At 33.4% G+C, this 57,671-nt stretch carries 52 protein-coding genes, 2 tRNA genes and 1 pseudogene (1 of these 55 running past the window's edge); 22 read left to right on the plus strand and 33 right to left on the minus strand.

Annotation, left to right across the window (positions count from 1 at the left end):
• Window positions 1-121: 121 nt before the first annotated feature.
• Window positions 122-403 (plus strand): hypothetical protein, encoded by a 282-nt coding sequence (locus tag WCG23_02440; GenBank protein ID MEI8388724.1) that lies wholly within the window; start codon window positions 122-124, stop codon window positions 401-403.
• Here the strand turns inward: WCG23_02440 and lysS are convergent.
• Window positions 393-1,892 carry a lysine--tRNA ligase gene (gene lysS, locus WCG23_02445; GenBank protein ID MEI8388725.1) on the minus strand — a complete coding sequence of 500 codons (1,500 nt, stop codon included), beginning with the start codon at window positions 1,890-1,892 and terminating at the stop codon, window positions 393-395. The two genes, WCG23_02440 and lysS, sit on opposite strands and share 11 nt — an antisense overlap.
• 403 nt (window positions 1,893-2,295) lie before the next feature.
• Here lysS and WCG23_02450 point away from each other — a divergent pair, with 403 nt between their 5' ends.
• The 4 genes from WCG23_02450 to WCG23_02465 all read left to right on the plus strand — a co-directional run bounded on the left by WCG23_02450 (window position 2,296) and on the right by WCG23_02465 (window position 5,879).
• The gene (locus WCG23_02450) at window positions 2,296-3,606 is read left to right on the plus strand and encodes an HlyD family secretion protein (GenBank protein ID MEI8388726.1); all 1,311 of its coding nucleotides are present in this window, start codon (window positions 2,296-2,298) and stop codon (window positions 3,604-3,606) included.
• Window positions 3,603-4,844, plus strand: a complete 1,242-nt coding sequence (locus WCG23_02455; protein ID MEI8388727.1) for an ABC transporter permease — start codon at window positions 3,603-3,605, stop codon at window positions 4,842-4,844. Before WCG23_02450 ends, WCG23_02455 begins: the two co-directional genes overlap by 4 nt.
• Window positions 4,837-5,529, plus strand: a complete 693-nt coding sequence (locus WCG23_02460) for an ABC transporter ATP-binding protein (protein ID MEI8388728.1) — start codon at window positions 4,837-4,839, stop codon at window positions 5,527-5,529. Before WCG23_02455 ends, WCG23_02460 begins: the two co-directional genes overlap by 8 nt.
• A gap of 146 nt (window positions 5,530-5,675) precedes the next feature.
• Complete coding sequence (locus WCG23_02465) at window positions 5,676-5,879, plus strand: hypothetical protein (protein MEI8388729.1); 204 nt, start codon at window positions 5,676-5,678, stop codon at window positions 5,877-5,879.
• Window positions 5,880-5,947: 68 nt separating this feature from the next.
• Here WCG23_02465 and WCG23_02470 read toward each other — a convergent pair whose 3' ends face one another.
• The 4 genes from WCG23_02470 to WCG23_02485 form a co-directional block, all read right to left on the minus strand.
• Window positions 5,948-6,544, minus strand: coding sequence for a hypothetical protein (locus WCG23_02470; protein MEI8388730.1), 597 nt, complete (start codon window positions 6,542-6,544; stop codon window positions 5,948-5,950).
• A 588-nt stretch (window positions 6,545-7,132) separates the two neighbouring features.
• Window positions 7,133-8,185, minus strand: a complete 1,053-nt coding sequence (locus WCG23_02475) for an MlaD family protein (GenBank protein ID MEI8388731.1) — start codon at window positions 8,183-8,185, stop codon at window positions 7,133-7,135.
• 53 nt (window positions 8,186-8,238) lie between these two features.
• Window positions 8,239-8,970 (minus strand): ATP-binding cassette domain-containing protein, encoded by a 732-nt coding sequence (locus WCG23_02480; GenBank protein MEI8388732.1) that lies wholly within the window; start codon window positions 8,968-8,970, stop codon window positions 8,239-8,241.
• Window position 8,971: 1 nt separating this feature from the next.
• On the minus strand, window positions 8,972-9,718 hold the full coding sequence (locus tag WCG23_02485) for an ABC transporter permease (GenBank protein ID MEI8388733.1): 747 nt from the start codon (window positions 9,716-9,718) through the stop codon (window positions 8,972-8,974).
• A gap of 278 nt (window positions 9,719-9,996) precedes the next feature.
• On the opposite strand from WCG23_02485, the gene WCG23_02490 reads away from it, so the two are divergent.
• From WCG23_02490 to WCG23_02505, 4 genes are all read left to right on the plus strand, one after another.
• Window positions 9,997-11,256, plus strand: coding sequence for a hypothetical protein (locus tag WCG23_02490; protein ID MEI8388734.1), 1,260 nt, complete (start codon window positions 9,997-9,999; stop codon window positions 11,254-11,256).
• 514 nt (window positions 11,257-11,770) lie between these two features.
• A complete protein-coding gene (locus tag WCG23_02495; GenBank protein ID MEI8388735.1) occupies window positions 11,771-12,655 on the plus strand; it encodes a septal ring lytic transglycosylase RlpA family protein in 885 nt (294 codons plus the stop codon).
• Window positions 12,656-12,840: 185 nt separating this feature from the next.
• On the plus strand, window positions 12,841-13,860 hold the full coding sequence (gene ruvB / locus WCG23_02500; GenBank protein MEI8388736.1) for a Holliday junction branch migration DNA helicase RuvB: 1,020 nt from the start codon (window positions 12,841-12,843) through the stop codon (window positions 13,858-13,860).
• A gap of 8 nt (window positions 13,861-13,868) precedes the next feature.
• Window positions 13,869-15,065 (plus strand): YibE/F family protein, encoded by a 1,197-nt coding sequence (locus tag WCG23_02505; protein MEI8388737.1) that lies wholly within the window; start codon window positions 13,869-13,871, stop codon window positions 15,063-15,065.
• On the opposite strand, the gene mtaB is transcribed toward WCG23_02505, so the two are convergent.
• The 11 genes from mtaB to WCG23_02560 form a co-directional block, all read right to left on the minus strand.
• Entirely contained in the window at window positions 15,062-16,369 is a 1,308-nt protein-coding gene (gene mtaB / locus WCG23_02510; protein MEI8388738.1) for a tRNA (N(6)-L-threonylcarbamoyladenosine(37)-C(2))-methylthiotransferase MtaB, read from the minus strand. The two genes, WCG23_02505 and mtaB, sit on opposite strands and share 4 nt — an antisense overlap.
• Window positions 16,370-16,500: 131 nt before the next feature.
• Window positions 16,501-17,265, minus strand: coding sequence for a Nif3-like dinuclear metal center hexameric protein (locus WCG23_02515; protein ID MEI8388739.1), 765 nt, complete (start codon window positions 17,263-17,265; stop codon window positions 16,501-16,503).
• 2 nt (window positions 17,266-17,267) lie between these two features.
• Complete coding sequence (coaBC, locus tag WCG23_02520; protein MEI8388740.1) at window positions 17,268-18,449, minus strand: bifunctional phosphopantothenoylcysteine decarboxylase/phosphopantothenate--cysteine ligase CoaBC; 1,182 nt, start codon at window positions 18,447-18,449, stop codon at window positions 17,268-17,270.
• Window positions 18,446-19,033 (minus strand): guanylate kinase, encoded by a 588-nt coding sequence (gene gmk, locus WCG23_02525; GenBank protein MEI8388741.1) that lies wholly within the window; start codon window positions 19,031-19,033, stop codon window positions 18,446-18,448. Before gmk ends, coaBC begins: the two co-directional genes overlap by 4 nt.
• Before the next feature lie 23 nt (window positions 19,034-19,056).
• Complete coding sequence (locus WCG23_02530; protein MEI8388742.1) at window positions 19,057-19,932, minus strand: prephenate dehydrogenase/arogenate dehydrogenase family protein; 876 nt, start codon at window positions 19,930-19,932, stop codon at window positions 19,057-19,059.
• A 6-nt stretch (window positions 19,933-19,938) separates the two neighbouring features.
• Entirely contained in the window at window positions 19,939-20,580 is a 642-nt protein-coding gene (gene ruvA, locus WCG23_02535; GenBank protein MEI8388743.1) for a Holliday junction branch migration protein RuvA, read from the minus strand.
• Between the two features lie 128 nt (window positions 20,581-20,708).
• Complete coding sequence (locus WCG23_02540; protein ID MEI8388744.1) at window positions 20,709-22,301, minus strand: amino acid permease; 1,593 nt, start codon at window positions 22,299-22,301, stop codon at window positions 20,709-20,711.
• Window positions 22,302-22,604: 303 nt separating this feature from the next.
• Complete coding sequence (locus WCG23_02545) at window positions 22,605-23,552, minus strand: WYL domain-containing protein (GenBank protein ID MEI8388745.1); 948 nt, start codon at window positions 23,550-23,552, stop codon at window positions 22,605-22,607.
• Between the two features lie 4 nt (window positions 23,553-23,556).
• Window positions 23,557-24,519 carry a WYL domain-containing protein gene (locus WCG23_02550; protein ID MEI8388746.1) on the minus strand — a complete coding sequence of 321 codons (963 nt, stop codon included), beginning with the start codon at window positions 24,517-24,519 and terminating at the stop codon, window positions 23,557-23,559.
• 225 nt (window positions 24,520-24,744) lie between these two features.
• Window positions 24,745-26,385, minus strand: coding sequence for an NAD+ synthase (locus WCG23_02555; GenBank protein MEI8388747.1), 1,641 nt, complete (start codon window positions 26,383-26,385; stop codon window positions 24,745-24,747).
• A 161-nt stretch (window positions 26,386-26,546) separates the two neighbouring features.
• Window positions 26,547-26,633: transfer RNA gene (locus WCG23_02560), tRNA-Ser, on the minus strand.
• 110 nt (window positions 26,634-26,743) lie between these two features.
• Between WCG23_02560 and WCG23_02565 the strand changes: the two genes are divergently transcribed.
• Together WCG23_02565 and WCG23_02570 are read left to right on the plus strand one after the other, a co-directional pair.
• Entirely contained in the window at window positions 26,744-27,721 is a 978-nt protein-coding gene (locus tag WCG23_02565; protein ID MEI8388748.1) for a metallophosphoesterase, read from the plus strand.
• A 149-nt stretch (window positions 27,722-27,870) separates the two neighbouring features.
• The gene (locus WCG23_02570) at window positions 27,871-29,505 is read left to right on the plus strand and encodes a diguanylate cyclase (protein MEI8388749.1); all 1,635 of its coding nucleotides are present in this window, start codon (window positions 27,871-27,873) and stop codon (window positions 29,503-29,505) included.
• Here WCG23_02570 and WCG23_02575 read toward each other — a convergent pair.
• Complete coding sequence (locus WCG23_02575) at window positions 29,498-30,598, minus strand: mannose-1-phosphate guanylyltransferase/mannose-6-phosphate isomerase (protein ID MEI8388750.1); 1,101 nt, start codon at window positions 30,596-30,598, stop codon at window positions 29,498-29,500. The genes WCG23_02570 and WCG23_02575 overlap by 8 nt on opposite strands.
• Window positions 30,599-30,911: 313 nt before the next feature.
• On the opposite strand from WCG23_02575, the gene WCG23_02580 reads away from it, so the two are divergent.
• The gene (locus WCG23_02580; GenBank protein MEI8388751.1) at window positions 30,912-32,666 is read left to right on the plus strand and encodes a SulP family inorganic anion transporter; all 1,755 of its coding nucleotides are present in this window, start codon (window positions 30,912-30,914) and stop codon (window positions 32,664-32,666) included.
• Between the two features lie 205 nt (window positions 32,667-32,871).
• Window positions 32,872-35,376, plus strand: a complete 2,505-nt coding sequence (locus WCG23_02585) for a DUF3536 domain-containing protein (GenBank protein ID MEI8388752.1) — start codon at window positions 32,872-32,874, stop codon at window positions 35,374-35,376.
• Between the two features lie 10 nt (window positions 35,377-35,386).
• Here the strand turns inward: WCG23_02585 and WCG23_02590 are convergent, their stop codons facing one another.
• The 4 genes from WCG23_02590 to WCG23_02605 form a co-directional block, all read right to left on the minus strand.
• Window positions 35,387-35,683, minus strand: a complete 297-nt coding sequence (locus WCG23_02590; protein ID MEI8388753.1) for a hypothetical protein — start codon at window positions 35,681-35,683, stop codon at window positions 35,387-35,389.
• A 100-nt stretch (window positions 35,684-35,783) separates the two neighbouring features.
• A complete protein-coding gene (gene pyk / locus WCG23_02595; protein MEI8388754.1) occupies window positions 35,784-37,232 on the minus strand; it encodes a pyruvate kinase in 1,449 nt (482 codons plus the stop codon).
• Window positions 37,233-37,265: 33 nt separating this feature from the next.
• Window positions 37,266-38,027: a 7-carboxy-7-deazaguanine synthase QueE gene (locus tag WCG23_02600; protein ID MEI8388755.1), complete on the minus strand. Its 762-nt coding sequence runs from the start codon at window positions 38,025-38,027 to the stop codon at window positions 37,266-37,268.
• Between the two features lie 20 nt (window positions 38,028-38,047).
• Window positions 38,048-39,115: a DnaJ C-terminal domain-containing protein gene (locus tag WCG23_02605; protein MEI8388756.1), complete on the minus strand. Its 1,068-nt coding sequence runs from the start codon at window positions 39,113-39,115 to the stop codon at window positions 38,048-38,050.
• 258 nt (window positions 39,116-39,373) lie between these two features.
• Between WCG23_02605 and WCG23_02610 the strand changes: the two genes are divergently transcribed.
• The 3 genes from WCG23_02610 to purU all read left to right on the plus strand — a co-directional run bounded on the left by WCG23_02610 (window position 39,374) and on the right by purU (window position 42,063).
• The gene (locus tag WCG23_02610; GenBank protein ID MEI8388757.1) at window positions 39,374-40,108 is read left to right on the plus strand and encodes a hypothetical protein; all 735 of its coding nucleotides are present in this window, start codon (window positions 39,374-39,376) and stop codon (window positions 40,106-40,108) included.
• 83 nt (window positions 40,109-40,191) lie between these two features.
• Window positions 40,192-41,172, plus strand: coding sequence for a hypothetical protein (locus WCG23_02615; protein MEI8388758.1), 981 nt, complete (start codon window positions 40,192-40,194; stop codon window positions 41,170-41,172).
• Between the two features lie 24 nt (window positions 41,173-41,196).
• A complete protein-coding gene (gene purU / locus WCG23_02620) occupies window positions 41,197-42,063 on the plus strand; it encodes a formyltetrahydrofolate deformylase (GenBank protein ID MEI8388759.1) in 867 nt (288 codons plus the stop codon).
• Between the two features lie 28 nt (window positions 42,064-42,091).
• Here the strand turns inward: purU and WCG23_02625 are convergent, their stop codons facing one another.
• Complete coding sequence (locus tag WCG23_02625) at window positions 42,092-43,096, minus strand: GNAT family N-acetyltransferase (GenBank protein MEI8388760.1); 1,005 nt, start codon at window positions 43,094-43,096, stop codon at window positions 42,092-42,094.
• 155 nt (window positions 43,097-43,251) lie between these two features.
• Here WCG23_02625 and WCG23_02630 point away from each other — a divergent pair, with 155 nt between their 5' ends.
• The gene (locus WCG23_02630; GenBank protein MEI8388761.1) at window positions 43,252-43,752 is read left to right on the plus strand and encodes a YajQ family cyclic di-GMP-binding protein; all 501 of its coding nucleotides are present in this window, start codon (window positions 43,252-43,254) and stop codon (window positions 43,750-43,752) included.
• Between the two features lie 64 nt (window positions 43,753-43,816).
• Here WCG23_02630 and WCG23_02635 read toward each other — a convergent pair.
• The 5 genes from WCG23_02635 to rpmE all read right to left on the minus strand — a co-directional run bounded on the left by WCG23_02635 (window position 43,817) and on the right by rpmE (window position 46,987).
• Window positions 43,817-43,890, minus strand: a tRNA-Met gene (locus tag WCG23_02635).
• A gap of 28 nt (window positions 43,891-43,918) precedes the next feature.
• Complete coding sequence (prmC, locus tag WCG23_02640) at window positions 43,919-44,773, minus strand: peptide chain release factor N(5)-glutamine methyltransferase (protein ID MEI8388762.1); 855 nt, start codon at window positions 44,771-44,773, stop codon at window positions 43,919-43,921.
• Window positions 44,774-44,817: 44 nt separating this feature from the next.
• Window positions 44,818-45,900: a peptide chain release factor 1 gene (gene prfA / locus WCG23_02645; GenBank protein ID MEI8388763.1), complete on the minus strand. Its 1,083-nt coding sequence runs from the start codon at window positions 45,898-45,900 to the stop codon at window positions 44,818-44,820.
• Between the two features lie 104 nt (window positions 45,901-46,004).
• Window positions 46,005-46,700 carry an FAD-dependent thymidylate synthase gene (gene thyX, locus WCG23_02650; protein MEI8388764.1) on the minus strand — a complete coding sequence of 232 codons (696 nt, stop codon included), beginning with the start codon at window positions 46,698-46,700 and terminating at the stop codon, window positions 46,005-46,007.
• 77 nt (window positions 46,701-46,777) lie between these two features.
• On the minus strand, window positions 46,778-46,987 hold the full coding sequence (gene rpmE / locus WCG23_02655; GenBank protein ID MEI8388765.1) for a 50S ribosomal protein L31: 210 nt from the start codon (window positions 46,985-46,987) through the stop codon (window positions 46,778-46,780).
• 181 nt (window positions 46,988-47,168) lie between these two features.
• Between rpmE and trpB the strand changes: the two genes are divergently transcribed.
• Together trpB and tyrS are read left to right on the plus strand one after the other, a co-directional pair.
• Window positions 47,169-48,401: a tryptophan synthase subunit beta gene (trpB, locus tag WCG23_02660; protein ID MEI8388766.1), complete on the plus strand. Its 1,233-nt coding sequence runs from the start codon at window positions 47,169-47,171 to the stop codon at window positions 48,399-48,401.
• Complete coding sequence (gene tyrS, locus WCG23_02665; protein ID MEI8388767.1) at window positions 48,398-49,645, plus strand: tyrosine--tRNA ligase; 1,248 nt, start codon at window positions 48,398-48,400, stop codon at window positions 49,643-49,645. Before trpB ends, tyrS begins: the two co-directional genes overlap by 4 nt.
• On the opposite strand, the gene WCG23_02670 is transcribed toward tyrS, so the two are convergent.
• Entirely contained in the window at window positions 49,623-50,702 is a 1,080-nt protein-coding gene (locus tag WCG23_02670) for a hypothetical protein (GenBank protein MEI8388768.1), read from the minus strand. The two genes, tyrS and WCG23_02670, sit on opposite strands and share 23 nt — an antisense overlap.
• 5 nt (window positions 50,703-50,707) lie before the next feature.
• Entirely contained in the window at window positions 50,708-53,641 is a 2,934-nt protein-coding gene (locus tag WCG23_02675; protein ID MEI8388769.1) for an insulinase family protein, read from the minus strand.
• A gap of 210 nt (window positions 53,642-53,851) precedes the next feature.
• On the opposite strand from WCG23_02675, the gene WCG23_02680 reads away from it, so the two are divergent.
• Genes WCG23_02680 through WCG23_02690 form a run of 3 tightly spaced genes read left to right on the plus strand, consistent with a single transcriptional unit; the run spans window position 53,852 to window position 54,848 of the window.
• A complete protein-coding gene (locus WCG23_02680; protein ID MEI8388770.1) occupies window positions 53,852-54,169 on the plus strand; it encodes a hypothetical protein in 318 nt (105 codons plus the stop codon).
• 26 nt (window positions 54,170-54,195) lie between these two features.
• On the plus strand, window positions 54,196-54,609 hold the full coding sequence (locus WCG23_02685) for a phage holin family protein (GenBank protein MEI8388771.1): 414 nt from the start codon (window positions 54,196-54,198) through the stop codon (window positions 54,607-54,609).
• Window positions 54,585-54,848, plus strand: a complete 264-nt coding sequence (locus WCG23_02690) for a hypothetical protein (protein ID MEI8388772.1) — start codon at window positions 54,585-54,587, stop codon at window positions 54,846-54,848. The genes WCG23_02685 and WCG23_02690 overlap by 25 nt, the downstream gene beginning before the upstream one ends.
• A gap of 148 nt (window positions 54,849-54,996) precedes the next feature.
• Here WCG23_02690 and rpsP read toward each other — a convergent pair.
• From rpsP to ylqF, 4 genes and pseudogenes are all read right to left on the minus strand, one after another.
• Window positions 54,997-55,218, minus strand: a pseudogene (gene rpsP / locus WCG23_02695) (30S ribosomal protein S16).
• Window positions 55,219-55,320: 102 nt separating this feature from the next.
• Window positions 55,321-56,181, minus strand: a complete 861-nt coding sequence (locus tag WCG23_02700) for a tetratricopeptide repeat protein (protein MEI8388773.1) — start codon at window positions 56,179-56,181, stop codon at window positions 55,321-55,323.
• A 110-nt stretch (window positions 56,182-56,291) separates the two neighbouring features.
• On the minus strand, window positions 56,292-56,960 hold the full coding sequence (locus WCG23_02705; protein ID MEI8388774.1) for a ribonuclease HII: 669 nt from the start codon (window positions 56,958-56,960) through the stop codon (window positions 56,292-56,294).
• A protein-coding gene (gene ylqF, locus WCG23_02710) for a ribosome biogenesis GTPase YlqF (GenBank protein ID MEI8388775.1) crosses the window boundary here: on the minus strand, window positions 56,944-57,671 show its 3' portion. 112 nt of this gene lie beyond the right edge of the window; 728 of the gene's 840 nt are visible here — the last part of the coding sequence; the start codon falls outside the window, past its right edge; the stop codon is at window positions 56,944-56,946. Before ylqF ends, WCG23_02705 begins: the two co-directional genes overlap by 17 nt.

Here is a 57,671-nt window from a genome sequence, read left to right on the forward strand (position 1 = left end):
AAGACGTGAAAAAAGAAAATTTGTTCTAAACTTTTAACTTAACTGAACACTAGTTTCTGAGATTATTGATGAACTAAATACAATTGGGCTGAAAATTATAGATTTTGGAGCTTTAAAATTGTTGCCGCATGAATTACATAAAGCAGCAAAAAATGCCGCCAAAAACATTGGAGAATATTATTTTAATCCCGGAAAAAATTCGGATACTGAAAGATTAGCACTGGATGAAATTTCCAAATTACGAATAGCTGCTTCTGCCAACACCCACTCCAGAGTCAGTTTTCTTTCTTCAACCTTGCCTGACACTTTAACAAGAATAGAAAGGCTGCTGAACCCTAAAAAACATATTTCTATTTTGCCGGGGACTTTGGCAAGAACAGAAAGTTTACTTTCTATAAATTAACTTTTGGTCGCATTGTAGGGAAAGCGATGACATCTCGTATACTTACGGAGTTTGTAAGTATCATAATCAGTCTGTCTATGCCAATTCCAAGTCCGCCGGAAGGAGGCATTCCGAATTCTAAAGCAGTGATGTAATCATCATCGACTTCAGCAGGGGTTTCATGATCATTTTCCCTTTTATTTGCAACCTGCTGTTCAAATCTTCTTCTCTGGTCAATAGGATCGGTTAATTCAGAGAAAGCATTGGCAATTTCCCAACCGTTTACTCGTGTTTCAAATCTTTCAACAAGTCTATTATCATCTCTATGAGGTTTTGCAAGAGGTGATATGTCTCTCGGGTAGTCAATAATATGTACCGGCTGAATTAAATTAGGTTCAACTTTTATTTCAAAGACTTTATCAAGGATAACTCCCCATGTATCGCCTTCTTCAATTTCAGCACCAAGTTTTTTAGCTTCTTCTGCCGCTTCAGGAACTGTAAGGAACTGGCTGAAGTCGACTTCAGTGAATTTTTTAACGGCACCTAGCATTGTCATTCTATCCCAAGGAGGTGTTAAGTTGATTTCTCTGCCCTGATAATTTACAATCATTGTTCCAAGAACACTTTGCGCTACCGAACTTATTAAATTTTCAGTAAGCACCATCATTTCATTGTAATCAACATAAGCCTGATACAATTCAAGCATTGTAAATTCGGGATTGTGTTTAGGAGAAATTCCTTCATTTCTAAAGCTTCTGTTAATTTCAAATATTTTTTCGGACAAACCGCCTACCATAAGCCTTTTTAAGTATAATTCAGGGGCAATCCTAAGGAACATATCCATATCATGAGCATTATGAAATGTTTTAAAAGGTCTTGCAGTAGCTCCGCCTGCTATAGTCTGAAGCATAGGAGTTTCTACTTCAAGAAATCCACGTTTTGTCAGATAATCACGAATTTCTTTCAGGATTAAACTTCTTTTCAAGAAAGTATCACGAACTTCTTCGTTCATAATCATATCTAAATAACGCTGCCTGTAGCGTGTTTCCACATCAGTAAGACCATGCCATTTTTCGGGAAGCGGCAAAAGCGACTTGGAAAGAATTTTTAAATCGTTGACTTTTATACTTAATTCTCCGCGGGGAGTTCTTCTTACGTTGCCATGAACGCCAATAATATCGCCTACATCAAGAAGTTTAAGAAGCTTGATTTTTTCTTCATCAACATTTTCTTTATGTGTAAAAAGCTGGATTTTTCCTGAACTGTCAACGAGATCTATAAACATTCCGCTGTTTCGCATTGCCATAACTCTTCCTGCAACGCTGTAAATCTCGGTATCTTCTCCTTCTGAAGGAAGCTCTTTATATTTTTCGTGCAACTGCGCAGCAGAAGCTGTTCTATCATAAGTATAAGGATAAGGATTTATGCCTTTGTCAACAAGATCATTTAATTTTTGGATTCTAGTGTTTCTAAGTGTTTCAAGACTGCTATGAGCAACTTTTTCAGTCAATTTGACCTCCAGATTTTTACATACTATACCAGTTTATTAAATTCTACCATTAAAATGATTTAACAATAAGTTTTTTCAACAGGCTTAATTCTATCAGGCAATAAATAAACTCGATACTGTAATTTACTGAAAAAATTTAATACTGTAGTATTTAAGTTAGCTTTATACCGCTCTAAAAAAGTAATCATACTAAATTGCCATCTATCAAGTAAAAACACAAAAATGTCATTCTGAGGCAAAGCCAAATTTTCTTGAAAAGCAGCACTCCTGAAAGTTATAGGCTTATAGACTTGATACTCAAAGGGACAGATGCTTCGTTTCACTCAGCATGACAAAAAGAAAATCCTCTAAAGGGCGCGAATTGGTATCATTTTAGTACAGCAGTTAAAATTAATCGAAAAATATGAAAAAAAAACGAAAAATAGGCTATATAACAGCGGCAGTTTTATTAATTCTGTTTATATTGTGGTTCATTTTTGACGGAGTTCCTGTTGAAGCTTATAAAGTAGTTTCTAAAGATGCTATAAAAGCCGTGGCAGTAACAGGAACTGTAAAATCATTGGAAGATGTCCTTGTTACAACAAATATAATCGGAAATATTGAAAAATTTTATGTAAAAGAAGGTGATTACGTAAAAAAAGATCAACTAATAGCAACTTTAGTGAGAAAACAGCAAACAGGAAGTCTTATATCTGCTAAAGGCAGGTTAGATACGGCTTATTGGGATCTCGAAGATTTGCTCACAGAACCGCGTAAACAGGAAGTTGAAATAGCAAAATCCGAAGTGAATAAAGTAGTACAGAAATCTTTAGTTTTAAAATATACTCTTAATAGAAATAAAATTGACCTTTCTGATGCAAAGATTGATGAAGACAGGTATAAAATACTTGAAAAGGCTGGTGCTGTCAGCAAAAGAGAATTAGAACAAAAAACTTTAAGAAGAAAAGAATTAGAAACCTCAATAGGTGAAACTCAGGAACAAATTAATTCAGCATTTGGTGAATTAAACCAGGCAAAAGAAAAATTAAGCCTTACAATTCAAAAAATAAAGATGCAGCAAATTGAAGCAGCAAAAGGAAGATTAAAATCCGCCGAGGGAGATATTATTTTTTCGGAAGGCGACCTTGAAAATTATATAATAACAGCGCCCGTTTCAGGGATTATTACCGACAAAATTCTTCACACTGGTGATATTGCTTCACCAACTTCTCCAATAGCAAGACTTGTCGTACCTAACCTGATATATTTGGGTATGGAAGTTGAAGAAAAAGAACTGCCCTTTATAAAAAAAGGACAAAAAGCCCTCGTTGTATTTGATGCTTATCCTGATGATGTTTTTGAGTGTTTTGTAACAAAAATACAAAAACAGGTAAATCCATTCACAGGAACTTTTGAAACAAGGCTCAGCAGACCTAAAAAAAATATCCGTCTTGATGTCGGAATGACTTTAGACGCATCAATAATCACCGCTAAATATAAAAATGTCACAGTTATACCAACAGATTTTGTCACCCAAAAAGACAATGAAGCTTATGTATTCACAAAATTTGGTTTTTGGGCGAGAAAAACTTATATAAAAACTGATAATTTTGATAATAACAGAACGAAAATACTCGGTGGTCTTAAAAGTGGGAATATTATTCTTAAAAGCATCGAGAAAAATAAATTAAAAAACAATAATCATATAAAAATTATGGATTATTACAAACTATGAAATTTTATGAATTATTTATAGCTCTCAGGTACATAAAAGCTAATTTAAAGCAGTCAATAATAATTGTAACGGCTATTAGTATAGGTGTTGCCATTATTATTTGGATTCCGTCAATTAATTTGTCTTTTATGGAGGATTTAATAAACAGAACAGTTTCAAGTGCTCCTAATATTACAATACAAAAAGAATTAGATACCTTTAAAACAAATAAAACCTTATTTGCCCAAAAATTTAAAGATGAGAATCTTTTGCTTTCAGATCAGGTTTTAACCAGAAAAAGAAAAATAAAATCTTACAAAAACATAATTGAACAGCTTAAAAATATTCAACAAATAGCAGCGATGGCTCCTTTTACGGAAGGCGAAGTTTTTATAATCAGAGGCGGAGAGGAAAGAGGGGTTGTATTAAGAGGAATTGTTCCTGAAGAGTTAAAAATCGTAGATATTGAAAAAGATATTATTAAAGGAAGAATAAAAAATCTGAGCATTAACGAGATTGTTCTCGGAAATATTTTTGCCCAAAAAATGAAAGTTGGCATTGGAAAACGCATTAAAGCTACAGGACCGACAGGAGAAAGTAAAAGTCTTAAAGTGGTAGGGATTTTTTCAACAGGGTTGAGATCTAAAGATGAAGACCTTGCGTATGTAAACTTGAAATCCGGTCAACAGTTGTTAAATATAAAAAATGACGTAACAGGAATAGGAATAAAAGTTAAAGATATCTACAAAGCTGAAGAAACAGCAAGGTTAATAGAAAAAATAACGGGACTTTACGTCACAAGCTGGATGGAAGACAACAAACAAATCCTTGATCAGTTGAACAGATTTAAATTAATAATATTATTTATTAATTTTCTTATAATATTTTCTGCTGCTACAAGCATTACAAGCGTTTTTATAATGCTTATAGCTTCAAAAGCAAAAGAAATAGGGATTTTAAAATCAATGGGTGCTGAAAATATATCCATAATGGCGATTTTTATGGTGCAAGCTTTATCATTAAGTATTCTTGGGTACTTTTTAGGTCTTTTAGGAGCTAAAATATTGATTATTTGGTATTCAAAACTAATTGAGTCTGCAGGAGAAACTGTTTTTACTTCACAAGTTCCTGTATTCAATTTAAACATAAGTTATGCAATACTGGCTTTTTTCTATTCGGTCTTTACAAGTATAATGGCAAGCATTTTGCCTTCTTATCAAGCTGCCAAGTTGCGTCCTGTGGAGGCAATAAATGGTTGAAGCAGAAAATGAACTACTCTTAGAGCTAAAGAACATAAATAAAATTTATCAGGGAATACAACCAGTACATGCCCTTACTGAAATAAATTTAACTATACAAAAAGGAGAATTTATTGCAGTAGTAGGCCCCAGCGGTTCAGGTAAAAGCACTTTGATGAATGTTTTAGGTCTTTTAGATAAACCTACTTCGGGAAGACTTTACTATTTGGGGAATGAAACTTCAAAATGGAATGAGAAACAAAAAGCAATATTCAGAAACAAAGAAATTGGATTTATATTTCAGGCGCATCTTTTGCTTCCTGAGTTTACAGCACTGGAAAATGTTTTAATGCCCGCGTATATAGCAAGACAAATCAATAATTCTCTGGAAAAAAGAGCAAAAGAAATTTTAACTATTGTAGGGCTGGGTGATAAATTTAATGTTAAGCCGACAAATCTTTCCGGTGGACAAAATCAACGTATTGCAATAGCGAGAGCATTAATGAACCAACCTTCGGTAGTTTTTGCAGACGAACCGACAGGCGCACTTGATCAAAAGACAGGTAACGATATTTATAATTTATTTAGAAAAATAAACGCTGAAGAAAACATGACTTTTATAATTGTTACGCATGAAAGAAATTTTGCTCAAAAAGCCGACAGGATAATAGAAATAGTCGACGGAAAAATAGTTAATAAAGAATAAAAAAAATACTTTGTAACTTCATGTAACAAGTAATAAGGATTTTTGAAATCAGAGGATTGTTTTTGTTTTTATTAATATAGAGAACGATAACCCTATTTGATTTTAAGTGTGTGTAGTCGATGTATGTGCTGTGGAGGTATATAAACATGTCATTACTTAACCCTATTAGTTCTGTAGGTTCAAAACCATCACGCCTTCCTGAAAGTACGGGCGTCTTGGGATTCCAGACATCTCCTATTTTTACCGCGTCAATCTTTAGCAGTCCAGGTATTTCTAAAGGCGGTACAGAAACTACCGGAGTAAACTCGTTTAGTTCCAGTTCCGGATCCAGTTTAAATGTCGTAACTTAAAAAATTAAATAATATAAACAAAAAAAGAACCTGCTGTAGACAGGTTCTTTTTTCTAAAAGTAAACTTATTATTTTTTAGATGATTTAGTTGCTGTTTTATGACTTGAAGCTGATTTAGTTGAAGATGCTTTTGATGTTGAAGACGATTTATGTTTTGATGATGATTTATTAGTTTTATCTGTTGATGATTTATGGGTTTCACTACTTTTATCCGTTGAATCTGATTTATGAGTTTTGTTTTTTGAATCGGTTGAGTCTGATTTATGACCTTTATGAGATTTATCAGTTGAATCGGTACTACCTGAAGAACTAGAGCTGCCGGCACTATCTGTACTGCCGGTGCTACCAGTATTACCTGAACTACCGGTACTGCCACCTGATGAATCAGATCCGCCGCTGCCACCGGATTGTTGTCCACCCATTAATTGTTGTAACATTTGCATAAGCATTTGCATTATTGAACTTGAGTCTTGACCGTCTTGACCGCCTAAACTTTTTAAAAGAGAAGCCAAGTCTTGATTTTTATTACCTGAAGTACTAGAAGCAGGATTTTGTGAAGAGAAAATGCTTTGACCTTGGAACTGTTGACCATAATTAACTTGTTGTCCTGAATTTTGTGGCTGTAATGGTAAGAAGTTGCTTGGGTTAATAGAATTAATTGACATGTGTGTGTTCTCCTTCATTTTTTATAACTACAGTTTTATAACCTTTTTGGTTTATTTTGTTTTTATTTGGTTATATATATATTAAAAAAAATGCGGCTACAAAAGTGCTATTTTTTATATAACAAATAAATAATAAAGCTTTATTTTGGTAATAAAAAATCACAGAGTTGGAAATAACAGGCATTTCCTGCTCTTTACAAAATTTAACAAATTAAACCGATTTTTATAAATTACCAAGCGTCTTTTTCATGTTATCAAGGCAAAGCCTTGATAAAACTCGCAAAATTAGCGCTAATATGTGTTTATCTTGTGTTTTTCTGCTGATTTTGCCGAAACCATGCCAAATTCTAAATAACTCAAATTGCTAAATCGCCAAAATCATCATTGCGAGCATAGCGAAGCAATCTATAAAAAATAAAATGGATTGCCGCGTCGAGTCTAAAGCCTCTCCTCGCAATGACGCGTAAGTTTGTTTAGAGTTAAATAGTAAGAAGCATGAAAATTTTTTGCATGTTCAATAGAAGCTGTTCTGACAAAATCAAAACAAACTTCTTAAAACAAGCCTTTAAAGCTTCTATATCTTAATTTTTAATATTTTTCTTCAATACACTTCAAATTATTACATTTTCGGAAACTTTCTCCTGGTTTTCCGAACATAAGCCGCATGAGCAAAAATCTTTGGCTCATCATCTCGTTAAAACTATTTCCTATACAATCATATTTATTAATAGTTCTGTCTGTATCCCCGAGAGTTTTTTTAATTAAGCAGCTCAAGTCCCCTTTATCAAGTCTTTCCGCAAAATTCCCCGTTCCCTCTGCTGCTTTAATTAAGCCTTCTTGAAATTTACAATTACCTGTGACCTTGTCTACATCAACAGAAATTTTATTTATATTAGAGACTATAGATCCAATTTTTGCAGAATTTTTCGGTATGTAAGCTGCTGAAGATTTTATATTTTGTTGCAGTTCAGGTGAAGTAGAAATATTTTTTATCGAGACACTTGCCGTATGAAAATTACTTGCACTTAAAGCCGCCTCGCTGATAATTTTTTTGAAATCACCGCGGTTGGAAGATAATATTTCATCGAGATGTTTAAATACTTGTTCTGCCTTTTTAGTTGCAGCAGCGGTATTTATGGTTGTCTTGCCAACTGCTTTAATTGTCCTGTTAACTGTTCCTTCTTTAACAGCTATACTTATTGCTTTTGCCAATAATTCCATATCAGAAAGTTTTCCTTCTATAATATCGCCATTCTTAAGAATTTTTTCAGACGGATTATCAGGGTATAAAATTTCCAGATAATTTTGACCTGTAATGCCGGTCGTTTTAATTTCCGCATAAACATTATTAGGTACATCTATATGTTTTTTATATATTGAAACCGCGACCAGGGTATATCTAAAATCCTTGGAAAAGTCAGTACCGTCGATTTTTCCAATATTAACACCATGATAATACACAGGAATACCTTTGGGGATTGGTCCGCACTCTGCAAATTTTACTGTAATTGCTTTTTCGGGGACAAATGAAAAAAATCTGAGCCATAAAATTGAAAATATTAACAGCACTAAAGTAAAGATTATAAAAATTCCTGCTTTAAACAAAATGGCTTCATTCTCTGATTTTCTTTTCGTAGTCAATTTTCTTCACCTTTTATATTGATTTAAGACTTCAATGTTGTCAGAAAATTAATTTAATCTGAATTTAACAGATCTTCAATAGAGCATCTCTCCCTAAAACTTCTTGGATAAGGAGATTCATCTGTCATAAAGTTTTCTATCACTCCTTCCCAACGTATTTTTCCATCATAAAGAACTAGTACTCTGTCTGAAACTTTTTTGATGGTTTCGAGATCATGCGTAACAACTACTGAGGTAACTCCTGTTTTGTCACGAAGTTTAAGCATATCATTTTCGAGTTTTGATGCTGTTCCAGGGTCAAGACCAGTACTTGGCTCATCATAAAGGATTATTTCCGGCGAAACTGCAAGCGCTCTGGCTATACTTATCCTTTTTTGCATCCCGCCTGAAAGTTCATCAGGATACATATTTTCCGTATAAGAAAGCGAAACCATTTCAAGAGCTTCTTTTACTTTTTTATTTATTTTTTTTTTATTTAAATTTGTTGTTTCTTCAAGAGCCAGTGCTAAGTTATTCCAGATGGTCATGGAATTAAAAAGTGCGCTTTTTTGAAAAGCCATTCCAAGTCTTTGGGCGTTAACTTTTATTTCTCCCGAGTCAATTTGAATAATTTTGCCTAAAATTTTCAAAATTGTACTTTTCCCTGAGCCTGAAGGTCCTGCTATAGTAACGATTTCTCCGGGATATATATCAAAAGAAAGATCTTTTAATATATGTACCTCTTTAAAAGAAACACTGACGTTTCTAAAACTTACTATAGATTCTTTTTTATCAATGTTATTCATCTTAAAGCCTAAAGAAATAAGAACTTAGGAAATAATTAAAAATGAAAATGAGAATGTAATTCCAAACAACAGTTTTTGTGGCTGCGTCACCCACAGCTTCTGCTCCTCCTCTAACTTGAAGCCCTGTAGTAGTTGCAACAATCGCTATTGTTATTCCGTAAATACCGGCTTTTAATAACATTACAAAAACATCATGAGTTGTGTTGGTTAATCTTACTGATTCCAGATAAGTATCATAACTAAGATTGACTACTGAATTTGCAAGAATCATTCCGGCAAAAATACACAGAATAGTCGATAATGAACATAATAAAGGTGTAATTATCCCTGCTGCTAAAAGTCTTGGGACTACTATATATCTTACCGGATCTATTCCAAAAACGATAAGTGCATCGATTTGCTCAGATGCTTTCATACTGCCTATTTCTGCAGAAATAGCAGAACCTACTCTTGCTGATACTACTATGGCGGAAAGTATAGGCCCCAATTCTCTTATTGCAGAAGTTGAAACAATTCCGCCTACAAAACGTTCAGCTCCAAAAAGCTCTAACTGGGTTAAGAGCTGCAAAGTCAAAACGAGTCCTACAAAACTTGCTGTTATTGCTGCAAGAAACAACGAGCCGATTCCTGTTTTAACTATTTGCACTGCGACTTCTTTCCATTTGATTTTCCCTCTGGAAATATACCAGAGGGCTTTTGACAGGTTTATGCCCGCTTCTCCTATTTGTTCTAACGATTCTCTATACATTTATTTTTTTAATTTACCTGCTTTATAGTTTTGGCTGGAGCTATGTTAACACGAAGTTTTTCAGGTCTTATTATCCACATGTTTATATATTTAGAACTAATAGAAGCCGGTATTTTATTTTTTAAAAAAATTTACTCAAAAAATCAATAAATTATAATAATAGTGGTAAAATTTTAGAAGCTGTCTTGTTAAAATCAAAACCGGCTTGTATATCTTGATTTTTATATTTTTAACAAGATCGGCTCTTAAATAATATTATTAATTTACGGAGTGTTTAAATGAATTTACCAAACTCGACAACATCTGAGTTACTGGGCAAAAACAATGAAAAAGCCCGTAAAGCAGCTGAAAAAATCATAAATAATGCAGATATTGAAGCCTGGCAATGCTTAATGGAAAATACAGATGTCTTTTTTAGTTATATAAAAGAAAAAGCCGGACATATGCTAATTCAAGCAATAAATAAAGATAATCTGGAAAACGTATTTAAACTTTTTAACAAACACGAAGGCGACTGGGATGATTACATAGCAGAGGGTTTAAGCAAATTTTCATCACCTTCCCTGAATTATAAATTGATTGAAATTCTTAAAACAGGCACTGTTGAAGAACAAACTTATGCAGCAAGATATTTTTGCCATGTGAATGAGCCTGAAGCAGCAGAAGCTTTATTTGAGTCCTCCAAAAAGTATTATTTGCCCCTTAGAAACAACTCGGCTGAAGCTTTAGGAAATATAGAACATAAAGAATCTTATGAATTTTATATAAATACTCTTAAGTCAGATGACGAATGGGAAAAGATTGAAGCTGCCCAATTTCTTGCAAACTACGGTAACAGGGACGCTACAACTGCTATACTGGAAGCTATGTCCAATTCAGGGATGGCAGAACTTATTGCCGGCGAAATTGCCATGTTGACAGACATACACACGTTATTTAAGGAAAAAGACGAAAAAACAAGATTATTAGCACTTGAAGCACTTGATAATATAATTTCCGGAGTTCCCGAAATATGGCCTATGGGCGTTATTCTGGATTTTAAAATATTTGAATGCATTGAAAGCCTAATAAATCTGGCTAATAAAGATTCGGAAGATTCTCTTGCAGGCAAATATGCCCAGCTTTTAATTAAAACGAGACAAAAATTTTCAATGTTCATAGAAAATTCGCAATATACTTATGATGAAGAAAAAGATATTCTTGCCGAACTTGATGAAATTTATCATTTATTAATTTACGAAGAAGAAAATTTTTGGGATAAACAAATTCATAATCTTTATAAAGAGCTTGATACGGATGATACAAAGAGAAAACTGTCAGCTTTATCAGTGATTAATGAGCTTGAACTTGAAGAAAGTGCGCCTTACTTAATAAGGATAGCTTTAAAACCTGATGAAAACGAATTAGTTGTTTGTGAAGCTATTTCTGCTCTTGCAAAAATAGGTAAAACCTCACAAATTGACAAACACAGCCTTTTATCAAGAATAAAAGACCCTAATTTACAAGCTTTTGTAAATGATAAACTTGCAAAGGTATAAATATAAAAAGATTCAAAGATATTATTTATAAAAACACTTTATTTAAAGAGACTTGTCTGAATCGACAAGTCTCTTTAAACTTATAATACTGGATATTTAGCATTAAATTACAAGATAATGCTTATTTTATTGGAATAAATAACAATTATAACACATGTATATTGATTATTTATTGATTAAACACCGAATGAAAATCTATATAGCGTTAATTTGTAAAAGCTAAGGACTACAAATTGTTTTTTGAAAAATAGATTTGTTACAGAATGTTAAGCATTTCCATGCAGTCTTTATTGTTATAAAAACAATTATAGGTTTTTTGCCTTTTGTAATAAGGGATATTCAATTTTTATAATTCACAGAAGACCTCTTTTTGTATATAAAAACAAAACTACTATTTTTCTTGTGTGGCAAGGTTTTTACCTTTTTTTGAACAAACCTGTTTTGAACTTGACAGTTCTTTATCACCAAATTTAATAGTTAAATGCAAGGTTACAAAAAAGAGAGTTCAAAAAATATGATAAGTCGAAAGAGTATATCTTTAGCAATAACTTTAACGTTTTTAACAGTATTTTTAACAGGCTATTCTTATTCTGTAGCGACAAGCACAACCCAAACAACAAAAGATAAAGGTAATTTAGCAGTTTATCATTCCAATGAAGATGATAATCCTGTCGGTAATTTTATTAAAGCAAGATATGTTTTCAATAAAGAGAAAAAAGGTGAATATACACCTGTTTCTGTTTATATCGGAGAAAACGAAGTATTAAGAATTACCAAACCTGCAGGCGGATTGTCTACAGAAAAAAGAGCTAAAATAGTTACAGAAAACATCAACAGCATTATTAAAAACGGTGAAAACCCTGAAAACATAGTCCCTGATTTCAAAAGCGGTTCCGGCATTATAAGAATCAATGACAGAGTATTGTTTACTGTAGATTCAAATATTGCAAAAGAATATGGAATGACATCATCCGAGCTTGCTTTTATTTGGGTCAACAATATGAGAGATTCTCTTGGTGTTGCAAGGATTGTAAGAGATTTTCAATTACTTACAAGTTCATTAAAGAAAACTCCTGTAAATTTTGTTCAAAGATACGGTGATTATATGCAGACAGGCTTTGCTTCCTGGTATGGCGGAAGATTTCACGGAAGATCTGCGGCAGATGGCAGTATTTTTAACAAAAACAAATTTACGGCAGCACATAAAAGTCTTCCTTTTGGAACTGTAGTTCAAGTAACAAACTTGTATAACGGCAAAAAATGTATTGTAAAAATTACAGACAGAGGTCCGTTTGTCAGAGGCAGAATTATCGACCTTTCAAAAGTAGCTGCTAACGAGATAGGGATGCTTTCTTCAGGTGTATCAAGAGTTAAAGTTGAAGTTTTAGGCAAAGTATAACTAAATCAATAAATATAATTTTTTAGATAAACTTCGGATTAATATTCCGAAGTTTATTTTTTTAATATGATTACCAGAACTTTTTAGATATAATGTAACTAATTGAATTTCAGGAAAAGGATTAAAATTTGGCTATTATATCAGAAGGCGAAGACACCCCAAAGACTGATGTAAATAATAAAAAAATTTCTTCAAGAGAAGCCGTACTGCCGGCTGAAAATGAATTTGACAAAAATTTTGAGAATAATATAAGACCTAAAACTCTTGATGAATACATAGGTCAAACACAACTTAAGGAAACCCTTAAGATCAGTACTGAAGCTGCTAAAAAAAGAAATGAACCGCTTGACCATTTACTTTTTTACGGTCCTCCGGGGCTTGGAAAAACAACTTTATCCGCTGTAATTGCTAATGAAATGAATTCAAAGATAAAAACAACTTCCGCGCCTGCTCTTGAAAGACCCAGAGATTTAATAGGCATCCTGATGAGCTTAAAGCCTAATGAATTTCTTTTCATAGACGAAATTCACAGGCTTAACAAAATTGCCGAGGAAATACTTTATCCTGCAATGGAAGATTTTTCCATTGACAGAACTATAGGAAAAGGTCATACAGCAAAAACTTTAAGAGTTCCCGTTCCCAAATTTACACTTATTGGCGCAACTACAAAAGCCGGTTCTCTTTCAGGTCCACTGAGAGACAGATTTGGTATTGTTCACAGGCTTGAATTTTATACAAAAAACGAATTAACCCTTATTGTAAAAAGAACAGCAGGGATTTTGAAAGCAAAAATAACTGAAGATGGAGCATATACTATTGCTTCTCGTTCAAGAGGAACACCAAGAATTGCTAACAGAATGCTGAAAAGAATCAGAGACTATGCACAGGTCAAAGCTGACGGCATTATCACGCCTGAAGTTGCTAATGATGCAATGGATCTACTAAAAGTAGACAAATTTGGTCTTGATTTTACTGACAGAGAACTCTTAAAGCTTCTTATAGAAAAATATGACGGCGGTCCTGTAGGAATAGAAACAATTGCTGCTGCTCTTGGCGAAGACGCAAGAACCATAGAGGATGTTTATGAGCCGTATTTGTTGCAGGAAGGTTTTATTTTAAGAACACCGAGAGGAAGAAAAGCTTCTCCAGAGGCGTATAGGCATCTTGGGTATCCTATTTCTTCCATTCAGAAAGGTTTATTTTAGGATTTTTAATGATGAAATTTTTTAATTTTAACAAGTTTAACCTGTACAAAATAATTTTAAGTTGTTTCTGCCTTTTTTACTTAGCCATGCCGGTATTAGCACAGGATGACACTCAAAACACACCTCCTGACACTAAGGTTAGCTATGTAAGCGGTAAAGTTTTGCAAATTCTTTCGGAAAAAAACAATAAAGAACTTGAAGATTCTTTTCATACCGACCAGATTGTTCAAACTGCCAAAGTTCTTGTTTTAAAAGGAAAATATAAGGGTAAAATTGTAAATATCGAAAACCAGCTTACTTCAAGCCCTATTTATGATATCAAAATAGAAGCAGGAAACAGAGTTATTTTAAGCGTGGAAGAATCGCATAAAGGGGTTGATTTTTATATTGCGGATCTGGAAAGAATTCCTGTTTTATTGATACTTACAGGTGTATTCTTGTTTCTTCTTCTGATAATAGGAGGAATACAGGGGTTAAGATCGATATTTTCCATTTTAGTAACAGCCGCTCTGGTATTTTTTGTTTTGGTTCCGGCTGTTTTAAACAACTTTCCGATAATACCAACAACAGTACTTATAGCAATAATTTCTACGTTTGCAACAATGTTTATTGTATCGGGAGTCAATTTAAAAAGCCTTTCTGCATCAATTGGTACTATTTTAAGCGTGATAATAGCAGGCTTAATGTCTTCTCTGGTAATAAAATTCGCTCCGCTAAACGGCTTTGGGAGTCAGGAATCAGTAATGTTGTGGACAAACAGGCCTGATTTAGACTATACAGGGCTCTTAACCGCTGGAATGATCATTGCTTCTCTTGGTGCAGTAATGGATGTCGGCATGTCGATAGCCAGCAGCATACATGAATTTAAAAATTTAAATAACAAACTTAAAACAAAAGATTTGTTCAGATCGGGTTTAAACGTCGGAAAAGACATCATGGGGGCTATGTCCAACACTTTGATTCTCGCATACATAGGAGGCGCATTCTCGCTTGTCCTATTGGCCTCAAATGCACCATTGATAAAATTACTTAATTTGAATTCGATTGCCGCCGAGATAGCCTCTGCAATAACAGGAAGTATAGGAATAGTACTTTGTGTTCCTATTACTGCATTAATTGCCGCTTATTTAATCGGGAAAAAGACAGATAAAACAAAAGAAATTACAGTAAATTCAGAAAAACAGGAAACAGAAGCGCCTGTTTAAAGAAATTCCCCGAAAGTTTTATCCTTCTCAACTCTTGTAATTTTGACTTTAATGATTTTATTTTTAAATTCATCAGATCCTTCAATCAAAACAGGAATATAATTGTCAGTCATTCCCTTTAACAGACCTGTTTCTCTATCTCTTGCCAGCTCAATAAGCACTTCAAGCTCTTTTGCGATAAAACTTTCTCTAAATGCCAGATTTTTTGCGTTTGCAATTTCTGTTAATTTTTTATTTCTCACTTTTTTTATGTTTTCCGGCACCTGATTTTCCATTAAACCAGCAGGTGTCCCTTTTCTTTTCGAATAAGAAAATACATGAATATAGCTAATAGGTAATTTTTTCAGGTTTTCATAAGTATTTTCAAACTGCTCATGTGTTTCTCCGGGGAATCCGACAATAATATCACTTCCTATTGCTATATTCGGGATATTTTTATTTAGTTTATTTATTAAGTCACTGTAATATTCGACATTGTAGCGTCTTTTCATCGCTTTTAATATTTCATTGTTCCCGCTTTGAAGAGAAATATGCAAATGACGACAGAATTTTCCTGAATTTGTAATTATATCTAAAAGCTCCTCTGTAAATTCCATCGGATCAATTGAGCTTAGTCTAAATCTTTTCAAGCTTTCTATCTTTTCAATCTCTTTAATTATATCTGCAAGCTGCTTTTTAGGATTTAAATCCAAGCCCCACTGCCCCAGATGGATACCTGAAAGCACTAATTCCTGAAATCCCTGCTTTGTTATTTCATTAACTTGATTAATTATATTATGCGGCTCGTTGCTTCTGCTTTTTCCCCTTGCATAAGGTACTATGCAGTAAGAACACCTGAAATTGCACCCGTCCTGTAATTTAATATTTGCTCTGGTTCTACCTAAAGCCGAAAAAACCACTTTATCCTGAAATATGTTTTTTTGCATAATATCAGAAACATAAATTTTATTTTCTTGTTCAAAAATTTCGCCATTCGTGATTAATTCTGCTATTTCAAGCTTTTCTGTGTTTCCCAAAACCAAATCAACATCTTCAAGCTGAACAGCTTCTTCCGGTGAAACTTGCGTGTAGCAGCCGCAAAGAATTATTTTGGCATCCGTATTTGTTTTTCTGGCTTTTCTTGCGTAATATCTAGATTCATTATCACTTTTGCCCGTAACAGTGCAGGTATTAATTACATAGATATCGGCAAGCTCATTGAATTTAACAACTTGCCAGCCAAGAGCAGTAAATTTATCGGAGATTATTGAAGATTCGAGTTGATTTGCCCGACATCCCAGCGTGTGAATTGCAACTTTTTTCATAATTTTATTTTACCTGAAAAATTTTTAAGCTTCTCAAAAGAAAAAGCCTTTTTAAATTAAAAAGGCTTTGGCAAATACGGCATTCAAAATTTTCTGACGCATTTGACAAACTAAAGTTCCAAAATTTTTATTTATAAAATTTCCCATGGCGAATTTTCTTCTGCAATAATTATTTCTAAACCAAATTCATCCAAAATTTCTTTTAAAACAGGCAAAATAATTCTTTCTGTTTCAAAATGTCCCGCATCGATTACAACAAAATCATTTGACTCCAAAGCATTGTGATATTTGACATCTCCGGTTATAAAAACATCAATGTTTTTTAACTTCGGTACAAAGCTTGCTCCTCCGCCCGGAACTACCGCTATTTTTTTAATTTTTGTTTTATTGGAATAATTTGTAAGCCTAATTTTACTGATTTGCAGGATTTCTTTGAGCTCTTTTATAAACAAGTCAAGCTCTTTTGCTTCTTGTAATTCTCCAATCCTTCCAAGTTGATAATCTTCCAGATCTTTCTCAAGAGATGTAATATTTTTCAAGCTCAGTAGCTCTGCCAGTTTATCTGCAATCCCACCTTTAGTGGAATCTAGATTTGTATGTGCTGAATAAACCTGAATATTATACTGTATAGCTTTTATTACAGGCAAAAATGCACTATTTTCGGTGGAAAGTTTATTTACTTTCTCAAAAAGTAAAGGATGATGAGAAATTATTAAATCACAATCGTTTTTTATTGCCTGATTTAAGACATCTAAGGTGCAAGTTAATGCAAGAAGAACCTTCTTTACTGAATTATTGCCAAGATAAATCTGCCATCCCGAATTATCCCAATCACTTGCAAGCTCTGGCGGGGCAAAATTTTCTATTTTTTTTATTATTTTTTTTAAATTTTCCATTTTTATTTAAAAATTTCCCTTAAAATAATTTTTGCCAGTTCTTTTTTAGTGGTTTTATCAATTTTAATCTCGTTCATAGATTTATTTATAACGGTAACTGCATTATAATCGCTGTCAAAGCCTATTTCTTTATTAGAAATATCATTTGCTACAATAAAATCAAGGTTTTTATTAGTAATTTTCTTTTTGGCATTTTCGATTAAGTCCTGACTTTCCGCACAAAAGCCTACCAGTAATTGATTAGCTTTTTTTATTTTTGAAATTTCCACTAAAATGTCGGGATTTTTAACTAATTCAATGGTTATACTTTCTGATTCGCCTTTTTTTATTTTATGATTAAACGCATTATTAACCCTGAAGTCAGCCACAGCAGCAGCCATAATTAAAGCATCCGCGTGAATAAATTTATCTTTAACAGCTTCAAGCATTTCTATAGCAGTAGAAATAGAAATAATTTCGTAAGGTTTTGCGGTTTTTACGGTAGAAATAAGTGTAACATCTGCCCCAAAAGAATAAGCAGCATCTGCTAAAGCTATTCCCATTTTTCCCGAGCTTTTATTTCCGATGTATCTTACAGGGTCAATAGGCTCTTTTGTTCCACCTGCTGTAATTATTATCTTCTTACCCTTCAAAAAGCTTTCTGTACTGAATATTTCTAAAACTTTTTCCAGAATGTTATCAACTTCCGCAAGCCTTCCGACCCCTTCATAACCGCAGGCTAATTCTCCTGTTTCAGGTGTAATAACATAATATCCTGCTTTTTCAAGCTTTAAGACATTTTCCTGAACAAATGAATTTTTCCACATGTTACAATTCATAGCAGGTGCGACAACAACAGGATTTTTAAAAGCTGCAACCAATGATGTGAGAAGATTATCGCATATTCCGTTTGCAATTTTGCCAACAGTATTTGCGGAAGCCGGCACGATTAAAAACAAATCAGCGCTGTCAGCGAGGCTTATATGTTCCGGCTTCCATTCGGCAACATCAAATTGTTCGCAATAGACAGGGTTTCTTGTGAGAGTCTTCAAAGTGGTTTCTGTCACAAATTCTCTGGCAGCAGGCGTTATTACAGCCTTTACATCCGCATTAAGCTTTATCAACTTTCTTATTAATTCACAGGTTTTATAAGCTGCTATACCGCCTGTTATACCCAATAAAATCTTTTTTCCCGAAAGCGTCATTGATTTTTCACCTTATTAATTTCTTTCAAAATAATAGTTTCTAAATTATTAAAAGCTATATCAAGGTTATCATTTACAACTGTATAATTAAATTTCTTTTTTTGCTCCAGTTCACTCTTTACTATTGATAAGCGTTTTTGTATTTCTTCATCTGATTCCGTTCTTCTTTTAAAAAGCCTTGATTGCAATTCTTCAAAACATGGCGGTTCAATAAATATCAATATAGCATCTTCCAGCTTATTTTTTACCTGAAATGCGCCCTGTACATCAATTTCAAGAATTATATTCTGACCTTCTTCAAGTTTTTTTTCAACAAATTTTTTGTTTGTTCCGTAAAAATTCCCTGAAAATTCTGCCCATTCAAGAAATTCTCCTGCTTCTATCTTGTTTTTAAAATCTTCCTTCGTTAAAAATAAATAATGGACACCATTAATTTCACCCGGGCGAGGACTTCTGGTCGTGGCAGATACTGAAATTTTTATTTCCGGTGTGTTTTCACGAAGCATTTTTACAAGAGTGCCTTTGCCAACGCCTGATGGCCCTGAAATTACAAACAAAGTGCCTTTTTTTAAAGAATTCGTCATTATATTTTCCTAATAATACTGTGTTATAAGATATTCTTTCCTTCGAAAGAATACATTTGCTTTCTTTGAAAAGCAATTTTTTCAATAATTTTCTCATAATTATCTTCGTTTTCAACAAGTTCTTTTTCTAATTCTTCAAGACAATTTTTAAATTCCTTGACAATATCCAGCACGTTTGCTTTATTTTGGATCAGCATGTCCTTGGAAAGTTCAGGGTTTGCAGAAGCAAGTCGGGTCATATCCCTGAATCCGCTTGCTGCAAGAATCATTGCAAGCTTAGAAACATCTTTATCGGAATAGTTTTCTACCATTCTAAATAATGCCTGACTTAACAACAAAGGGGTATGGCTTATTAGGGCAACTGCTTTATCGTGTTGATCAGGATCAGCAATTACAATTTTGGCACCCAGTTTTTCTATTACAGAACTAATATTTGCTAAATCTTGTTGATTTGACCATTTTGACGGAGTTAAAACCCACTTTGCGCCTTCAAAAACCGTTTCAAAAGATGATTCAAGCCCTTTATTTTCAGTTCCTGCCATAGGATGACCACCTATAAACCTAACAGGAGTTTGACTTGTATTGACCGAATCAAGTATATTTCCTTTAAGGCTGGCAACATCCGTAATTATTGTTTCAGGTTTTACCCTTGAACTTAAATAATTTATTGTCTCGATAGTTTTATTAATAGGCGTACAAACAAAAATTAAATCGGCTTTGCAAGCCAAATCAAGATTTATAGAGCCTTCATCAATGATTTTTTCTGCAAGAGCCTGCACTATCGTTTCATTTCTTCGTGCAATGCCTGATAATTTAAACCCTTTACCTCTAAGCCCTTTTAATACTGAGCCGCCAATTAACCCCAATCCCACTACTGCTATGGTTTTAACTTCTGACATAAGAACTTATCCTTCTTTCGATACCAGCCATTGTAGTGAAAGCCTCAAAAGTTCTTCTGAATCGTCTTTGTTTTTAGCGATGGGCAGGATATTTTTCAGGCTTTCAGAAGATTCTTTCTTTGTATAGCCAAGAGAAAGAAGTACGGTTTCGGCTTCTATATAGCTTTCGTTAATTTCAATATCATCAATTTTATTTATTTCAGAGGGTTTTAAGACAACTTTTTCCCTCCAATTAGTCATTTTTTCTTTAAGTTCAAGAATTATTCGCTGGGCAAGCTTTGGACCAACTCCTTTTGTTTTAGAAAGAGCCTTTACATCTCCACTTATAACGGCGCTTACGAGATTATATGCCCCTAATTCGCCTAAGAGTAAAAGAGCAACCTTTACTCCAATACCAGAAACACTCTGTAATATGTTGAATAAATCTTTGTCTTCTCTTGTACTAAAGCCACATAAAGACATACTGTCTTCTCTATGAATTAAAGAAGTGTATATAGTTACTATATTTCCTTCTTCAGGAAGTAATGAAACTACTTTTTTGTTGGTGGTTATAAGATAGCCGATATTATTAACTTCTACTGTAATATTGCAACCAAAAGGACCGTCTTCAACTTTTGAGATCAATATGCCTTTTAAATAATTAATCACGTTTTAACTCCAACAAGTTTCTTTTAAGGAGTTCTTCACCAATAAGATTCATATTCCCCCTAGCTACGGGGAATTTACTGAAAAATACCACCGACACTGTCTTCAAACAAAGTTTTTGATGTTCAGAATCAGGTTAAAGGTAATATTTCTGTATCTTCTTCCGTTAAATGCTCTTTGGAAACCTTTTTGAATCCGTACGCGAAGTATATTGTCATTCCGATAACAATCCATACTCCAAAGAGAATAAGTGTTTTGAACGAAGGTAATCCAAAAATAATTAACGCCAGGCAGATCAATGCCCCTAAAATTGGAGTTACAGGAGCAAAAGGAACTCTAAACGGTCTGTGTCTATCCGGATCAGATTTTCTGAGAACCAAAACGCCCACGCAAACCATTAAAAACGCTGTAAACGTTCCAATATTGCATAATTCAGCCGCTGCGTTAAGATCTAAAATCAGACTTAATGCTGCTATCATTCCCCCTACTATAACTGTATTAATATGAGGGGTATGAAATTTAGGATGGATTTGGGAAAACACACCCGGTAAAAGTTTATCTCTTGACATTGCATAAAGAATTCTTGAAGCGCCAAGCTGTAAAACTAACAATACAGAGGTAAGTCCGGCAATAGCTCCTATTGAGATAAACCCGGCCAGCCAGTTTTGGTTTACTGATTTCATAGCAGCAGCTATAGGTGCGTGAGTATCGATTAAGTGCATCGGAACCATTCCTGTTAATACAGCAGCAACTGCCATATAAAGAACAGTACATATTGCTAAAGAAGCCAAAATGCCTATAGGTAGATCTCTTTGCGGATTTTTTGTTTCTTCTGCAGCGGTGGAAACAGCATCAAAGCCGATATAAGCAAAGAATAAAAGGTATGCACCGACAAAAATTCCTTTTAAGCCGTTAGGTGCAAAAGGAACCCAATTGTCAGGTTTTACATAAAATGCACCGACTCCTATAAAAAGACAAATTACAATAAGTTTTACAAGAACCATAGAAAAAGCCATTTTGGTGCTTTCTTTAATTCCAATATATAAGAACGCTGTAACAACTGCAATAATGAAAATAGCCGGCAAGTCCATACTTATAGGGATTGGTCCTATGTGTGGTATATATTGCGCAGGATTTAAGCCTGCTTCATGATATTTTTCGACTGCCATAGTGTATGGATGAGTTAGCCAAAAAGGAGGACTGGTAATAAAATCTGGGAGGACTCCTTTAAATCCGCTTAACAGATTAACCAAGTATCCTGACCAGCTGCTTGCAACAGTTATATTTCCTATTGCGTACTCTAACATCAGCATCCAACCTATAAACCACGCAGAAATTTCACCTAAAGTTGCATAAGTATAAGTATAAGCGCTTCCAGCTACAGGTATCATAGCGGCAAATTCTGCATAACACAAAGCTGCCAGACAGCATGCTGTAGCTGCAAGTATAAGAGAAATTATAACAGCCGGACCAGCTCCTATATGAGTAGAACTTCCAGCAGCAGCAGTTCCAGAAAGAGCAAAAATTCCTGCGCCTATAACGCCGCCTATGCCTAATATTGTCAAATCAAATGCGGTTAATGACCTTTTTAACTTATTATTATTAGCTGCATTAATTAGTACATCAGGATTTTTTTTCCTGAAAATACTGGTAAATGTACCCAAAAATGGCGGGGTAATACTAATTACTTCTTGTTCCCCGTCAACTACTTCAGTTGATTTCATGATCCCTCCAGCGTCTTTTAAATAAAAATTTATACCTAACCAGACTATTTAAAATGTTCATTACTATTCTTACTTTACTACAATAGCAAAAGTAGTAAAAATAATCTTAAAAAGATTTTAACATTATTTTATATTTCTTGAAAAAACTTATTAATTCTCTAAAAAGTCTAAAATTAACTATTATCAGTATATTAAACAGTGAAAAATGTAAACAAGGACTATTTATATGGTTTTTATCTTTAAAAAGCTCTCCTGCTTTAAATTTTGCGTTTTGACAAATTAAATTTTTTTACTCAGATGACTTTATTCATAATTTTTAAGTGTTTGATTAATTATTTTGATCATATCATTTTGGGCATGCTTTGGATAAACAACTTCACAATTTTCACCATATTTCAATAATCTTTTAATCAACATTTCTTTGTCGTCTACATAAGCAGTAACAGTAATTGTTGTTGATTTTTCGTTTACTGATGTAATCTTTTCATCCTCATAGAGCCTGTAAATCTTTGCCAGCTGTCCTTTAATCTCGAAAGTTACAGGAGATAACATCTGACTATATTGCGATTTTGTTGGTAATTGTTTTATTTCAAGAATTTGACTGAGTTTAATCGAAAGTGCCTGTTCGTTTATAGGATTATAGCCGGCTATATAGATTTCTTGTTCATCATATTTTATGTTTTTAAGTTCTAAAACAACCTGTTTTTTTTCACAATCACCGTGACGTTTATACTTAACGGAAACTCTTTGTTTTTCCATTAAATATTTTTCTATTTTTTTTATAAGTTCACCATAAGGAGCATGTTTGAAAAATGCCGTCTCCAAATTCTCACCCTGCTTCTTAATCTCTTTATTTAAAAGCTGAACTTGATTAGGAGGAATAAATTTTTTAATTTTTTTCAAAAAACTATTGTAATTATCAATTATTTTGTTTTGCTGCAGGCTTTCTGCGTAATAAAGCATAACAGCAAGGTTTTTTATTTGTTCATTACTTAATTCTATCAATACCGGTGATTTATTAAGTTCATAATTGTAGTTATTTGCTGCTGTTGGCTTTGAAATATCATAATTAGCTGTCCTTAAAGTACTTATATACTTTAATATCACCTCTTTTGAAAAATATCTTGACGTATATTTATCGGTAGAAAAAATCATATTGAGATTGTCAACTTTACCCTGCCCGTCATTTAAATGGAGCAATAAAAGCAAAACTCTATACGCTGTTGCACTTATTTTTATTTTCTTTTCCATAACCTCACAAATTATTATAAATTTCTGCCATCATTTTCAACCTGAATATTATTTCTTTTCTTATGTTTTCCGGTGATATGACTGTACAATCAGATCCATAAGATAAAATATTCTGTATAAATTTAAATTTATTTTTGACTTTTGCCAGTATAATCAATTCTGTATCATTTTTTTTAAGAATTTTTTCCGCATCAGAAGGAGTAAATGTAAATATAGAATCCCCGGTAAGCTTATACTTTGCTTCAAAGTCTTTGCTGTTTTTATTTTTTCCTTTAATCTCCACAACTTTGATATTTTTTATTCTGTCTAAACGAAGGTAGAGCGTCTCATTTAATTCATAATTGTACCCCCATAAATAAAATGAGCCGTTTTCAAGAGTTAATTTTTCTGCGTTTAAATAAATCTCCTTTTCTCCGGAATTTGGAGAATCATAAATTACCATTATACCTGTATTTTGAATACAATATTTTTCAATCAAGTTTAATTCGGGTAATATATTTTCTATGTTGACTTCACGGCATAGAATCGATTTTTTTATTGCCAGGAAGTTTTTTTTACTCTCAGCATTAATAATATCCACTATTTGCTTAAATAAATCGTCAATTTCTACAGCTAATTTCCAATTTCCTAAAGTTGATATGTACTTTCTTATTTCAACAATAGTGTTAATTTCGTCATTGGAGATATTTAACTTAAAGGGATGGGTTTTTAAGACATATTTATAGCCTGTATTCTTTGAGGGTCTAGAAATTTCACACCCTATAGACCTTAAAGTGTTTATATAAATGCATATTGTATCCTTTGATAAATTTCTCGAACCGTCAATATGTTCCTGCAATTCTTTGTTGATATCATCATCACTTAACGGCTCTTTCAAAAGACTATTCAAAATAGACAGGATTCTAAAAGCCGTAATGCTTATGTTATCAATATTTTTAGAATCCAACATTTTATTTTCAAAGGTCATATAAACTCATGCAACTTTTACATTCTACAAATACACAATAAAGCTTAAGTATACATACTAAGTACAGATGCAGTATAACATACACACCTTTAAAACACTTCTAATGTTTACAATATATGAATAAAACTAATGTATTTGCGGTTGTTTTCCTTTTTGAAAAAGTTTTTAAAAAATTTTAAGATATCTTTAATAGTTCAAACCATCTGCTTTTTATCTTAACAGCTGTTAATTTCCTGAAAAATCGTAGCCTTGAACAATCGGAAATCTTCTGCCTACACCAAAAGCTTTTGTAGTGACTTTAAGTCCCAGCGCTGCTTGTCTTCTCTTGTACTCGCAGTTATTAATTTTTTTTATGATCTCCTTAACAAGCGCTTTAGGATACTTTTTCGACATTTCTTTAATAGATTTATTCTCTTCCACAAACATTTTTAAGATATCATCAAGTATTTCATAAGGAGGAAGGCTATCCATATCTTTTTGATCCGGTCTTAGTTCTGCGGAAGGCGGTTTTGTAATTGTATCCTCAGGAATAATTTCAGTAAATCTGTTTATATATCTTGCTAATCTATAAACCATAATCTTTGGAACATCAGATATAACAGCTAACCCTCCGCACATGTCTCCATAAAGTGTGCAATAACCGACAGATAACTCTGATTTATTTCCTGTAGTCAAAAGCAAATGACCATATCTGTTTGAATGCATCATCAATATATTTGCTCTTATTCTTGCCTGAAGATTTTCTTCTGCCAAATCCACTATTTTGCCGTGTTCTTCATGAATAGCCTCTATATACGAGTCGAACATACTGATAATAGGTATATTTAAAAATTCTATGTCAAGGTTTTGAGCGAGTTTATCGGAATCACTTATACTTCCTTCACTGGAATAAATACTTGGCATGGTTATTCCAGTAACATTTTCTTTTCCCAATGCGCAAACTGCAATTGCAGCAGTAACAGCGGAATCAATTCCGCCTGATAAACCTAAAACAACTTTTTTAAATCCTATTTTTCCGCAATAATCTTTTACTCCTATGCATAAAGCATTAAAAAGGCTCTCTTCTTCTGATTGAGAAATATAATGAATTTCCCCTGTATTAGAATCAAAGTCATAAACAGAAAAATCTTCCTCAAAATCCTTACAAAGAGACTTTATATCACCTTTTGAATCTATTACAAAGCTTACTCCGTCAAAAATCAGGTCATCATTTCCGCCGACCTGGTTTACATAAATAATAGGAATATTATTTTTGGTTGCGGTGTTTTTTATTATGGAAAACCTGTCTTTTTCTTTGTTAAGAAGATAAGGCGATGCTGAAATATTAATAATTCCGTCAATTCTATTTTTTACAAGTTTTTCTGCTGGATCTACTTGATATAATTGCCTTTTCCAGTAATCTTTATCATTCCATAAGTCTTCACAGATTGTAATTCCGAGTTTTTTGCCTTTAAAATCCACAACAAGTTCTTTCTGTCCCGGTTCAAAATATCTTGTCTCGTCAAAAACATCATAAAAAGGCAGTAAACGCTTATAATATTTTGCTGCGATTTCTTTATTATTTATGAAAGCTGCCGCATTGTGGCATTTTTTGCCTGTAGCATTTACGTTTATATCAACATAACCGCAAATTACTGCTATATCTTCGGAGGCATCCCTTATTTTATCAAGGCATTTCAGGTTATCATTTATAAAACACTCGAAATCAAGCAGGTCTTTAGGGGGATAGCCCGTGATTGCAAGTTCGGGAAAAACTATAAGGTCAATTCCTTTTTCTTTTGCCCTCTTGATATTTTTTATTATTAAGTCGGTGTTTCTTTGCAAATCACCGACTTTTGTATTTATTTGGCTTAGTGCTATTTTCATTTTTCGGGGTTTTCCCTGTTAATTATTTAAAAAACTATGTCATTCTTCGGGCTAAAGCCAGCTGAATGACAAATTGGAAAATAATAAACAGCTTGCTTGACAAGGCGGTTTTGATTTTAACAATACAGCTTCTTAGTTTTTCCAATGACAAAAAATAAAAAAGGAGAGGAAGGGATTCGAACCCTTGTGGCGCGGACGCCCATTCGCTTTCGAGGCGACGCCAATCGACCGAACTCTGGCACCTCTCCAATTTCTGTCTTTATTATATAATCAATTTTACTTTCATAAAAATTGGTTATCAAGTGTTTCTTTTGTTAAGATTATAATTGTAATAAGTAAAAAATACAGAAAGATTCACATGTTAAAAATAAATAAAACCCTTACAAAATCAACCTTTTGTTTTGTATTATTTTTTCTTTTTATTACTGTTGTTGCAGCACATCCGCTTGATTTATTTAAATTTAACGAAATTACGCTGGATTTGGTACAAATAAGTGACGTACATCTTGACAGCAACGCAAAAGGCGGATCCAAAAGAATGCTGGAATATTCCGCTGATTTGCTTAAAGATGCAATATCTCAGGTTAATAATTTGCCTGAAGCAAAATTAGTTATTTTTTCAGGAGATATTGTCAATCATTCAAGGAAAAACGAGTTTTTGAATTTTTTAAATATCACAAACGGTTTGAGGATTCCATGGTATTATGCAGTTGGAAATCACGATGTAGGCATATTAGGCGGAGTTTCAAAAGCTGAAATAACTTGTTTATTTGATAAAGGCTCACATTGTTTAAGCAGAGATTCCCTTTATTACTCCTACAGCCCGAACAAAAACTTCTTAATTCTTTTTATGGACGGTGTAATTGACAACGAGATTACCGCTAACGGTTATTTCCCAGACAAAGAACTTCATTGGCTAAATATTCAGCTCAAAAATAACCCTGATAAAAAAGTAATAATTGTTCAACATTTTCCTGTTGTTGAACCCTATAAAAGTATTACTCACAAAGTTCGCAATGCAGATGAATATCTTAACATTATTGATAAATACAGTAATGTTATTGCAGTATTAAGCGGACATTATCACGCTACAAAAATCACACAGCGAAAAAATGTTCTTCATATTAACACGCCTTCACTTGTTGAGTACCCGAATGCTTTTAGAGAAATAAAAATAACAAAGTTGAATGACAGTACAAAATTCGAAATAAAACTTATTGAAACAAATCTAAAAAACATTCAGGTAATAAGCAAAGGTCTTTCAAAGAATCATACGCTTGAAGAGGGTAAAGATTGCGACAAAAATACTGTAATAATAATAAAAAATCAAGGGTAGGCTTTTGATTAAAACTGGTACAAAAAGATTAATTTTAAAAGCTATTTTTGCATAAATTCAAAATTATTATATAATTTTAAATGTGTAGAAGTATTTTTGGATACTAAAGAATTTAATTTAGTACAACTTATGGTAAGTGAGAAATTTAATTGACCGGTTTCAATAGACAAGACGATTTAATAATTAATAAAGTAACTGAATTGCAAGAAGAATTAATTCAGTTAAATAAACTTTTTGAAATTTCAAATATAACAAATTCTGTTTCCAGTATTAACGCGCTTGCTGAACAACTTTTGAATTTTCTTAAATTGAATTTTGATATAAAAAATGCTGCGTTTTTTATATTGGATGAGAACAAATATAGTATTATTTCTTACGAAAATATAATTTCACCAAATTCTTATGAGTTTGAAAATCTCGGTGAAGGGATTTGGCACATAATCGAAACCGGCAAACCTATAAAAATATTAAATGAAGAAGGAAAAAATATTTATTTTCAGTTCTTTGAGTCATATAATCTCTTTAATCTTGGTTCCTGCGTGTGGTTGCCTTTTGTTAATGAAGGAAAAATTCTTGCCATAATTTCTCTCGGCTCTAAAAAATCAGGAGAACCTTTTACTAACAGCGAAATTATTTTTCTAAACAAAATAATTCAGTATATTGCTCCTATAATAAACAAATTTCAAAACATTAAAGAAAAAGAGTCCAACTTGGTTTACCTCCAAAAAACTCTTCACAACATATCGATTCTTTATAATATCGGTCAGGCACTGAATTTTATAGATGATTTAAAGAAATTAATTCAAATCATCCTCGCAAAAGCAATTCAAACAATCGGTGCAGAAAAAGGTTCTTTAATGCTTTATGATTCAGAAACAGAAGAACTTATCATAAAGGTTGTTTATGGTCTTCCTGATAGAGAAATTGAAGACAAAATAAATGAAGGTCTTATCGAATGCACAAAAATCAAAATAGGAGAAGGGATTGCAGGAGAAGCTTTTGCTCACAAAAAGGCTATAATTACTAATCTTGGCTCCGATGACCCAAGATTCTTTCAATCAGACCTTTCTAACGTCACTTCACTCCTTTGCTTGCCATTAATAGTAAAAGATGAAGCAATAGGAGTTATAAACATCTCTAACAAAAAAGATAAAAACTTATTTAATCAAGATGACCTTGATTTTATGGGTGCTCTGGCAAATCAGGCAGCTATTGCAATAAGTAATGCACAACTTTATAAACTTGCAATTACTGACAGCTTGACCAAGCTATACACCAGAAGACACTTTGAGTATATTCTCGATAATGAACTGAGAAGATCTCAAAGATATAAACATAATATGACTCTTTTAATGATGGATATAGATAATTTTAAAGCTATAAACGATACCTATGGACACCAAATAGGCGATGAAACACTTAAACAAATCGCTGGTGTTATCTTAAGTACCTTAAGAAAAATGGATATGCCAAGCCGCTACGGTGGAGAAGAATTTGCTGTTATTTTACCGGAAACTCATAAAGAAAATTCAAAAAAAATCGCTGAACGTCTTAGAAAAAAAATCTCAAATATTCTTATAAGAACAAAAGACAAGCACGAAGTTTCTCCTACAATCAGCATAGGTCTTGCCTCGTTCCCTTTTGATACGGAAGATCGAAGCGATATTATCGGGTTTGCAGACAAAGCACTTTATTTTGCAAAGGATAGCGGTAAAAATTGTGTTGCGGAATATACCCCTGAAGGCTGTATTCTTCTCTGTAATGAGGATGGATGTTCTATTTAAAACCTGTTTCTAATTTATCAAAAACGGTTTTAACATCTTGGGTTCTTGATTTATCACAAACCAGAACGGCGTCTTCTGTTTCTATTATAACTAAGTTTTTTACCCCTATTGCAGAAACAAGCCTGGAGGTACTATAAATATAAGAATCCTCTGTGTTTACGGCTATTACATTCCCTTTTATGAAGTTTTTGTTGGTATCTTTTTCCATAACATCATAAATCGCTTCCCACGATCCAAGATCATTCCAACCGCAGTCAACCGAGATAAGCGCAATTTTATCGGATTTTTCCATAACTGCATAATCTATTGATATTGATGGAATTGCCTGATAACTTTCTTTTTCAATAAAATCACCTGTCAAATCAAGTTTATTCAGCCCTGCAAGCACGTCAGGAGCATTAATTTCCATTTCTTTAAGCATTGTTGAAGCTTTGAACATAAATATTCCGCTGTTCCAAAAATAATTTCCCGCTTCAATATATTTTTCTGCCGTTTCAAAATCAGGTTTTTCCTTGAATTCATCGACTTTATAACCTGATAAATTTTCATTGTCGGCAAGTTCAAAAGACTGGCAAGATAATTTTAAGTCATTATTTGTTTTTATGTAGCCGTAACCTGTTTCCGGTCTGGTCGGTTTTATTCCGAAAGTTACGATATAACCGTTTTTGGCAAGTTCAATTCCTGATCTTACAGCATTTAAAAAGGCTTCGTTATTTTGAATAAAATGATCTGAAGGAGTTACAAATATTATAGGATCAGAATTTTCTGTTTCGCTGTTCCTGATAAACAAAGTCGCCAAACCTATTGCAGGCGCGGTATTTCTTCCTACCGGTTCTCCCAATATTTTACATTCATTATTATCAATCTCTTCGAGTTGGTTTTTTATTTCACTCAGGTGAAGATTATTTGTTACAGTAATTATATTTTTTGCAGGAATTACATCAATAAGCCTCAAAAAAGTTGATTGAAAAAGCGAATTTTCTCCGATTAATTTCAGTAACTGTTTTGGATAAACTTCTCTACTGAGAGGCCAGAGTCTGCTTCCGCTGCCTCCTGCCAGTATCACGCCAAAAATATTTTTATTTTCATTCATTTTTTTAAAAATCCTTTATTATTGAGTATATTCTAACTTAATGAATTTTTTTATCAACTATTCTTATATTCATAACAGAAAGAAAATAAATTTAAGATTATATATTTTAATTTAATAAATTTTGAATTTTTTTTAGTGCTAAAATTAGTGCTGAAGAGGCAATTATTTCAAAGAAAAATTACTCTATTAAAGGAATTGTTCAACCTCAATTGGCTATTTCAATTTCTATACAAAAAAAACAACTCAAATAATAGTTATGTAGCTTTTATAAAGCTCTATAAAACATGTTAAATTTCAGAAAGGACAAAACTAAATGTTTTCCTCTTATTTGCCATTTTCAGCCCTAAGAGATAAATTTAATGAAGGCTACTCATTAAAAGACTTTAGATCAGATGTTATAGCCGGAATAATAGTTGCTTTAATTGCTATGCCATTGGGTATGTCCTTATCTATTGCTGTAGGACTGTCTCCCCAGTACGGATTGTACACTGTAATAATTGCAGGATTTGTAATTGCACTTTTAGGCGGTTCAAGATTTCAGGTAAGCGGGCCTACTGCTGCTTTTATTGCAGTATTGTTACCGATAGTTCAAACCAAAGGATATGTTGGTCTGGCATTGTGCGGTTTTATTGCGGGAATAATACTGCTTATAATGGGTTTTTCCCATTTTGGCAAGGTTATTCAATATATTCCCTACCCTGTAACTATTGGCTTTACTTCAGGTATCGGGTTTATTATTTTTACTATCCAAATAAAAGATTTTTTAGGATTAAAAATTAATTCAATTCCTATTCATTTTACAGAAAGAGTCGCTTCTTATATAGCTCATATTCATAGTTTTTCTTTAGCAGAAAGCCTTATCGGTTTATTTACTTTAACAGGTTTAATTCTATGGAGAAAAAGTCGGATAAAATTCCCTGCACCTGTTGTTATATTACCGATTATGACGCTTATAGTGTATTTATTAAATCACTTTGTTCCTGATTTACATGTGGCGACTATATTAAATACTTTTTCTACCAAAATAAAAGGAAATGTAATACATGGAATTCCGCAAGTTTTACCTGAATTTAATATAGGCAAAATTTTTATACAGAGTCATATCACACAATATTTTACCAATATTGAAATGTTTAAAGACCTGATTATGCCGGCATTTACTATCGCAATACTTGCCGTTACGGAGACACTTTTGTCTGCTGTTGTGGCAGATGGAATGACAAATACCAGACATGATCCAAACGCAGAAATAACAGCACTTGGCTTTGGTAATATTTGTTGCGCTTTATTCGGAGGGATTCCCGCTACAGGCGCAATTGCAAGAACTGCCGTAAATATTAAATTTGGTGCTAAGTCGCCTATAGCCTGTATAATTCATTCCCTGTTTACGCTTGTTTCTGTTTTGTGTTTTGCTCCAATTATTTCAAATATCCCTATGGCCTCTCTTGCCGCATTATTAATGTTGGTTGCTTATGATATGGCTGAAATCAGAAGAGTTTTACGAATTATAAAAGTAGGGACTAAAAGCGATATAATCGTTCTGTTCAGCTGCTTCAGCATTACAGTACTGTTTGATATGGTAATTGGCGTTACTATCGGGCTTATTTTAGCCTGCTTAATGTTTATAAGAAGAATGTCAGAAGTCTCCAGCGGAAAAATGATTGAAATAAATAATATTCATTCCTCATCATTAGATATTCCTAAAGATGTATTTATTTATAAAATTAATGGTCCTTTATTTTTCGGTTCGGCAGATAAAGTTATAAATATAGTGGATAGTTTCATAAAAGACGTAAATTATGTGATTTTTATAATGGATACAGTGCCAAGCATGGACATTTCGGGTTTTATTTCATTAAAAAATACGATCAAGGACTTGCAGGATAATAAAAAACATGTTGCCTTTGTCGGATTGCAAAAACAGCCTTTAAGATTTTTCAAAAAATCAAACTTAATTACTGAAAATTCAGTTGTAAAAAATTATAAAACGCTGGAGGAAGCAATAAATTCAGGCAGAGCTGAAATTAATAACAGCCTGAAACCACAAGAAATTCTGATTGGTCAATAATTTTGCCTGTTTAAAATTATTATTTGCAGTATTCACGGCTATCTATCAATTAAGATTAAAGATTTTCTTCTTGCGGAAAAGATTTTTTGATTTTCTTTGTAATCAAATGTAAAATAGTTTTATAATTATAAAATTACTGTCTATAGCATATAAAAATAAAAGAATACGGCTCAGATAAACAGACGATTAATAACGAGATTTATTTATGTCAGATAAAAAACATTTTTTAACTATTCACGGGCATTTTTACCAACCGCCGAGAGAAAATCCCTGGCTGGAATCAATAGAACTTCAGGACAGTGCGCTTCCTTTTCACGATTGGAATGCCAGAATCGCACAGGAATGCTACACTCCAAATTCGGTTTCCAGAATAGTCAACTCTAAAAATCAGGTTATTGACATAGTCAACAACTATGAGCTGATAAATTTTAATTTTGGTGCGACTCTTTTGTCATGGCTCGAAGTCAATGCACCAAAAACCTATGAAAGAATAATAAAAGCCGATCAAAACAGCGCAAAAAAACATTCGGGACACGGAAATGCCATTGCGCAAGTTTATAACCATATGATTATGCCGCTTTCTAACGAAAGAGATAAATATACGCAGATGATATGGGGGATTAAAGATTTTCAGCATAGATTCGGTCGCTTCCCTGAAGGAATTTGGCTCGCGGAAACTGCTATTGATTACGATACATTAAAAGTACTGGCAGATTGCGACATAAAATATACAGTTCTCTCTCCTTTTCAATCGCAAAGGGTAAAACCAATAAAAGGCGACGGAAACTCATGGACAGACGTAAGCTGGGGAAATGTAGACCCCGGTCAAGCATACAGGTGTTTTTTGAAGGACGGAACTGACAGGCATGTTGATTTGTTTTTCTATGATGGTTCTGTTTCCAAGTCTGTAGCTTTTGATAATCTCTTAACAAACGGAGATGCTTTTATAGGACGAATGAAAGACGGAGTTTCTTATGCAAGAAACTATGACCAGCTTGTAAATATAGCAACAGACGGCGAAAGCTACGGTCATCATACAATGCTGGGGAATATGGCTTTGTCCTACGCTCTTAAGAAAAAAATTGAACAGTCAGGCTTAATTTTAACCAACTACAGCGAGTTTCTTGAGAAATATCCCCCTGTAATGGAAGTCGAAATAAAACCTGTTTCCTCATGGAGTTGCAGCCATGGCGTCGGTAGATGGATGGAAGACTGCGGTTGCTCTACAGGTGCAGATTCCGGCTGGAATCAAAAATGGAGAAAACCTCTAAGAAAAGCTCTTGATTGGTTAAGAGATGAATTAATGGTAATTTATGAAAAAAATGCCGCCAAATATTTAAAAGACCCGTGGAAAGCAAGAAATCGCTATATAGACGTAATCCTTGACAGAAATAAATCAACAATCGAACTTTTCTGCGCGCATGAAGCCTCTAAAAAGCTTAACCAAAGCGAAATGGTGAGCGTAATGAAACTTTTAGAAATGCAAAGATATGCAATGCTTATGTACACAAGCTGCGGATGGTTTTTTGCCGATATTTCAGGAATTGAAACCGTACAAATTCTTAAATATGCCGCAAGGGCAATGCAAATTGCAGAAGAATTTCAGGAAATCGACCTTGAAACAAAATTTCTTCAGATTCTTTCAGAAGCTTGCAGCAATATTAAAAAATTCGGTTCAGGAAAAGATATTTACATGAAGTTTGTAAAACCTTCGATAGTTAGCGTTAAACAGGTAGTAAGCCACTGGGCAATAAGCTCTCTGTTTGAAGAATACGAGAAAGAAGCCGAAGTTTACTGTTATAACATAAAAACTCTTGATTATAAGAAAGCAAAAAAAGGAGATACAAGGCTTATAATAGGCAGAATTGAAATAAATTCGAATGTTACGTTTGAACAGCACGACATGATTTTTGCCCTGCTGCATTTTGGCGGAGAAGATTTTCATTGTGTAATCAGAGGTTTTGCAGGAAAACTTGAATACAACAAGATTAAAGACAACCTGATTGAAAAATACAATACTCTGCCTCTTACTGAAGTTATTAGGGGGCTTGATGAGTACTTTGGCAAAGAATATTTTACTCTTAAAAACCTGTTTATAGAAGAACGTCGAAAAATTATTAATATTCTTATTGAAGATAAACTTGAAGAGTTTGCAAGCACCTATAAAAATCTCTACGATGAAGCCAGAGGTCCTATTATGCAGCTCAGCGAGCTCGACCTTCAGATTCCTGAAGAATTTAAAATTGCAGCTGAATATGCTTTAAGCAATTCCTTTAACTCGCTTATTCTGGATGCTGATGATATTGAAAGTATTGACCTGCTTCAATCTTTGGTAGATATAAGCAAAGATGCAAGCAGGATAGGCATACAGCTTGATACAAAACCGACTAAAGAAATATACAGCGAATATGTCACAAATAAAGTTGAGATGCTTGCTGAAAGTAATAAAATTAAAGAATTCGAATCGCTTATAAAAGTATTAAATATGATTGATAAACTTGATTTGAAACTCAATTTTTCAGAAGCTCAAAATTTTTATTTCAGCAATATTTATGCCAAAATCCCTCAGCTTATAGAAGATTTAAAGAATTCCAAAGATCTTGCAGAGGATAAAAGGTTTATTGCCACTATATTAACGCTTGGAGAAAAGTTGAATTTCACGGTAGAAGAGTATACAGGCAGTTTAAATAAAGCAACAGCCCATATATAATTATGAGCTGTTAATCGGTTTCTAAATCTTTTTTATACTTATTTATTATAAATTCAGCTATTGCTCTCTGTAACATAGGCTCAGCCACCCTAAAATACTCCATCGCTATACTTAATCCACTGTCTTCATCATACCACCTACGGAATAATACAACAGGCACTTCTTTAACTTCAATGTTTAATGATTTTGCTTTATTGATAATAGCTTGTGCAACTTTTTTTCTCATAAACGGACTCGATTTTTCCAAATAGTCCATGGCAAGACATATTACGGGATCCTGATCGTACCATCTCTTTAAAAAATCCATTTTCTTCCAACCTTTATTATCTCTAACATTTATTATACATATATTCCCTTTTTGGTAAAACAAGTAACAAAAATTTTCGAGTTTATTGAAACTTTAATATTTAATTAATAATTCCTATAGATCCGAGCTGATGAATTCTCAGAAAATTTGTTTTTCCTGCGGTTATACAGGGAAGACCTCCTGTAATAATTACTTTATCTCCTGAATCGAGAAAGGTTTCTTCTATCAATATTGAATCAATTTCTTTAAGCATTTCTTCGGTAAAATTTGGCTGAAGATTCATCTTATAGGGATAAACACCCCAGAAAAGATTTAATCTCCTACAAATTTGTTCATCATCAGAAATTGAAATTATAGGAACCGTTGGTTTTGACTTTGACAAAAGCTTTGCGGTATAGCCCGTTCTTGTAAGTGCAACGATTGCACTAATTTCAACCTCAGGAATCATTTTAATAACAGCAGAAACAATTGCTTGAGAATCAAGTTCATACACATCATCGCTGATTTTAGGAACTTTGTTAAAATGCCCCAAATTACTTGCTTCGACATTTTGAGAAATTTTCACCATCATTTCGACGGCTTCTGTCGCATACTGCCCTACAGCAGTTTCTCCTGAAAGCATAACAGCATCAGTCCCGTCTATAATCGCATTTGCAACGTCACTTGCTTCTGCTCTTGTAGGAAGAGGTTGTTCAATCATTGATTCAAGCATTTGAGTTGCAGTTATTACAGGTTTTCTATGGAGATTGGCTTCATGTATGATTGATTTTTGGACTAGTGGAACAAGTTCAGGAGAAATTTCAATCCCAAGGTCGCCTCTGGCTACCATTACACCATCCGAAACATAAATAATAGAAGCTAAATTCTCTACTGCCTGCGGTTTTTCAATTTTGGCAATGATAGGTATATTCCCGTTAAATTGCTTTACATAAGCCTTAGCAGCGATTATATCTTCTTTATCACGTACAAAGGAAAGGGCAAGATAATCAACATCGTTTTCAACAGCAAATTTTATATATTCTACGTCTCTGTCTGTGATCGCAGAAACACTTTTAGATGCGGAATTAGGTATATTTAATCCTTTTCTGGATTTTAACAATCCGCCTCTAAGAACTCTTGTTTTTATGCTGTCAGAATATATTTCCTTTACAACCAGTTCTAATTTTCCGTCATCTAAAAGAAGGTGGTCTTCTTTTTTAACGTCTTGTATTATCCCTGCATAATCCACAGGAATAACATCTGGTTCATTACTTTCCACGCCGGGTTTTAAAATAATTTCTTCGTCATTTTTCAGATCTACAGGTTCTGACAGTGTTCCAATCCTTATTTTTGGTCCTTGAAGGTCAAGAATAATTGCAATGTATTCTTTCAACTCTTTTGAAATTCGTCTGATTTTTTCTATTCTTGCTCTGTGAATTTCCGGTGTTCCGTGAGAGGAATTTATCCTGAAAATCCTTGCTCCTGATTTTATAAGATCGGCTATTTTTTCATCACTTTCGGAGCTGGGACCAATTGTTGCCACTATTTTAGTTTTTATAAAAATTGTCATTAAGTTTAGTTTCCTTTTTTCTAATTTTTTTCCTTATAACAAATCAAGGAATTTATGTACTTGCGGAATTACCCTCACATCATTTAATTTTTTCAGAAATTTTTCCTGAATTTCCAGAATATTTCGTGAAGAAAGCAAAAGTTCTGTATTTTCAGAGCTTACAGGCTGCAAAATAAGCGGAATTTGTTTCTCAAAACTTTTCATAAAGTTTGATATTTCATTAATTTCTTCATTTGAAATTCTGCCCGTAATTACTGCCTTTGCAAAAATCTCTTTATTGTATTTTTTGGCTGTTTCTATGAACTTTTTATGTTTTTCAAAAGGAAACTCATCGCCTGTCGAGGATTTCAATTTTAAATCCATTGAAATTATGTCTATATTTTCCATGATTAGTACTAATTCGTCAATAAGAGTCCCGTTTGTTTCCAGATAAATTTTTATTTTGGGAAATAAATTTTTAAATTCCGTCAGAAATTCTTTTAAGAAAGCACAATGTAAAAGCGGCTCCCCGCCTGTAAGACTTATGCTATGATGTGAAATTTCGTTTAAATCAGAAATTTCTCGAATAAGCTGCACAGCAGAAACAGGATTTTTAAGTTTTTTAAACTGCTCATTCTCAGAAGGAGAGCAAATTACTTCTAAATTGCAGAATTCTTGTTTGTCAAAAGGGGTATCGCAATAATCACATTTGAGATTGCATCCCGCAAACCTTATAAAAATTTGCCGACAACCAATATAAGGCCCCTCGCCTTGAATTGATGAAAATATTTCAATTATATTTGCATTTTTAGCCATTTTTTTAAAAAAATTCTTCCTTAATTAAAAACTATACCATCTCTGGGATTAAATTTTCGAATTTTTGCAAGTTCTAAATAAAGCTCTTTTTCCTTCTGCGTAAGATTAGATGGAATTTCAATTCTTACGGTTACAAGCTGATCTCCCCTTTTAGCCGTATTGGCATCAGGAATCCCCTCTCCTGAAAGACGAAATCTTTGCCCTGCCTGTGTTTCTGGAGGAATTTTCATACTTAGCTGTCCATCTATGGTGGGAACAAATATTTCTGCTCCCAAAGCTGCTTCTGTCGGGGTAATGGGTATTTCACAAAGTACGTTAAGATTTTCAAATTCAAATATTGAATTTTTAATTATACTTACAACAAGAAAAAGATCGCCGTTTGCCCCGCCGTTTTGTCCCTGATTTCCTTCTTCGGCTATTCTTATTTTTGAACCTTCCGTAACATTAGCAGGAATTTTAACAGAGATTTTTTTGTGATTTGAAATCTCACCATTACCTTTGCATGAAGGGCATTGGATATTATTCAAGTATCTTTTGCCTCTGCATTTAGGGCAACTTTCTGTATGAAGTATATTAATCTTTCTTATAGTGCCATTATGAGCCTCAACAATTGTAATACTTACGTCTACCGTTATATCATCGCCTTTTTTAGACTCGGGTTTCGGGGGTTCTTTCTGTTTTTCTTGAGACGGCTTAGGTTTTTGTGTTTGTCCTTTTTCAAGTACTTTATCAACAAAATCGGAAAACATATCTCCAAAAGGGCGTTTTTCTGTTTCCGGCTTTGGTTTTGCGGAAGATTTTTTTTGTTCCGAATAAGCCTCAGAAGCCTGTTTTTTGGCTTGTTCACTTGTATTTGACTTTTTTTGACTTATTCCTCTTAAAAGATTATATTGTTCCCTGCGTGTTTCATCGCCTAAAACAGAATAGGCTTCGCCGATTTCCTTAAATTTTTCTTCACTGAGTTTGTTTCCCTGATTGGTATCAGGGTGATATTTTCTTGCAAGAGACCTGTAAGCTGATTTTACTTCTTTTTTATCAGCTGAAGAATTTATGCCGAGTATTTTGTAATAGTCTTTATCCTTATTCAAAAAAACAGTCCCCATTAGATACTTTTTCTTATTAAACATTTTACTAATTTCTTTTATATAATCCAATAATCCTAAAATATGATGTTGCTCAAGCAGGTAAATGAATTTTTTTATAGACTTAGTACAATCATCTTGTGCCTAAAACCGTGTAATATTTGTATATAAAGGATTGACTTGACAGATTTAAGTTATACGATAAAAAATAGAAAAATGTACTTTCATGGTTTTGAGGTATGTCTAAAATTAGGGTTTTAAACAATGCCTGAAATTTCTTCCCAAAATATAACACCAATAGTAAATGTTAAGGTTGATAATACCGCTAATAATACTGCGGGATTTAGTCGTGCTTTGACAAACAAAGAACATACAGCAGAAACTGACGCACAAATTAGATTCACAAATCCTGATATGTTTTCTTCAGAAACGGCTCAAAAAAATAAATCCCAGATACCGTCACCTCTTGAAAACTCATTAAAAAACCAGACGACGCTTCAAATGTTGCCTTCAAAAATGGCTGATGAGCTTATGTTAATTCAGCAAAAAGTAGACAAAAATAAACAAATATTTATTGATATCAGCGATAAACTTGCTGCTATTTACGGGGAGAAAGAAAAAGACGTTAAAGATAAGCTTTCTGATGTGTTCAAAAAGCTTGTTTTGCGGCCTTTTAATCTGGTTTCCGAAATAGATACCTCTATGGGACAAAAAGAACACAATAAAGAAAAAAAATTAAAAGACAGAGAACCTGAAAAACAAAGTCACAAAGTAATTGAAGCTCAAAAAAAATTCTCTTTTAAACAATGGATTAATTATAAATTACTTGAAATAGCGGGAGAAATTTTAAATTTAAAACGCAAATTTGCAGCCGGAATTAAAAGAAAAAAAAATAATATTAAAAGGGCTGTTTATAAAATGTTTAAAAATTTAAAAGGACAAATAGTCTCTACACTTAATAGAATAGACTCTTTGCTTGAATCCGATTCAAAAAAATAAATCAATTAAAAAAAGGATTAAAAAGAACTACGATATATTAGATAATTAATTCATGATGCCAAAATAATATAGATTCGGGGAAAATGAAAAAATTTTTCAATATAATGTTTGTTCTTTTAGCATTCCTTTCCTGTTTAGGATTAAGAGAGGAAGCAACAGCTTTATCGGCAGGAAAAATGATTGTCAGCCCTGTAAATGTCCCGACCGTTCAGTCAAGCTACGGGGTTTATCCTAATACAGTCGACATGATAGCCAATGACATAATTAATTCAATAAACAAGTATTCGAGTTTTGACGTACCGGACCTTAATTCTGCCAAGGATTTGATAAAAAGCTACGGTTTATCAAAACGTTATAAAGAATTTCTCATGAATTATCGTGATAACAGAGTTGTTGATTATGAAACCTGTAATTTAATCGATAAAAGACTGGGCGTTGATAAGATTTTATTAGTTTCAGGCGGATTTGATATTCAAAATATGTTTTTAAACAGGTCGGGAACTAATAAAAATTCCAGCATTTCTGCCGCTTTAATACCCGTATTTAGAATGTTTTCCAAAGACCTGGTTGCTGTTATGTTTCCTTTTTATTTTTATAGCCAGTATAAAGACAGCAACCTTAACGAAGAGCCTATAAATCCCTATTACAAGCTTAATGTCCAGCTTGCATTGATAGATACTAGTACAGGTCTAGTTGTTTGGGAAAAATCATACAATCAAGACATGCCTGCTTCTGATTTTGGAAATCCAATAAATTCTTTCGGCGAAAATATAATTTCTTCAGGAAAATTGAAAAAATTCTCTGAAAATATAGCAAAAGAAACTTCTTTTGAAGTCTTTATGGCGACAAAAAATTCTGATTATACCTCAGTAAAGAGCAGTATAGTTTCATCTCCGGAACAAACAAATAATACAGTAAAAGCCGTTGATAAAAACAAAAAAACTTCACCGGCAGACGAAAAAAAGATAAAAGTTAGCCCCTCTTCTCCTTCAGGTAATAACTATCTGGAAAACAAGAGAAAAGAAAGTTATAAAAAATGGGCAAAAGAGCAAGTAAAAAAATAAAAATATTTTAGCAGGTTCACATAAATGCCAATAAACAAAAAAAAATATGTTTTAACAATGATATGTCCTGATGCATCAGGTATTTCCGCAAGTGTGCTGAATTTTATTTATGAAAATAACGGATTTATAACTTCTTCTTATAATTATGGAGATCCGACAACAAAGAAATTTTTTATGCGAACTGTTTTTCAGGGTTCAAACTCAAAATTTGCAAAACTTGAAGATATAAAAGTCAAATTCAAACCTATAGCCCAAAAATATCAAATGCAATGGGAAATTAATGATTGCGGAAAACTCCCCAGAGTTTTAATAGCTGTTTCAAAATTCGGACACTGTTTAAATGACTTGTTGCATAAAACAAAATCAGGTCAAATTCCTATGGAAATTGCAGCGGTTGTATCAAACCATACAGAAATGAAAGATTTGGTTGAATGGTACGGGATAAACTACTTTCATCTTGCTTCAACAGGTCAGAATAAAGCTGAGAACGAAGAAAAAATCCTTCAGCTTGTTGATGGGCTGAGAATAGACCTTATTGTTCTGGCAAGATACATGCAGATATTATCGCCTAAAATGTGCGAAGCCTTAAACGGTCGCTGTATAAATATACACCATTCGTTTTTGCCCAGTTTCAAAGGAGCAGCTCCTTATACACAGGCACATGACAGAGGTGTTAAAATTGTCGGAGCTACCGCTCACTACGTAACATCTGACCTTGATGAAGGTCCGATAATAGAACAGGCTGTTGAAAGAATTGATCATACTTATACGACGGATGATATTGCAATGACAGTCAGGGATCTTGAGACAGTAATACTTTCAAGGGCTGTAAAGTGGCATGTGGAAAGACGAATCCTGCTTAACAATTCCAAAACAGTTGTATTCAGGTAAACTGTCTGTGACGACTTGACATGGCTTTTTATTCTGATTCTTTATAATTTGGATTGCTGTAATAAGCGTGAGGATAAGTATAATCTTCTCTAAATCCAATCCGTCTGTACATTTTTAGTGCAGGATAATTATCTGTTTCAACTGCCGCATTTACTTCACTTACCGCAATTTTTTGTTCTGCCAAAGATTTTATTATCCCTGCCACTGCAGCTTTTAAAACTAATTTACCGAGCCCTTTATTTCTGATGTTTTTTCTTACTGAAATCAAAGGAATATTTGCTTTAGCCGGAGTTGCTATATGAACAAAACAAACACCTTCCAAAGAGCCGTCTTTAACTATAACTTTGGTTTCTTCAGGCATAAAATGACCAAAAACATTTTCTGTGATTTTTTTAATAACATCTTTACAACCTTCAGGAGTTAAAAATCTCGGGTCAAAAAGCACATCTTTAGAATTTTTAAATCCAAGATTTATTACTTCAACTGCTGAATCTAAATATTTTTCGTCCCATGATTCTATTGTGTACCCTTCAGGGAGTTGTCCGATATCAGCTTTTTGCAAAACTTTATACGAAATCGAATCGCAAAAATCAAATTTTACCATTGCCTGTCCGGTAAACTGAAATTGCAAAAGAGCAATATCTCTTGTGAATGTTTCCTGAAAACCAAGAAGAGGATAACTTATAACTTTCCAGTCGGTACGATTTTTTAAATGCTCTAACAATGCACCTGCAAGAGCCAGACGCTTTTTGTTTAAATCTTTTCTGTCAGGCACATGAATAACATTTAATTCTATCGCTTTATGTTGTTCAAAAACAAAAATAAGAATTCCTGCCGGTACTCCTTCATCAAATAAAGCAATTCCGTTTAAACGACCGTCCGCAATAAATTCTTTAAAAGAATAAAAATCCAGAGGTTCAATTTCATACCTATAATCTTTTGTAGCTTTTAGTCTGAAACTTTCATAAATTTCTTTTATTTGATCTATGTTATCATTTGTTAAAAGCTCTGTTTTATAGGTAGTTTGCTGCATTTTTCATTCTCTCAAGTTCTTTACTAATCTATTCTACTATATGATTAATAAACACTAAAATATATTAAAAACTCTTAATACTTAATTTTAAGAATTTGATTGTGATATAATTAACAAAATCAAAGTTCTGTAATAATAAAAAAGAGTATAAAATCATGGCAAAAGACGAAAGTTTTGATGTAGTATCAGAATTTGACCAACCCGAGTTACTTAACGCGGTTGATCAAACAAAAAGAGATATGCAAGCAAGGTTTGACCTTAAAGATTCAGGCAGTCTAATTGAGCTTGAAGGCACAAAGACTATAACTATAACAACAAAAGATGACTTAAAATTAAGAAATATCATAGATATTCTTCAGTCAAAAATGGCAAAAAGAGGATTGAGCCTCAAAATTCTTGACCTTCAAAAAGTCGAAAACTCACTTGGAGGAAAAGTAAGACAGGTTATCAATTTAAAAAAAGGAATTAGTACGGAAATTGCAAAAAAAATTGTTGCTGATATAAAAACCTCAAAAATAAAAGTACAAGCAGCAATTCAGGGAGATCAGGTCAGAGTTTCCGGAAAAAACAGAGATGACCTCCAACAAGTTATAAAACTGCTGAAAGAAAAAGAAGATGAGTATGACGTAGCTTTGCAGTTTAATAATTACAGATAAGCTCAGTTTTAAAAAAATAAAAACACCAAATACAAAGACCTCTCTTGCGAGAGGTCTTTGTATTTAGCATAGACTGGATTCGAACCAGTGACCGCGCGGGTATGAGCCGCGTGCTCTAGCCAACTGAGCTACTATGCCATATTAACTTTTTATTATTATATAAATATTAATACTTTGCAACTATAACCCTGTCAATTTGATTATAGTCTTTGATAATTTTTATTTCTTCAAAACAGGCTTTTTTAAAAATTTTAACTGTGTCTGTCGACTGATAAATTCCTATTTCAACGGCTAAGCAGCCATTTTTATTAAGCCTGTATTTTGCCTGAGAAGCAAGTTTTTCATAAAAAGCCAGTCCTTTTTCATCTTCGGCAAAAAGAGCCTGATGCGGCTCATGAAGTACAACTTCAGGCTGAAGATTTTGTTTTTCATGAATAGGAATATACGGAGGATTAGAAACAATTATATCGAATTTTTCTTTAGCATCAATATTTTCAAAGAGATCGGAGTTAACAAAAGTTATTTTTTCTTTCACACCAAGCTTTTCTGCATTTAATTTTGCTACTTTCAGTGCTTTTTGTGAAATATCACCGGCAAAAACCTTTACATCTTTCAAATGTTTAGCAATCATGCAGGCTATGCACCCTGAACCCGTTCCTATATCAAGAATTTTTAAATTATTTTTATTAACAAGCTTCAAAACTTCTTCCACAAGAATTTCTGTTTCAGGTCGAGGAATCAGAACATTTTCATCCACATAAAATTCTTCCCCCATAAAAAAAGCTTTATTTGTCAGATATTGTACAGGAATTTTTTCTTTAACACGTCTTTGTATCAAAGCATTAAAAACTTCGAGTTTCTCATCAGCCAGTTCTTTTTCAGGGTATAAAATCAAGTCTTTTTTAGTAATCCCAAAAACAAAATTCAAAAGAATACCTGTTTCCAGAGCCGCTTCACTTCGAGAAATACCGATTTTTTTCAACTTTAAAATTGTGTTTTGATTTACTTCTTTTAAAAACATTTAAATAATTCTTTTAATCTAAAAATGACAAAAAAGAACATAATTTATACTGATTGTGCAAGTTTTTCGAGTTTTGCTTTCTGGTCAGCCTGTGCAAGAAGATGAAGAATGTCATCAAGTTCGCCTTCTATGATTGTCCAGACGTTTAAATTGACACCTATTCTGTGATCGGTGCATCTTCCCTGCGGAAAGTTATACGTTCTGATTCTTTCACTTCTGTCGCCTGTCCCCACCTGTGATCTTCTTAAATCGGTGATTTCCTGCATTTGTTTTTGAGATTCTATGTCAAATATCTTGGTTTTGATAATTTGCATAGCTCTTTCTTTGTTTTGAAGCTGACTTCTTTCTTCTGTACAAAAAACCATAATTCCTGTAGGTTTATGCACAATTCTCACAGCTGTTTCTACCTTATTAACGTTTTGACCGCCTGCACCGCCTGAACGTGCCGTAGAAATTTCAAGATCTTTCGGGTCAATATCAATTGAAACATCTTCAACTTCCGGCATAACTGCAACTGTTGCGGTACTTGTATGAATTCTTCCCTGTGATTCTGTTACGGGAACCCTTTGAACTCTATGTACACCGGATTCATATTTTAATCTGCTGTAAACAGCATCACCTTTTATGTTAATTACAACTTCACCTATACCGCCGACGTCACCTTCGGACAAACTCAAAATTTCTGTCTTCCAGCCCTGTTTTTCTGCATATCTGAGATACATTCTCATAAGATCAGCCGCAAAAATATTGGCTTCATCTCCGCCTGCACTACCTCTTATCTCGAGCATAATGTCTTTATCATCATTGGGATCTCTGGGAAGAAGGAGAACTTTCATTTTTTCTTCATATTTTTGAAGATTAGCTTCTGCCTGATCAAGTTCTGCCTGAATAAATTCTTTCATTTCAGGATCATTCTCAGCTTTTATCATTTGAATGGCATCTTCTTTTGCGCTTGCTGCCTCTTGCCATGCATGATAAATTTCAACACTTTCTTCCATGGACTTTCTTGTCTTTGAAAGTTTTTTAAATTCTTCAAAATCCTTGATTGTTTCAGGGTCGCTAAGCTTTTCTCCAAGCTCAATATAGCTTTTTTCTATATTTTGAATTTTACCCAGCATATCTTTCATGATTATTTCTCCTTTATCATCCTGAACTAAGCGAAGTATCTGTCCTTCATTATTATTTTGACAAATTCTTCGGGTAGGCGATAAAACCCCTCAGAACGAATTTTTTAATTTATTTTCTGCGGTTTGCGTCCACAACCTCTGATTTCATCACAATGACCGGCTGCTTCACACTTTGGGACAAGATATTCAGCAAGCCAAGGATCTTTTTCCATAGCAAGATCACACATTTTTTTGACCATAACTCTTATTTCATGCTGTGCGTTTGTGCAAAGCCTGATATTTGCGAGATGAATAAACTCCCTTAAATTAAGACTCGCAACAAGAGAACTTGTTGCAGCATTTGGAAGAATAAATCTTGCATCTTCGGCAGGAATCCCCTGATTTATCATTTTTTCATAAAATTCGGCCGTTTTGCTCATAAACTCATCATATTCAGCCTCTAAACCGGCTTTTTTTATTGTATTAGGGGTAATATATTCAAACTGTCCTTTTTCTGTAACATATCTCTGGGATTTTTGAGAAAAAGACATATGTCTGTGTCTTACAAGCTGGTGAGTACATGCTCTTGAAACTCCGCTTATTGTAAATACATACTGACAATGCTCTATTGTACTGTGATGCCCTGAAGCAAGAACTCTTTTGACGAGTTTAAGCATTTTTTCGTCATCAGTAGCATTTTCCCAGATGTTTATCGGATAATCAGCCGAGTAACAGGTTCTACATGCCAAAAAAATTATTTTCAAAGGATTTTCCGGCATGCTTATGAGATTTACTATAGGAAATTCTTTTTCTTGAGTCATTTTTATTCCTTTTAACTAAACAATAAGCCCGCAGAGGTACTGCAAAGGCTTATTGTAAAAATATAAAAACTGATGTTTTATTTTTTGTTTAAATTAGCGTAACGCTTGTTGAATCTTTCAACTCTGCCTTCGGTATCCATTATTTTTTGGGTTCCGGTAAAGAAAGGATGACATGCATTGCAAATTTCAACTTTCATTCCCTGAACAACTGAACCTGCTTCGATAACATTGCCACAAGCACAGCTAATAGTTGTTTCACTATATGTTGGGTGAATTCCTTCTTTCATTTTTTAAGTCCTCTTTTTTAAATTCTGTTTTTATTCTGATTAATATATTAACATGCTCAAAGTTTTACATGGGCAAATTATTTAATTATTTTAAACAAATATTATAATAAAAATATATTTGAGTAAAATTTGATATAAAATAAAAACAACAAACTAAAAAAATAAAAAGGCTTTTTAAGTAATGCAACATTTTTTTGAAAAAGATAAACCTTATAATTTACCTGATAAAAAAGGACGTTTCGGAGATTTCGGCGGGAAATACGTCCCTGAAACACTCATGGGCGCATTATATGAGCTGGAAAAAGTTTTTAATGAAGCTATATGCGATGAAAAATTCTTAAATGACTTATACAGTCTGATGAAAGATTATTCAGGAAGACCGACTCCTCTTTATTTTGCGAAAAGGCTGACTGAATATTACGGTAAAGGCAAAATATACCTTAAAAGAGAAGATTTGAACCATACGGGCGCTCATAAAATAAACAATGCGCTGGGACAGGTTCTTTTGGCTCTCAAAATGAATAAAAAAAGAATTATCGCCGAAACGGGAGCAGGTCAGCATGGCGTAGCAACAGCCACTGTTTGCGCTCTTTTCGGGCTTGAATGCGAAATTTATATGGGAGAAGAAGATACAAAACGTCAGGCAGTTAATGTTGAGAGAATGAAACTTCTCGGCGCAAAGGTTAATCCTGTTTATTCGGGAAGCAAAACCCTTAAAGACGCAACAAGCGAAGCAATAAGAGATTGGGTTACAAATGTTGAAAACACTCACTATATTATAGGTTCAACCGTGGGTCCTCACCCGTATCCTGAGATGGTAAGATTTTTTCAGTCTGTCATAGGAAAAGAATCCCGTCATCAAATTCAGGAAAAAGAAAACAGGCTTCCTGATTATGTTCTTGCATGCATAGGAGGAGGAAGCAATTCCATGGGGATGTTCTACAGCTTTCTTGGAGACAAAGACGTTAAAATTATTGGAATTGAAGCAGCAGGTCAGGGTGTCAGTTCTGATTTTACTGCTGCAAGTATGATGAAAGGAAGACCCGGAGTTTTGCATGGCTCATTGAGTTATGTTTTACAGGATGATTACGGACAGATTGAAGAAGCTTACAGCATATCGGCAGGTCTTGATTACCCCGGAGTCGGACCTGAACACAGTTATTTAAAAGATTCCGGCAGAGTAAAATATTATCCGATAAACGATGATCAGGCAGTAAACGCTTTCAAACTGCTCTCAAAACTTGAAGGAATAGTTCCTGCGCTTGAATCTTCACATGCTTTAGCTTATCTGGAAGAGCTTATGCCTTCCACATCAAAAGAAGAAATCGTGGTTTTGTGTCTTTCCGGCAGGGGTGACAAGGATTTACAGAGCGTGTTTAACTATTGTTCAGAAAAAAGTGAAAAACAAATATGAGTGAAGCAAAAATGGAAATTCAAGAAAAATTTATAAAACAGGCAGAATTTTTAGCGAAAGGAACTGAAGTTTTGCCGGGCGGAGTGAATGAACTTGCTAAAAAACTTCAGAAATCCGAAGAAACAGGAAAACCTTTAAGAGTAAAACTGGGACTTGACCCTACAAGACCTGATTTGCATCTCGGTCATACCGTTGTAATGCGCAAATTAAGACAATTTCAAAAAGCAGGGCATCAGGTAGTGCTTATTGTTGGCGGTGCGACAGCTATGATAGGCGACCCGTCAGGCAAATCGGAAACAAGACCCCCTTTAACAAAAACAGAAGTTGACCAAAATGCAAACACTTACCTTGAACAAATGGGACAAGTGGTTGATATAAACAATGCAGAAGTTGTAAATAATGCTGACTGGCTTCATGAAATGAAACTGGTTGATTTATTAAAGCTTTCTTCCCAAATAACAGTCGCTCAAATGCTTGTAAGAGACGATTTCGCAAAAAGATATGCCGAAGGCAAGCCTATTTCTGTGCATGAATTTTTCTACCCTTTAATGCAGGCGTATGATTCTGTTGTCATTGATGCTGATATCGAGCTTGGAGGAACAGACCAGAGATTTAACGTGCTTCTGGGGAGAGATATTCAGAGCGCTTACGGCAAAAAACACCCACAAATGGTTATTCTTTTGCCTCTTCTTGAGGGAACTGACGGAATTGTTAAAATGTCTAAATCCTACCCTGATCACTGCATAAGCCTTACTGATTCTCCAAAAGATATGCTTGGAAAAATAATGAGTATTCCTGATGCTTTAATAGTAAGATATTACGAACTTTTAACAGATTTGCTTCCTGAAGAAATTGAAAAAATAAAATCCGAACTTGAATTGGGACAGGTAAATCCCCGTGATTACAAGATGAAGCTTGCAAAAATTATTGTAAGCGAATACTATTCTGCCGAAGAATCAGAAAAAGCCGAGCAGGAATTTATAAATATTTTTAGCAAAAAAGGCTTGCCTGCCCAAATAGACGAATTTAAAGTCCTTGAAGGTACCGTTTTAATAGATTTTATAGCAGAAAATAATCTTTCTGAAAGCAAAGGTGAAGCTAAAAGACTTATTAAAGGCGGCGGAATAAAATTAGACAACGAAAAAGTTTCTGACCTTATGCAAAAAATCGAATTTGGAGATAAAGATTCACTTATTCTACAAGTCGGCAAGCGAAAATTCGCTAAATTATTTTGCCGGTTTTGATAAATTCTTTTTGTGCATCGTAAGCTTCTATTTCTAAAGGACTTTCAGAATATTTTTTTGTATATTCTTCGGACATACCTATTTTAGTGGCATTTAAGTCTGATTCAATAAAATATTTAAGTTGTTTTCTAGCTTTTTTGGCTTCTTCTTCTGTTAATGCCGCTTTATTTTTCAGAATTTCTCCATAAAATTCCGTATTTATTGACATAGGTAGCTTATCTGCAGAAATATCCGGATTTTCTACAAATAACTTTTCTCCCTGATAAGCTTTAATTTGACTCTCTACATCTTTTTGATCAAATATAAGATATTCTTCATGATTGTTTTTAATATTCTGGCGTTCTCTCTTTTCAATATCATCAAAAGAAGCTGTTTTAAGCCAATTTTTGTGTTCTTTGTCATCATTTGCCGTCATTTTTTTAATCATTGCTTTATTAAAATCAAATAGATTTAATCTTACCATATTGGAATATTGTTCAAGGTGTTTGAGTTCATGAACTATTGTAGCTTTAATTGCAGGCATTTTTAAAGATGTTTCTATAACGCTTTTATCAAGTGCAATATAACCGTTATGAGGGAAACAAAATGCCTGTATATTATTTGATAATATGGTATTTTTGAAATCTACAAAAAATATTTTTGTTTTAAGACTCTTTTTGGCACATGTATCATCAACAAATTGTCTTATTTCTTTTTCTTTCTGAATTTGTTTTTCCTTAGTTATTGGTTTTGTATTAGAACTTTTTTGAATTAAAGTTATTGAAACAGCTGAAACAAGAGTCAACAAGGCTCCTGTGACTAATGCAACAGGTGTTGAAATATTTTTATTAAATTTTTTGGCAATATTTTTGAGTGCAAAGCTTGCCACAGCTACCATTGTGCTTAAAGAAAAAATGCCTAATGCGATTTTTCCCGGTGTGACAGCTAAATTATTATAAAGATCAACATAATCGCCTGCAATTTTGTTATCACCTTTAAATGATATTTTTTTACCTGTTTTACAATTTATATTTGTTATATTTTTTCTCGGACTAATAAAGCCGGCATTTATAGACATAATTTCTATTTAACCTCCTCAACTTTGCCGAGAGAACTTAAATAAGGCTGCATGCTTTTGATGGTATTCTGGCTTGCAATCATTGAAATAACAGATGGCTGGTTTAAATAAGTTACAGCAGCATTTTTGATATCCTGCGGGGTTAATTCATTAATGGCATCAAGCATTTTATTATGGTAATTCACTCCATAAGGTGTAGTATACCCTGCTTGAATCCTTGCAGACCTTCCAAAAGAACTTTCCGGATCATCAAGGAAGCGTGTTTTAACTTCCATTTTTGCCGTTTCAAGTTCCTGATCACTTACAGAATTTTTCATCAAATCATTTATATGCGTTCTAAAACCATCTAAAGATTTTTGAACATTTTCATGAGTAGTACCTTTTAGACCGTCTTCGGTTGTTGTTTTTATCAAAAGCTTTATTATTCCAAAATTTCCGTCTGTCAAATAGTTTGATTTCACTTTATAAGCAAGCTTTTGACTCTCTCTTAAGTCTGTATACAGTCTTGACTGACTGTTTCCACCAATGATTTCATTTAAAACTTTTAAAGCAGCCGTCTCTTTAATATTTTTACTTTCTTTAATCTTAAATATTTGTACTATATCAGCCTGATTTCGAGGTTCTGCTTCTGTTATTACTTTTGTTTCAGATAAATTTTTTGATTCGGGGGCATTAACATGATGATGTTTTTGAACAAAAGCTATTCCTGATTGAAGCTGCATAAACACATCCTGACCTAAGCCCGGAGTTTTGCTGATCGGACCGTCTATCGCAATTTTTCCCTGAGAATTTTTGATTATTTCATTATATGAATCCTGAACATCCTGTAAGCTAATATTATCAATGTTCTCTAAAACTTTTTTTGCAGTTATTCCCCAGTTATTATCAGGGAATAAGATTTCCATAGCCTTGCTTGACGGGTCTTTAGGCATGCTGGAATACTTAACTTTTATTTCTTCTTTTGCTTTATTAAATTTTTCAACAGTAAAATCAGGGTTATAAAGTATTTCTTTCATTACACCAAGTGCCATTGGCAGTCTTTCTTTAGAGCAATCCGCCGTTAAATTAATAGATTCTCCGTCAGTAACCGCTGATATACCTAAATTATATGTGTCTTTGATATTATTTAAGCGGTCTTCAGAATAATTTTTTGTTCCTTTATTAAGAATAAAAGATAATATATCTGCAACACCCGGTTTTAATGTCTTTAATCCTTCCGTTTCTACGGATAAATTTGCGCTTGTTCTTATTGAATCAGGATCATCATTTATTGCTACACGTAAATTGTTTGGCAAATCATATTCTTTTATATTTTTAAACTTAAATTTATCCGAATTTTCAATAAATTCAGGTTTTTGCACAGTATTATTATCATCCTGAAGCTGTTTCTCAAGTTGGGATGACAAATTGTTTGAGGAAGAGAAATTAACTTCTGCTTTCTGACTTTCGGGGTGAACCATTACTATAGACGTTCTGTTAAGGTTTAAATATTTCTGTGCCGCAAGCTGAATATCCTGCGGTGTCAATTTTTCTATTTCATTTTGCATATTGGTATAAGCAGCTATAGAACCATGTCCGGTAATCGCTTGTCCCACAAGATCTGCAACGCCCATCGAACTTTCGCTGAGTTGTGTTAAATTATCTTTAAGTTTATTTTTAACTATCGATATTTCTTGTTGAGTTAAAGGCTGAGTTACCATGCTTTCTAAGGTTGAATAAATAGCTTTTAGTCCCTCTTCTTCTTTGCCGGGAGCAAACGCTGATCCCAAAGATATAAGCTGAGGAGCTTTAGAATCAGGATTTATAACACTTATCTCAACTGAGCCGTCAGTATTAAATTCTTTTAGTGTTTTTGAAAGTCTTGCATTTTCATAACCGGTTAAAGCGCTGCATAATGCTGAAGTTGCAACAGAATCTTTAATATCATTATTTTTCGGACCGGCAAAAGCCATGTTTAGCATCACGTTATCAACATGAGTGCTTTTCAAATCAGCCCTCACAGGATTTTGAATTAAATTTAGAGGCTGATAATAAGGCTCTTCATTTTTTTGAACCGGTGAACCTTTTTTCTGATTAAATAATTTGCTTATTGTTTTTATTGCATTATCAGGATTTACTTCTCCAACAACTACTGTAGTCATATTATCAGGTCTATACCACTCATTATAGTAAGCTAATACATCTTTTTTTGTCAAATTAGCTATTGTTTTTGAAGAACCGGCAATAAGTCCCTGATAATCAGTCTTTATTCCGAATAAGTTTTTAAGCATAAGGTTAAATGACTTGTCAGAAGGGTCATCTTCATACATTTGAATTTCGGAAATCACAGGACCTTTTTCTTTTTCCAGCATTTTATCGGAAAAAGTCGGATTTAGCAGCATATCAGCATGCATCGTCATAAATTTTTCAAAATCGCCTTCTTTATGCATCGGGGATTTTATAAAATATTCCGTATTGGTTGTATTTGTTCCTGCATTGTATTGACCGCCCATACTCGTAACTTTTTCCACGAATTCATTGGGTCCGAGCTTGCTTGAACCGTTAAAAAGATTATGCTCAATATAATGGCTAATACCTCTATTCTTTTCTTCGTTAAATGACCCGACCTTTGTAAAAGTTTTTATTGTTGTCGGTCCTTTTTTAGGGATAATTACTACATTCTGACCGTTATCAAGCTTATAGAGTTTGCCTTTATCGAGAAGCGGCACATTAAAAGTCATTATTTCTTTGTAACCTTCATTGGAACAAGGCAAAACTTGACTTCTCATGGACGCATTTATATCAGGCGCCTGAATTAATGAAGAATATGGCGGATATTGATAATGCTGGTATTGGTATTCCGGAGATGCATAAGGCTGGATTCTTGCAGCCGGAATAGTATTGTTATAAATAACATTACCTACAGGTATATATTTTAAATTAACCTTGTTAACGTCCATCCAAATTCCCCGAATCCAAAATATGTATCTAAATAAATAAAAACATATAATTTGCATAAATTGTTTTATTTTATAAAACAATTTTTATATTTTTTATAAAAGTTTTAAATCCTCCCTATATTTGCCTATCTTGCTAATGTAAACAAAGTAATATTCCTTCATAATTAATCAAAATAATTTATAAATAATTTCTGTAAGGAGGAGTAAAAAATGAGTGAACATATCACGGCAGAAGAACTTAACGGTGGAAAACAGCATAATTTAAAAGAAAAAGGCGAAGAATTAAAACAAAAAGCTTTAGAAATACAGAAACAATTATCAGAAAATTTAGACAGTCTTATGAGTTCAACAGCAAAAAATCTTGATAAAGCTGCTGAAAAAATTCATGAAACTGCAGAATTTTTTAGAGAACGAGATTCTGATACGTTAAAAAAAGATTTTTCGCACGTAGTAAAAAAACACCCTGAAAAAGCTCTGGGCGGAGCTTTACTGATTGGATTTTTAATCGGAAAAATCCTTTTTAAATAAAAAATAAATTTATTTGTAGGTGAACAATGTCAGAAGAAAATAAATCCGGTGAACAAGTAGAACTAATAGACCTGTTTAAAAATCTTATTTATAATTTTGTTTCTCTTATTTCCCAGCATATAAAATTTTTTAAAGAAGAAATAAAAGAAGAGCTTTTTATAATTATAAAATCCACTTTTCTTATACTGGCGGCATCTATTGTCGCGATAATTGCGACATTTTTTTGCGGAATTTTTCTGATAATTACTTTTTCATTATTTACTTCTTTATGGCTGTCTATATTAATTGTTACGATTTTATATTTGCTGACAGCGTCTATTTTGTTTGCTTATGCTAAATCCCGGCTTAAAAAAATCGGTAAAAACAGGGGGAAATTTGCTGAAGAAACTGCTAAAACTTTGGAGGAAACAAAAAAATGGCTGGAACAGCTAAAACCTTAAGCAAAATAAACAATATACGGGAAGAAATATCTCATATAGTTGATTTATTATCCAGAAAACGCAATATGAAAGTAGATATAGTACAGGCCATAAAGGAACAGCCTTTAGATTCGATGATTTTTGCGGTTTTAACAGGTTTTCTGGCAGGAATTCTTTCCAATAAAATAAAAAGTTTATTTAAATTAGCTCTTTTAACCTATGCAACAAAACAAAGCATATCCCGCTTAATTAAAAAATAAGGTAGGATATGCTGTTTGTTTATTAATATTAATTTTAAGCTGCTGCTTCTGCGGCCTGTTTCTTTTCAGCTTCTAATTTTGCTTTTGCTTTTTTAGAAAGTTTCTTCTCTTCCGGTTCAGCTTTTTTAACTAAAATTCCGGCTTCGCTGCTGTTGTCGATTAAATATTTAACGGTTTCAGAAGGCTGAGCCCCATTTTTAATCCACTCAAGAGCCTTTGTTTTATCAAGTTTTAATTCTTTTTTCTTTGGATTATAGAAACCAAGCTCTAAAATAGCCTTGCCTTCTCTTTTTTCTCTGCTGTCTATAACAATAATTCTATATATAGGATTTCTTTTTGCTCCTAATCTTTTTAAGCGAATTTTTACCATGCTCTGAAATTCTCCATAATCTTTTCTTTATTCTTTAATATAGTTACCACAACAGCAATTCATAAGCAAGTATTATGTTTTTTATTGCCCGCTTAAAAAAACTTATTCAGGAATTCCTATTCTGATAACAGTATTTTTATCCTGCTCGGAAACGTATAGCACGCCTGTTTTATTTAAATAAAGATAATAAGGTTTTACGACATCTTTTAGAATAACTTTTACTAAACCGCTTTTATCGATTTTTATAACATTATTCAAAAGATAATTTGCAACATAAATATTATCTTTTGAATCAACAGCTATACCAACAGGACCTTTTATAAGTTCATTTTTTATTGTGTTTTTAATTTTGCCGTCAGGGGAAATAACATTAATCGTATCAGAACCGAAATTTGCGATGTACAAATCTCCCTTATTGTTCTCTGCTATACCTGTAGGACCGCTAAAATCTGTAAATGTAAACTTTGTTGTATTTGCAGGTACAGAGTGAGGCGGCTCATTTATTACATAATCATTTATTTTTTTGTTAATTTTCTTAAAAAGCGTCATAGAGTCCTGATAAGACGGGCTGGTTTTTTCAACAGAATTTAAATAAATCAGTGCTTTTTCATAATCCTGTTTTTCAAAGTACAAACCTGCAAGCAAATAAGCTGCTTCATCATCGTTAGGATCGTTTCTCAGCAAAAGTTGAAAAGCTTTTATTGATTTATCTCTGTTCCCTATACATTTATACACCGAACCAAGATTGTAATAAGCATTGGTTAAAGACGAATCAGTTTCTATTGCTTTTTTAAAATAAGTTATAGCCTGATCATAGTTGCCTTTTTTAGTGTAGTTTATGCCCATATTGTTATAATTTACGGCATCTTGATCATAAGCCCGAACAGGATTTGAGGAAACAAAACAAAAACACCCGATTAAGCAGATTAAAATTTTTAAAGTCAGAGATTTAATATTTTTCATAAAAAGCCCTTTCATTATTATCATTGAGAGGCGGCATTTTATTCCGTTCTGTCAATCCATTAATTATACATTTTGGAGTTTTAATTATGAATAGTGCATTAACAGTAATTTTAAAAAATTTTTTTTTGCTCACAAAGAACTTTGCCGAGGAAAGTTGTTCTGTGCCATTTGCAGGCGCCATGTTCTCTTAACGCTTCTCTATGTGCTTTTGTTGGATAGCCTTTGTTTTTTGACCATCCATATTCGGGAAAGCCTTTTGCAAGCTCCTGCATTAATTCATCCCTGTAAACTTTAGCCAGAATACTTGCCGCCGCAATCGAAGCCGAAAGCGTATCACCTTTTTTAACAGCCTTTTGTTGATAATTATATTTAGGAATAATAAAATTCCCGTCTACAAGTATAATTAAATTTTCTTGTGAATTCATCTGCTCTATTAAATTTTCGCAGGATTTTCTCATCGCAAGCAACGATGCCTGAAGAATATTTATTTTATCAATCTCTTCAACAGAACTTTCCTTAATACTGTATTTTGCTACTGATTTTATCTCTTCAGAAAGCTCTTTTCTAAGCTTGGGATTAGATGAAAATTTTTTTGAATCATCAATAAACTTAATAACTTCGCAAACTTTTTCGCTAAGTTCAGGGAAATAAACAGCACTTGCAACTACAGGACCTGCAACAGGCCCTCGACCTGCTTCATCCGTACCGATAACCACAAGACCATGCCTGCGGTCAAATTCGACCAATTCATCAATTTTTGATTTACGGAATGTCCTCAAGCGTAATTCTTCCTATTCTTCCCTGCCTGAAATCAGTTAAAACAAGCGATGCACATCTGTCTATATCAGGTTTTCCTGCAGTTAACAATAAATTTCTCGCAATTGCCACATCCTCAACAGTGGGAATTTCTTCACATTTTAGTCTGTAATATTCACAAAAAAGCTGCGGATACCTTTCATAAACAAGAGATACAAGAACATTTGCAACTTCAATTTTATCATAAGCAGCTTCACCGACAGAATTAACCATTGCCAGCTTAAAAGCACGCTCCTGTGTATCCAGCTTCATGGGGATAATACCGGGAGTATCAAGCAATTCCAGCTTAGGATTGATTCTTACCCACTGAGCTGCTCTTGTTACACCTGCTTTTGCGCCGACTTTAACTTTAGAAGTTTTTATTAATTTATTAATTATGCTCGATTTTCCGACATTTGGCATGCCAACAACCATTGCTCTTACGGGGCGCGGTAATCTTCCTTTGGCGACTAGTTTTTCTATCTCGGGTCGACCAAGTTCAATAGCTTCTTTAATTACTGAAGAAATATCCTTGCCCGTTGTCGCACTGGTCATAATAACTTTTAGACCCGTTTTTTCCTCAAGATGTTTCATCCATTTTGAGTTGGTCTCGGGATCTGCAACATCGGATTTGTTTAAAAGCATTAATCTGGGCTTGCTGCCCAATAATTTGTCCAAATTATCATACAAACTGC

Source organism: bacterium (assembly GCA_037147175.1).
In the GTDB taxonomy this organism is placed as follows: Bacteria; Cyanobacteriota; Vampirovibrionia; order Gastranaerophilales; family UBA9971; genus UBA9971.

Excerpts from the sequence above, each read along its gene's own strand:
- WCG23_02450 (MEI8388726.1), top strand. The coding sequence starts at position 2,296 with ATGAAAAAAAAACGAAAAATAGGCTATATAACAGCGGCAGTTTTATTA.
- WCG23_02455 (MEI8388727.1), top strand. The coding sequence starts at position 3,603 with ATGAAATTTTATGAATTATTTATAGCTCTCAGGTACATAAAAGCTAAT.
- WCG23_02460 (MEI8388728.1), top strand. The coding sequence starts at position 4,837 with ATGGTTGAAGCAGAAAATGAACTACTCTTAGAGCTAAAGAACATAAAT.
- WCG23_02465 (MEI8388729.1), top strand. The coding sequence starts at position 5,676 with ATGTCATTACTTAACCCTATTAGTTCTGTAGGTTCAAAACCATCACGC.
- WCG23_02470 (MEI8388730.1), bottom strand. The coding sequence starts at position 6,544 with ATGTCAATTAATTCTATTAACCCAAGCAACTTCTTACCATTACAGCCA.
- WCG23_02480 (MEI8388732.1), bottom strand. The coding sequence starts at position 8,970 with ATGAATAACATTGATAAAAAAGAATCTATAGTAAGTTTTAGAAACGTC.
- WCG23_02485 (MEI8388733.1), bottom strand. The coding sequence starts at position 9,718 with ATGTATAGAGAATCGTTAGAACAAATAGGAGAAGCGGGCATAAACCTG.
- WCG23_02490 (MEI8388734.1), top strand. The coding sequence starts at position 9,997 with ATGAATTTACCAAACTCGACAACATCTGAGTTACTGGGCAAAAACAAT.
- WCG23_02495 (MEI8388735.1), top strand. The coding sequence starts at position 11,771 with ATGATAAGTCGAAAGAGTATATCTTTAGCAATAACTTTAACGTTTTTA.
- WCG23_02505 (MEI8388737.1), top strand. The coding sequence starts at position 13,869 with ATGATGAAATTTTTTAATTTTAACAAGTTTAACCTGTACAAAATAATT.
- mtaB (MEI8388738.1), bottom strand. The coding sequence starts at position 16,369 with ATGAAAAAAGTTGCAATTCACACGCTGGGATGTCGGGCAAATCAACTC.
- WCG23_02515 (MEI8388739.1), bottom strand. The coding sequence starts at position 17,265 with ATGGAAAATTTAAAAAAAATAATAAAAAAAATAGAAAATTTTGCCCCG.
- coaBC (MEI8388740.1), bottom strand. The coding sequence starts at position 18,449 with ATGACGCTTTCGGGAAAAAAGATTTTATTGGGTATAACAGGCGGTATA.
- gmk (MEI8388741.1), bottom strand. The coding sequence starts at position 19,033 with ATGACGAATTCTTTAAAAAAAGGCACTTTGTTTGTAATTTCAGGGCCA.
- WCG23_02530 (MEI8388742.1), bottom strand. The coding sequence starts at position 19,932 with ATGTCAGAAGTTAAAACCATAGCAGTAGTGGGATTGGGGTTAATTGGC.
- WCG23_02540 (MEI8388744.1), bottom strand. The coding sequence starts at position 22,301 with ATGAAATCAACTGAAGTAGTTGACGGGGAACAAGAAGTAATTAGTATT.
- WCG23_02545 (MEI8388745.1), bottom strand. The coding sequence starts at position 23,552 with ATGGAAAAGAAAATAAAAATAAGTGCAACAGCGTATAGAGTTTTGCTT.
- WCG23_02550 (MEI8388746.1), bottom strand. The coding sequence starts at position 24,519 with ATGACCTTTGAAAATAAAATGTTGGATTCTAAAAATATTGATAACATA.
- WCG23_02555 (MEI8388747.1), bottom strand. The coding sequence starts at position 26,385 with ATGAAAATAGCACTAAGCCAAATAAATACAAAAGTCGGTGATTTGCAA.
- WCG23_02565 (MEI8388748.1), top strand. The coding sequence starts at position 26,744 with ATGTTAAAAATAAATAAAACCCTTACAAAATCAACCTTTTGTTTTGTA.
- WCG23_02575 (MEI8388750.1), bottom strand. The coding sequence starts at position 30,598 with ATGAATGAAAATAAAAATATTTTTGGCGTGATACTGGCAGGAGGCAGC.
- WCG23_02580 (MEI8388751.1), top strand. The coding sequence starts at position 30,912 with ATGTTTTCCTCTTATTTGCCATTTTCAGCCCTAAGAGATAAATTTAAT.
- WCG23_02585 (MEI8388752.1), top strand. The coding sequence starts at position 32,872 with ATGTCAGATAAAAAACATTTTTTAACTATTCACGGGCATTTTTACCAA.
- WCG23_02590 (MEI8388753.1), bottom strand. The coding sequence starts at position 35,683 with ATGGATTTTTTAAAGAGATGGTACGATCAGGATCCCGTAATATGTCTT.
- pyk (MEI8388754.1), bottom strand. The coding sequence starts at position 37,232 with ATGACAATTTTTATAAAAACTAAAATAGTGGCAACAATTGGTCCCAGC.
- WCG23_02600 (MEI8388755.1), bottom strand. The coding sequence starts at position 38,027 with ATGGCTAAAAATGCAAATATAATTGAAATATTTTCATCAATTCAAGGC.
- WCG23_02610 (MEI8388757.1), top strand. The coding sequence starts at position 39,374 with ATGCCTGAAATTTCTTCCCAAAATATAACACCAATAGTAAATGTTAAG.
- WCG23_02615 (MEI8388758.1), top strand. The coding sequence starts at position 40,192 with ATGAAAAAATTTTTCAATATAATGTTTGTTCTTTTAGCATTCCTTTCC.
- purU (MEI8388759.1), top strand. The coding sequence starts at position 41,197 with ATGCCAATAAACAAAAAAAAATATGTTTTAACAATGATATGTCCTGAT.
- WCG23_02625 (MEI8388760.1), bottom strand. The coding sequence starts at position 43,096 with ATGCAGCAAACTACCTATAAAACAGAGCTTTTAACAAATGATAACATA.
- WCG23_02630 (MEI8388761.1), top strand. The coding sequence starts at position 43,252 with ATGGCAAAAGACGAAAGTTTTGATGTAGTATCAGAATTTGACCAACCC.
- prmC (MEI8388762.1), bottom strand. The coding sequence starts at position 44,773 with ATGTTTTTAAAAGAAGTAAATCAAAACACAATTTTAAAGTTGAAAAAA.
- prfA (MEI8388763.1), bottom strand. The coding sequence starts at position 45,900 with ATGAAAGATATGCTGGGTAAAATTCAAAATATAGAAAAAAGCTATATT.
- thyX (MEI8388764.1), bottom strand. The coding sequence starts at position 46,700 with ATGACTCAAGAAAAAGAATTTCCTATAGTAAATCTCATAAGCATGCCG.
- rpmE (MEI8388765.1), bottom strand. The coding sequence starts at position 46,987 with ATGAAAGAAGGAATTCACCCAACATATAGTGAAACAACTATTAGCTGT.
- trpB (MEI8388766.1), top strand. The coding sequence starts at position 47,169 with ATGCAACATTTTTTTGAAAAAGATAAACCTTATAATTTACCTGATAAA.
- tyrS (MEI8388767.1), top strand. The coding sequence starts at position 48,398 with ATGAGTGAAGCAAAAATGGAAATTCAAGAAAAATTTATAAAACAGGCA.
- WCG23_02670 (MEI8388768.1), bottom strand. The coding sequence starts at position 50,702 with ATGTCTATAAATGCCGGCTTTATTAGTCCGAGAAAAAATATAACAAAT.
- WCG23_02675 (MEI8388769.1), bottom strand. The coding sequence starts at position 53,641 with ATGGACGTTAACAAGGTTAATTTAAAATATATACCTGTAGGTAATGTT.
- WCG23_02680 (MEI8388770.1), top strand. The coding sequence starts at position 53,852 with ATGAGTGAACATATCACGGCAGAAGAACTTAACGGTGGAAAACAGCAT.
- WCG23_02685 (MEI8388771.1), top strand. The coding sequence starts at position 54,196 with ATGTCAGAAGAAAATAAATCCGGTGAACAAGTAGAACTAATAGACCTG.
- WCG23_02690 (MEI8388772.1), top strand. The coding sequence starts at position 54,585 with ATGGCTGGAACAGCTAAAACCTTAAGCAAAATAAACAATATACGGGAA.
- WCG23_02700 (MEI8388773.1), bottom strand. The coding sequence starts at position 56,181 with ATGAAAAATATTAAATCTCTGACTTTAAAAATTTTAATCTGCTTAATC.